The following is a 51,541-nucleotide window of genomic DNA, read 5'->3' on the forward strand; positions in this document are numbered from 1 at the left end:
TTGTTAAGCTTCTCAACTAATTTTATTAAAATTAACTAAAGTTGCATTTTGTTCGCTAATAATAAATAAATTTTAATTTTGATTAAAGCCATTCATTAATAACACTTAACATTAATTTCACATGATTAACTTTTAGCCGCTTCGGGCTATTACTGCAAGATTTTTCCAACACTCAGGTTTTACGAAAAGTCACTTAGCGTGACTTCTGTCTCCTTCCTGAGCGCCATTTATTTTACATCAGAACAATATACATAATTAATAGAATTATACAGCATAATTAACCTTAAACAGCGACCAGATCAATACGTTAAGTCCGCAAAATCGTCAACGACCAGCCAAATAGATTCATCAGAAATTCGCATCGTGCACAAAATCTTCTCCTGTACACCCTTCAAAACGGAGCGAGGGGGGAGTACATTATTCCGTGCTGACTTCCACGGCAGGGAGTGGCAATAATAGCGAAAAGGTTAAAGGTTCATGTCCCCTATCGAAAAATCCAGCAAGCTAGATAACGTCTGTTATGACATCCGTGGCCCGGTTCTGAAAGAGGCAAAACGCCTTGAAGAAGAAGGCAATAAGGTTCTGAAGCTCAACATTGGTAACCCCGCGCCATTTGGTTTTGACGCGCCGGATGAGATTCTGGTTGATGTGATCCGCAACCTGCCTACGGCACAAGGCTATTGCGATTCAAAGGGACTTTACTCGGCACGTAAAGCCATTATGCAGCACTACCAGGCGCGCGGTATGCGTGACGTTACCGTCGAAGATATTTACATTGGCAACGGCGTCTCCGAACTGATCGTTCAGGCCATGCAGGCGCTGCTGAACAGCGGCGACGAAATGCTGGTTCCCGCGCCGGACTACCCGCTATGGACGGCTGCCGTATCACTCTCCAGCGGTAAAGCGGTACATTATCTTTGCGACGAATCTTCTGACTGGTTCCCGGATCTGGATGACATTCGCGCGAAAATCACGCCTCGCACGCGTGGGATTGTGATCATCAACCCGAACAACCCAACGGGTGCGGTCTATTCAAAAGAGCTGCTGATGGAGATCGTGGAGATCGCCCGCCAGCACAACCTGATCATCTTCGCTGACGAAATCTACGACAAGATCCTCTATGACGCGGCACAACACCACTCTATCGCCGCGCTGGCCCCGGACCTGCTGACCGTCACCTTCAACGGCCTGTCTAAAACCTACCGCGTGGCCGGTTTCCGTCAGGGCTGGATGGTGCTGAACGGCCCGAAAAAACACGCTAAAGGCTATATTGAAGGGCTTGAGATGCTGGCGTCGATGCGTCTTTGCGCTAACGTGCCTGCGCAGCACGCGATCCAGACGGCGCTGGGCGGATACCAGAGCATCAGCGAGTTTATTGTCCCTGGCGGTCGCCTGTACGAACAGCGTAACCGCGCATGGGAACTGATCAACGATATTCCGGGCGTCTCCTGCGTGAAGCCGAACGGGGCGCTGTATATGTTCCCTAAAATCGACGCGAAGCGCTTCAATATTCATGACGATCAGAAAATGGTGCTCGATTTCCTGCTGCAGGAAAAAGTGCTGCTGGTTCAGGGGACGGCGTTTAACTGGCCGTGGCCGGACCACGTGCGTATCGTAACCTTGCCGCGCGAAGACGATCTCGAAATGGCCATCAGCCGCTTCGGGCGATTCCTCTCTGGGTACCATCAGTAATCTTAAAATCAGGCTACTTCGGTAGCCTGATTTGCATCTTCCCTCCCCTCCCCGCACAATGAAGTCCTGTCGCAGTGAAGACAAAAGGTAACCTATGAGTCAGAGCCATTTCTTTGCCCACCTCTCCCGCCTGAAACTGATCAACCGCTGGCCGCTAATGCGCAACGTACGTACAGAGAACGTGTCTGAGCACAGCCTGCAGGTTGCTATGGTCGCTCATGCGCTGGCTGCTATTAAGAACCGCAAATTTAACGGGCAGGTGAATGCCGAGCGCATCGCTCTGCTGGCGATGTACCACGACGCATCAGAGGTGCTGACCGGCGACCTGCCTACGCCAGTGAAATATTTCAACTCGCAGATTGCACAGGAATATAAGGCTATCGAGAAGATTGCCCAGCACAAACTTATCGAGATGGTGCCCGAAGAGTTGCGCGATATCTTTGAACCGCTCATCGACGAGCATCAGTATACGGAAGAGGAAAAGTCGCTGGTCAAGCAGGCCGACGCGCTGTGCGCCTATCTGAAGTGTCTGGAAGAGCTGTCTGCGGGCAATAATGAGTTTTTACTGGCTAAAACGCGTCTGGAAAAAACGCTGGAATCCCGCCGCAGCGAAGAGATGGACTATTTCATGCAGGTATTTGTACCGAGCTTCCATCTGTCGCTGGACGAGATTAGCCAGGATTCACCGCTTTAACTATTTGCCCAGCGGCGCTGTGCTTGCAGGGCCTACGCGTCATGTAGGCCAGGTAAGGCGCAGCCGCCACCCGGCGATGTTCTCAGAACGGGAATAAAACCGGAATTAACACCACGCACACCACCATCACCAGTACGGTGAACGGCACGCCCAGCTTCACGAAATCGCTGAACTTATAATTCCCCGGCCCCAGCACCAGCGTGTTAACCGGCGAAGAAACCGGCGTCATAAACGCCGCGGACGCCGCCATCGCGACCATCATCGCAAACGGATACGGCGACACGCCCATGGATTTCGCCATCGCCAGCGCAATAGGCGCCATCAGCACCGCCGTCGCGGTGTTGGAGATAAACAACCCGATCGTGGCGCACATGACAAACAGACAGACCATCATCATGTACGGACCATACCCACCGCCCACGTCCATCAAGCCTTTTACGATCAGATCCACCCCGCCGGTTTTTTGCAGTGCGAGGGCAAAAGGCATCATCCCGACGATAAGAATAATGCTCGGCCAGTGAATGGCTTTATACGCGCTTTCGGCGTCAATACAGCGGAATTTCCCCATCAGCAGGCAGGCGATAATGGCCGCGACCGGATTAGGGATTTCATCGGTCAGCATCAGCGCCACCATCAGCACCAGACAGAAAATCGCATGCGGTGCCTGGCTGTGCGCCGGTGACGCATCGCTCTCTTCGACCGGCATGTTGAGCACTACAAAATCACGTCCTTTTTGTCCGAGCTGGCTTATCAGCTTCCAGTTGCCGACGACGAGAAAGATATCGCCCAGCAGGATCGGCTCATCGACGACGGCCCCCTCCATCGCCACGCCATCGCGCTTCAGCCCCACGACGTTCAGGCCATAGCGGGTACGGAACCCCATTTCACGCACGGTTTTACCCAACAGTTCCGATTCCGGTATCAGCGACACTTCGGCCATGCCCACATCCAGCGCCTGATCGGAAAAATACTCGCCGCGCAGCACCATCGGCTCCAGCAGCTGTTCGCTGCAAAACTCACGCAGATCCACCTCCGCGGTAGACATATCGATCAGCAGGACGTCTCGCGCCCGAAATTCCGATACCCCGTTAACGTTGACGATCACCCGGCGAAAACGGCGCCAGCGCTCTACGCCAATTACGTTCGCGCCATAACGCTCGCGCAGCTTAAGGTCGTCGAGCCGCTGGCCAACCATCGGCGAGCCGGGGCGAATGGCCAGACGGCGCGCCCGCCCGGAGAGACGGTACTCCCTGATCAGATCGCGGAAGGTACGTCGCTTCCACCCCTCTTTGTTCTTATCCTGTTTGTCGCCTTTCAGGGCAAAACGGGTCAGCAGCATATAGATCACGCCCATCGCCAGAATCACCAGCCCAAGCGGGGTGACGCTGAAAAAGCTGAAGCCCTGAAATCCTTCCCGAAGCAGCTCGCTGTTGACGACCAGGTTCGGCGGCGTCGCCACCAGCGTCATCATACCGCTGATCAAACCGGCAAAGCTCAGGGGCATCATCAGGCGCGACGGCGAGCTCTGCATCCGCATGGAGACGCTCAGCACCACCGGGATAAAAATGGCGACCACGCCCGTTGAGCTCATAAATGCCCCCAGACCGGCGACCGTCAGCATCAGATAGATCAGCATTTTGGTTTCACTGCTGCCGGCCACCTTGACCAGCCACGCGCCCATGATGGTCGCCACGCCAGTGCGCACAAGGCCGTCGCCAATGATAAACAGGGCGGCAATCAGGATAACGTTGGGGTCGCTGAACCCGGAGAAGGCTTCCGGTAGCGTGAGCGTGCCGCTCAGCACAAACGCGACAATGACAAACAGGGCAACGGCATCCATGCGCACCTTGCCTGTGGCGAAGAGAATAATGGCGATTAAAAGCAGGCTCAGAACCCAGATCAGTTCACCGTTCACAACCTATCCTTGTCAGTGGAAGATGAGAAATTCTGCCATAAAAAAGCCCCAGCAGCGTGGGGCTATATCATGGGATTACATTTTTAGCGAGACGGTTACAACTCCATCGGGTGCTTTTGACACCGCCAGCGCCGTCAGGGAATTAATCACAAAGTCAGCCTCGTCCAGGCGTGGGGACCCCGCCGGAACGTTTACGGCAATGACGTGGCTACCGGCGTTCAGCCCGGCCAGCACGCCAGCGGCCGCATCTTCCACCACCACGCACTCTGCAGGCGCGAAGCCCAGCATTTCTGCACCAAGCAGAAACGCATCCGGCTCCGGCTTGCCGCGTTTGACGCGCTCTGCCGTAATGAACACCTCTGGCTTCGGTAAGCCGGCCGCCTTATGGCGGGCATGAGCGACCGGAACAGAGCCGGAGGTAACAATCGCCCACGGGATCTGCGCTTCATTCAGATGCTCAAGCAGTTCGCGCGCCCCGGGCAACGCGGTAATGCCCTCGGTATCGGTGGCCTCAATCTGCTCCAGGTATTTGAACTCCGCCTGGATCTCCTCCTCAGAACGCCCCGCTAAGAAGTGCCGCAATGAGGTAATGGCCTGTTTGCCATGGATAAAATTCAGCACGTCCTGATGATCGATGCCGTGCCGGTCGGCCCAGTGGCACCACGAGCGCTCCACAACCGGCAGCGAATCCACCAGCGTACCGTCCAAATCAAACAGAAAACCTTTACACTGCACACGCACCTCCGTCAGGCATTAATAATTTGTTGAATTTCGTTGCTGCTTAAATGGTACTGGCGCGGGCAAGCGTGCCATGCGCTCAGCATACGCTGGTATTTATCCCACATAGGGGTCTGGGCGTTGAAACCGTGCGTACCCGCATCAAAGTGGGTGTAACGCCCTTCGGTGTTCACCATAAAGCGCACGTAGCTCAGATAGCGCGCTTCCGTCGCTGCATCAAAGCCTAAGAAGGTGACGCGGCGTTCGTCAATGGACTGCTGGTCTTTGAGATTCGTCCAGGACACATGCAGGGCGTGGTACATCTCCATAATGTCGATCACGACGCGGCAGGTTTCTTCTTTCAGCTCGCCAAATTCGCGGTCCAGTTCACGCATTTGCAAACCGAACCCTCGTTCGACGATGGTCTGCAGGCGGCTGTAGCGCGCAGCGTTATCGGGATCAAGCATAGTCATCATCTTGTACTGGTTAGACAAAATCAGACGTTGAGCATGGGTCATTTCCATCTTTCGACTCCTGTAGCGCATTGCACTGTAAAAAAAAGACACGGTAACGGTTTGTTACTGTGCCTTCTTTTGTTAGTCGTTTCGATGATCAATCACAAGTCATCGAGGAATGTTTTATCCAGCTGCTTAAAAGCACGCTTTAACGTGTCCGCCAGCGCCTGGTAATCCGGCTTGCCTTCAACCGGGGCCAGCGCCTGCCCGGCCTCCTCCAGTTTTCCACGCACTTCATAAAACCAGTGTAAAATAGAAGGCGGAAGCGGCGTGATGGAGCGTTTACCTAACCACCACAGCCCCTGCATCGGCAGGCTTAACGCGAAGAGCGCCGTCGCGACGGCAGGGCCAAGCTGTCCACCGAGGGCGATTTGCCAGCACAGGGTAAAGATGGCAACCGGAGGCATAAAGCGAATCGCATAGCGCGTAGCGCGGATGGTGCGATTCTCAATAAACATTGGCGCAAGGCGCTTTTCCATTGGCCACGTCTTTGCGTAATGCTGTCCCCGACGAAACAGACTGAAAAAGTTCACGGACGGGATTTCGGGTGTCGACATGGCTGTACCTCAACTTCACATATAAAAATTAAAATTTTTGTGCAAAACCACAACAGGCTATGACAACGTTCAAAATATTTTGTCATCGCTACCCCGTATCGGGTATCCTGTGCCAGCCTGATAGGGCCATAGACGAGAAGCATTAACTCGTCAAATTATCGCATATTATGCCATTGGCTGAAAATTGTGCAAAATGGCATAAAATCATAGTTATTTCTTTCATCATGCCAGAATGTTCGTTTGCCATGATGTTAATCATAAATGTCTGAGTCATCATGCGTTACGCTGTTAGACTCACTGACGTTTTTTTAGCCACGTATCAATAATAGGTACTTCCATGTCGAGTAAGTTAGTACTGGTTCTGAACTGCGGTAGCTCCTCACTGAAATTCGCCATCATCGATGCGCTCAACGGTGACGAGTACCTCTCTGGTTTGGCCGAATGTTTCCATCTGCCTGAAGCACGTATCAAGTGGAAGATGGACGGCAGCAAACAAGAAGCGGCTTTAGGTGCAGGCGCCGCTCACAGTGAAGCGCTGAACTTTATCGTTAACACTATTCTGGCACAAAAACCAGAACTGTCTGCTCAGCTGACTGCGATTGGTCACCGTATCGTCCACGGCGGCGAAAAATACACCAGCTCCGTCGTGATCGACGACTCTGTTATCCAGGGCATCAAAGACTCTGCCTCTTTTGCTCCGCTGCACAACCCGGCGCACCTGATTGGTATCGCTGAAGCGCTGAAGTCCTTCCCGAATCTGAAAGACAAAAACGTGGCCGTGTTTGATACCGCGTTCCATCAGACCATGCCGGAAGAGTCTTACCTCTATGCCCTGCCGTACAGCCTGTACAAAGAGCACGGCGTACGTCGCTACGGCGCGCACGGCACCAGCCACTTCTATGTGACTCAGGAAGCCGCAAAAATCCTGAACAAACCTGTTGAAGAAGTGAACATCATCACCTGCCACCTGGGCAACGGTGGTTCTGTTTCTGCTATCCGCAACGGTAAATGTGTTGATACCTCCATGGGTCTGACCCCGCTGGAAGGTCTGGTGATGGGTACCCGTTCCGGTGACATCGACCCGGCGATCATCTTCCACCTGCACGACACCCTGGGCATGAGCGTTGACGACATCAACAAAATGCTGACCAAAGAGTCTGGCCTGCTGGGTCTGACCGAAGTCACCAGCGACTGCCGCTATGTTGAAGACAACTACGCTGAGAAAGCTGACGCTAAACGTGCAATGGACGTTTACTGCCACCGTCTGGCGAAGTACATCGGCTCTTACACTGCACTGATGGACGGTCGTCTGGACGCGGTGATCTTCACCGGCGGTATCGGTGAGAACGCGGCAATGGTTCGTGAACTGTCCCTGGGCAAACTGGGCGTTCTGGGCTTCGACGTTGATCACGAGCGTAACCTGGCTGCTCGCTTCGGCAAGTCTGGTTTCATCAACAAAGAAGGCACCCGTCCGGCAATCGTTATTCCAACTAACGAAGAGCTGGTCATCGCGCAAGACGCGCATCGCCTGACTGCCTGATTCCACACCGCCAGCAATGCTGGCGGTGCTGTTTTGTAACCCGCCCAATATCGGCGGTAACGAAAGAGGATAAACCGTGTCCCGTACTATTATGCTGATCCCTACCGGAACCAGCGTCGGCCTGACCAGCGTCAGCCTTGGCGTGATCCGTGCTATGGAACGCAAAGGCGTTCGTCTGAGCGTCTTTAAGCCAATCGCCCAGCCGCGTGCCGGTGGCGATGCGCCAGACCAGACGACCACCATCGTTCGCAAAAACTCCAATCTGCCAGCGGCTGAACCGCTGAAGATGAGCCACGTTGAATCTCTGCTCTCCAGCAACCAGAAAGACGTGCTGATGGAAGAGATCATCGCTAACTACCACGCTAACGCGCAAGACGCAGAAGTGGTGCTGGTAGAAGGTCTGGTTCCAACCCGCAAACACCAGTTTGCCCAGTCTCTGAACTTTGAAATCGCGAAAACCCTGAACGCAGAGATCGTTTTCGTAATGTCTCAGGGCACTGACACCCCGGAACAGCTGAACGAGCGTATCGAACTGACGCGCAGCAGCTTCGGCGGCGCGAAAAACACCAACATCACCGGCGTGATCGTCAACAAACTGAACGCGCCAGTGGATGAGCAGGGCCGTACTCGCCCTGACCTGTCTGAAATCTTCGACGACTCTTCCAAAGCGAAAGTCATCAAAGTTGACCCGGCTAAGCTGCAGGAATCCAGCCCGCTTCCGGTTCTGGGCGCGGTGCCATGGAGCTTCGATCTGATTGCCACCCGTGCAATCGATATGGCGCGTCACCTGAACGCTACCATCGTTAACGAAGGCGATATCAACACTCGCCGCGTGAAGTCCGTGACCTTCTGTGCGCGCAGCATTCCGCACATGCTGGAACACTTCCGCGCAGGCTCCCTGCTGGTGACCTCCGCTGACCGTCCTGACGTGCTGGTTGCAGCGTGCCTGGCGGCGATGAACGGCGTGGAAATTGGCGCCATCCTTCTGACCGGTGCCTACGAGATGGACCCACGCGTGAGCAAGCTTTGCGAACGCGCTTTCGCCACTGGCCTGCCGGTCTTCATGGTGAACACCAACACCTGGCAGACCTCCCTGAGCCTGCAGAGCTTCAACCTTGAAGTGCCGGTTGATGACCACGAGCGTATCGAGAAAGTTCAGGAATACGTTGCTGGCTACATCAACGCAGACTGGATCGAATCCCTGACTGCCACCTCTGAGCGCAGCCGTCGCCTGTCTCCACCGGCCTTCCGTTACCAGCTGACCGAGCTGGCGCGTAAAGCGGGCAAACGCGTTGTGCTGCCAGAAGGCGACGAACCACGTACCGTTAAAGCGGCTGCCATCTGTGCAGAGCGCGGCATCGCGACCTGCGTGCTGCTGGGCAACCCGGATGAGATCAACCGCGTAGCGGCGTCTCAGGGCGTTGAGCTGGGCACTGGCATCGAAATCGTTGACCCTGAAGTGGTTCGCGAAAGCTACGTTGCCCGTCTGGTTGAGCTGCGTAAGAGCAAAGGCATGACCGAAGCCGTTGCGCGCGAGCAGCTGGAAGACAACGTGGTGCTGGGCACGCTGATGCTGGAGCAGGACGAAGTTGACGGTCTGGTTTCCGGTGCGGTTCACACCACCGCGAATACTATCCGCCCACCGCTGCAGCTGATCAAAACGGCACCGGGCAGCTCTCTGGTCTCCTCCGTGTTCTTCATGCTGCTGCCTGAACAGGTTTACGTTTACGGCGACTGCGCAATCAACCCGGATCCTACCGCAGAACAGCTGGCTGAGATCGCTATCCAGTCCGCAGACTCCGCGACCGCTTTCGGTATCGAGCCGCGCGTAGCGATGCTCTCCTACTCCACCGGCACCTCTGGTGCAGGTAGCGACGTAGAGAAAGTGCGTGAAGCGACCCGCATTGCGCAGGAAAAACGTCCTGATCTGATGATCGACGGCCCACTGCAGTACGACGCCGCGGTAATGGCTGACGTTGCGAAATCCAAAGCGCCGAACTCGCCGGTTGCAGGTCGCGCGACCGTGTTCATCTTCCCGGATCTGAACACCGGTAACACCACCTACAAAGCGGTACAGCGTTCAGCAGACCTGATCTCCATCGGGCCTATGCTGCAGGGTATGCGCAAGCCTGTGAACGACCTGTCCCGCGGTGCGCTGGTTGACGATATCGTCTACACCATCGCGCTGACGGCGATCCAGTCTTCGCAGCAGCAGTAGTTAAAAAGCCCGGTGGCGCTAGCGCTTACCGGGCCTATGGTTTTGTAGGCCGGATAAGCGAAGCGCCATCCGGCAAAAAAGGCGACCACTTAACCGGTCGCCTTTTTTATTTACAGCAGCTCTCTCGCCGCCGACACAATGTCATGCGCAGTAAGACCATATTCCTTCTGCAGGAAATCCTGCGTCCCAACCTGACCGTAGCGCTCCTTAACGCCCACCCGACGCATCGGCACCGGGCAGGTTTCCACCAGCACTTCCGCCACCGCCGACCCCAGGCCGTTGTGAATGCTGTGGTTTTCGCAGGTGACGATGCGCCCGGTTTTCTCGGCGTAGTTTTTCACCAACATTCGGTCGATAGGCTTCAGGGTAAACATGTCGATGACTGCCGCGCTGACCCCCTCCTGCTCTAGCTGGCGCGCCGCCTCCAGCGCCTCCGCCACCATGATGCCGTTGGCAATCAGCGTGATATCGCTGCCTTCGCGCAGCACGTTGCCTTTGCCAATGGTAAAGGTCGAGCCCGGCGCATAGACGCTCGGCGCCTGCTTGCGGATGGTGCGCACCCAGTAAAAGCCTTCGAGGTCGATAAGCTGACGCAGCACGTCCTCGAACATCACCGCGTCTGTGACCTCCAGCACCACCGAATGCGCCAGACCGCGCACGATGCCCATATCTTCGAACGACATGTGCGTCCCGCCGTTGTGGCAGGCCGTCACGCCCGCGTCTGAAGCAATCACCTTCACGTTGTTACGCTGGTAGTCCAGGGACATAAACAGCTGGTCGAAGCAGCGGCGGCTGGCAAACGCGGTGAAGGTATGAACGAATGGCTTACGCCCGGTGAGCGACAGCCCCGCCGCGGTGCCAATAACGTTGGCCTCCATAATGCCGCAGTTAATCACGTGCTGCGGATAATCGCGCGCTACGCCGTCCATCGCCATCGAGCTCATCAGATCCGCTTCCAGGGCGATAATCTCGCTGCCGGCCTCAATCTGCTTTGCTACGAAGCCCGCGTAGACCTTACGCATCTCAACGGCGTCTTTCTGTCCTGCCGGTGCAACCTTAATCATGTGAAGCCTCCAGTTGGCAAATCGTCTCGTTGAGGGCCGCTTTGCTCTCCGCGGTCAACCGCAGGTGGTGCGAGTTGCTGAGCTGTTCCAGGTACGGCACCCCCTGCCCTTTGATGCTGTCGAGGATCACCACCCGCGGACGCGCATCGGCCTCCGGTACCCTTGAAGTCACCTCCAGCAGCGCCGGAACGTCATCCCCCTTCACCGTTAATACGTCAAAGCCAAAGGCGCGGAACTTCCCTTCCAGGTCGAACGCGCTGATGATCTCGTCCAGCTCGCCGTCGAGCTGCTGTTTGTTCCAGTCGACGAACACCGTCAGGTTGTTGAGGCGATGGTGGGCGATAAACTGGAAGGCTTCCCAGCACTGACCCTCGTTCAGCTCGCCGTCACCGACGATGCAGAAGACCCGATTCGGCCGCCCCGCGAGCTTGTGCGACAGCGCCATGCCGCCAGCGATGGAGATCCCCTGCCCGAGCGAGCCGGTGGTGGCGTCCACGCCGCGCGTTTTCAGGCGGTCCGGATGGCTTGGCAGACGCGTGCCGTTCTGGTTCAGGGTGCTCAGCTCCTCCATCGGGAAGTAGCCCTTAATCGCCAGGGTGCTGTAGAGCGCCGGGCCCGCATGGCCCTTCGACAGCACAAAATAGTCGCGCTCCGGCCAGTCCGGATCCGCCGGGTCGATCTTCATCACCGCGCCGTACAGCACGGCCAGTGTTTCGACCACCGACATGCTGCCGCCGTAGTGCCCAAAGCCCAGCTGCGTTAGCGATTTCAGCGTCTCAAGGCGGATCTGGCGCGCCAGTTCAGTTATCTCGTTCTCATTCATGATTTGGCTCCGGTGTTTTCCTGCGCGTTACCGCCAGCAGGTTTGTTTTTCGCGAAGACGTTGTACGCCACCAGCAGTGCGAACAGCGCCACAACCAGCCCGGTGATGGCGAGCGGCGACAGGAAGCGCGCCAGGTTACCCAGCACAATACCGACCGCGCCGAAATCGGCATCCGAGAAGGTGGTATTAGCAAAGCCAATCGCGCCCAGTACCGGCAGCAGCAGAACCGGCAGGAAGGTGATCAGCAGGCCGTTGGCGAAGGCGCCTATCATTGCCCCGCGGCGTCCGCCGGTGGCGTTACCGAACACGCCCGCCGTCGCGCCGGTGAAGAAGTGCGGCACCACGCCCGGCAGGATCAGCACCCAGTTGAACTGGCCGCAGATGATTAACCCCACAATCCCCCCCAGGAAGCTGAACAGGAAGCCAATCAGCACCGCGTTTGGCGCATAGGGATAGACCACCGGGCAGTCCAGCGCGGGACGCGCGTTCGGGACCAGTTTTTCCGAAAAGCCGGTAAAGGCCGGGACGATTTCTGCCAGAATCAGGCGCACGCCCTGCAGGATGATGAACACCCCCGCCGCGAAGGTGATCGCCATGATGATGGCGTATACCAGGTAGTTCTGACCGCCGCTGAAGGTCGACTCGACATACTCGCGTCCGGCGCTCACCGCCATGATCAGGTAGATAATCATCATGGTCAGGGAGATGGAGATCGAAGAGTCGCGCAGGAAGCTCAGGTTCTTCGGCAGGTTCATCTCTTCGGTGGAGCGGGAGCCTTTGCCGACTTTGCTGCCAATCCAGCCGGACAGCACGTAGCCCAGCGTACCGAAATGGCCAAATGCAATCTCATCGTTGCCGGTAATACGCTTCATATAGCGCTGCGCAATGGCCGGGAAGAACGCCATAATCAGGCCGAGGATCAGCGAGCCGGTAAACACCAGCCCCACGCCCTCAAAGCCCGCCACGGTGAGGATCACGCCAATCATGCACGCCATATAAAACGTGTGGTGCCCGGTCAGAAATATGTACTTCAGACGGGTAAAGCGCGCGACGACAATATTCGCCACCATGCCGAAGGCCATGATCAGCGCGGTCGAGGCACCGTATTTTTCCAGGGCTATCGACACTATCGCTTCATTGTTAGGAATAATGCCCTGGATATTAAAGGCGTGCTCAAACATGCCGCCTAAGGGATTTAGCGACCCCACCAGCACCGTGGCGCCGCCGCCCAGCACAATAAAGCCGAGAATCGTTTTAATTGTGCCTTTTACGACATCTGAAAAAGATTTTTTCTGCGCAACAAGACCAATTAACGCAATTAACCCCACCAGCACCGAAGGGACTTTTAAAATATCGACAACGAAATTCAGCGTTTCAAGGATAAACATATCCACCTCGCCTTATCAGGGTTATTGTCTGTCGAACCAGGCGCGCAGCTGCGCTTCGAGTTCGTTGATATCAATGATGTTGTTGATCACTACCAGCTGGCTTTCCGGCACGCTGGCGCTTGCCGCAATGTCTTTCGCCATCACGAACAGGTCCGCCGCGCCCGGCGTGGCGGAGGAGAGATCGGAGTGTTCAACCTCGGCGTCAATGTCCAGCTTTTTGAGCACCTTTTTAATGTTCATTTCGACCATAAAACTGCTGCCCAGGCCAGAACCGCAAATAGCCATGATTTTCATTGTTGTCCCCTTATTTTGAGTAGAGCACGCCCCATCACGCTGGCGCGTAATGTTGGGAAGAATCGGATTAAAGAATTAAATCAGAAGCGGTCAATAATGGTTTTAATATCCTCCAGGGTATTCGCCTGATGTAATTTCTCCATATCCTCGTCGCTGGAAAATAGTTCTGCGAGTGCGGATATCATTTCAATATGGCTATGTTTATCCGGTGCCGCGAGCATAATAATCAGATCGACAGGGTCAAACTCTCCGGCACCAAAAGAGACGCCCTGTTTTAGTTTTAGTAATGACAAGCCCAGTCCTTTGGCGCCCTCCTCCGGCCGCGCATGCGGCATGGCCAGCCCTGGTGCCAGCACATAATAGGGTCCTAACGTATGGTGCTGCTGAATGATTGCCGTCACGTATTCCGGTGCAATCACCTGCAGATCCAGCAGCGGTTTCGCGCACATCTCCAGCGCCTGCGGCCAGCTTTCAACGCTATCCTGCAGCGTAATGGTTGTATCATATATCCACTTTTTGAGCATTTTTCCCTCCCGCTAAACGCTAAAGATGGGCAAACTTTATTCAACCCATCAATCATTGACTGCGATCGCGATCACAAAGATAGCGCTACCAATAACTAACATGCAGAAGTGTGATAGCGCTATCAAATTGTCATCATCGTGTGAAATCACAGCAAAAAAAGGGATTTAAGGCGTATACTGCCTGTCACCTGAAATGAAGGAAAAAGAACGCGTCTGGTCAGCAGGAAGGTGTATGTCTTTAACCCGAAAACGGCGCAGTACCGGAAAAGTCACGCTCGCTGATGTCGCACAGCTTGCCGGAGTCGGCACGATGACCGTCTCCCGTGCACTCCGCACGCCTGAACAGGTTTCCGATAAACTGCGTGAAAAAATTGAAGCTGCGGTGCAGGAACTGGGCTATATGCCCAATCTCGCCGCCAGCGCACTGGCATCGGCGTCGTCATGGACGATTGCGATGGTTGTTCCCAACCTTTCCGAAGCCGGTTGTTCAGAGATGTTTGCCGGGCTACAGCAGGTGCTGCAGCCGGCCGGATACCAGATCATGCTGGCTGAGTCCCAGCATCGTCTTGAACAGGAAGAGAAACTGCTCGAAACGCTGCTGGCGTCGAATATCGCCGCCGCGATTTTGCTCAGCGTCGAGCACACCGACACCGTTCGCCACTGGCTGAAAAATTCGTCGATTCCGGTGATGGAGATGGGTGCTATGCGCGCCGATCCGATCGATATGAATATCGGGATCGATAACGTGGCGGCCATGTTTGAGCTGACGGAAATGGTGATCAGGCGCGGCTACCAAAATATTGGCCTGCTGTGCGCCAACCAGGAGCAGTGGATTTTCCAGCAGCATTTGCAGGGCTGGTACAAGGCGATGCTGCGCCATCATCTGTCGCCGAACCGGGTGATTAACGCGGCGATGCCGCCGAGCTTCTCGACCGGCGCGGCACAGCTGCCAGAGTTCCTGCTGGCGTGGCCGGAACTGGATGCGCTGGTGTGCGTATCAGACGAGCTGGCCTGTGGCGCGCTGTATGAATGTCAGCGTCGACGCATTAAAGTGCCGGACGATCTGGCAGTCGTGGGCTTTGGTGATAGCGACGTGAGCCGCGTTTGCCAGCCGCCGCTGACGACGATGGCGGTACCGCATCGTAAGATTGGGATTGAGGCAGGAAAAGCGCTACTGGAACGTCTGAATGACGGAGACTGGCGCGACCAAAAACCCATCGCGTCCAGCCTGTGCCTGCGGGAAAGCTGTTAAGGCTTACTCAGCCTCTTCCTCTTTTTCCGCTTTGTTTTCCGGCTTAGCGGATTCGTTTTTGGCGTTGCGGGTCATCCACAGCGCCAGCGCCTTTAATGAATCTGGCGTGAACTCGTCGCAGCGGGCAGTAATCTCTTCCGGCGTCATCCAGCAGACTTCGCTTACTTCCTCTTCCTGCAGGGCGAAAGGCCCGTGGGACACACAGCTAAACAGTCCGCCCCAGACGCGGCAATGCTCGTCTTCGAAATAGAACTGACCGTGCTCGGCAAACGGCACCCCGGCGATGCCTAACTCTTCTTCCGCTTCACGACGCGCGGAATCCAGCAGCACTTCATCGGCCTGCACGACGCCACCCGCGGTGGCATCCAGCATACCCGGAAGAAAATCTTTAGTGTCCGTGCGGCGCTGGACCAGAATTTTGCCCATGCCGTCATGCACAACGATGTACGTTGCACGGTGACGCAGGCGCTCTGCACGCATTTGTTCGCGGCTCGCCTGCGCGATCACTTCATTTTCTTCGCTGACAATGTCAACCCATTCAGTACTTGCCAAATGATTCTGCTCCACCATCGGGAAACCTTCTCGTCTAAGCGCTCTTTCGGCGCGTTTGCAGTTGTGGTGTAACTTACGGATTAATCGCTACCTGCGCAATAACTTGCTGATCATTAAGTGCGATAACGCTCAGGGTATTTCCATCCAGCATGCCATAGCTCGCAGGATATCTGCCTTTCGGGATGCTGACCGACCCCGGGTTAAAGTGATAGATCTCACCGCGTTTTTCAGCAACCGGAATATGAGTATGACCGTAAACCAGGACATCGCCAGCCGCGAGCGCAGGGAGATTGTCCGGGCTAAAAAGATGCCCATGCGTCAGGAACAGCCGGCAGTTTTCCAGCAGCACCTGTTGCCACGGCGCGGTAAGAGGAAAATGGAGCAGCATCTGGTCCACTTCGCTGTCGCAGTTGCCGCGCACGGCGATAATGCGCGAGGCAAAGGAGTTGAGCTTCTCCGCCACCTGCGCAGGGGCATAGCCTTCCGGCAGCGCATTGCGTGGCCCATGATTTAACACATCCCCCAGAATCACCAGCCATTGCGCCCCGCTTTGCGAAAACAGAGAAAGCACTCGCTCGGTCGCGGGCAGCGATCCATGGATATCCGACGCAAACATCAGTTTCATCCGTCACTCCCAGGTAAAAAAACTGCCCTTATCATACCTGAAGCGTCAGGGCTTATCAGCCCGCGCGCTTAGCGGAGAGTGCCACATAGCGCTGTACGGAGGCCCGCTGCCACTGGAACGCCGCATAATCCACCAGCAGTTGAGGCACCTCATCGCCGTTGAGAATCAAACGGTTCAGCATCAGCGCCAGATCGGTATCGGCAATGCACCATTCACCGAACAGGTTCGGATTACCGTGAGCGAGCAGCGAGGTGGCGGTTTCAATCAGCTTTTGCGCGCTGTCGACGCCTTCTGCGCTGAGCGCCGGCTTTTTCACACCGGCAAACACGACATCCGTGGAGCGTTCGACGCGAATCGGCACCAGGTCGCTACGCAGCCACGCCTGGATCTGCCGCGCGCGGGCGCGCTTTTGCAGATCGTGAGGATAGATGCGCTCCCACTCAGGCGGCGCAAAACGATCTTCCAGATATTCATCAATTGCCGACGATTCGCTCAGCGCAAAGCCATCGATCTCCAGCACCGGCACGCGTCGCGTCAGGTCGTAACCCTGCCACTGGGGTTTGAGATGTTCACCACCGTCGAGATCGACGGTCTTCAGCGTAAAGGAGAGTCCCTTTTCGGCCAGCGAAACGTATACGCTCATGACGTAGGGAGAAAAGAAATTTGCATCGGACCACAACGTAATTACGGGCTGGTTCATAACATCCTCATCGGCTGATCGGTTTTTACTCAACATATAATCTCTTTGCGTCTCTGTCACTTGATGAAAACTCACGATTTACAACCACCATCTATACTCATTTGTCATGGCACTACTATTCGACTGACAGGAGTTGAAAATGATTGACCTTTATTACGCCCCTACTCCAAACGGCCATAAGATCACCCTCTTTCTCGAAGAAGCCGAACTGGATTACAGGATCATTCGCGTGGATATCAGCAAAGGCGAACAGTTCAACCCTGTGTTTTTGGCTATCTCGCCGAACAATAAAATTCCGGCCATTATTGATAGCCAGCCAGCGGACGGAGGCAGGCCGCTGAGCCTGTTTGAATCCGGCGAAATTTTGCTTTATCTGGCGGAGAAAACCGGCAAGCTGCTGAGCGGTGAATTGCGCGAGCGTCACCACACTCTGCAGTGGCTTTTCTGGCAGTCAAGCGGCTTTGGGCCGATGCTGGGGCAGAACCACCACTTCACCGCCTTCGCGCCGCAGACCATTCCTTACGCCATCGAGCGATATCAGGTTGAAACCCAGCGTCTTTACGGCGTTCTGAACCAGCGGCTGGAGAAAACGCCGTGGCTCGGGGGCGACCATTACAGCATTGCCGATATTGCCTGCTGGCCGTGGGTAAATACGCATGATAAACACCGAATTGACTTAGCGTCTTACCCGGCGGTGAATAACTGGTTTGAGCGTATCCGGACCCGCCCGGCCACCGAACGCGCGATGCAAAAAATCCAGCAAATTTAACCTTGTAGGAAGCTGGGTGCCTGCGAGGCTCTCATGTATTATGGGCGGAAATACTGACACGGAGATGACCTGCAATGTCACAGCCAGACGCTATTATTCGGATAAAAAATTTACGCTTGCGCACGTTCATTGGTATCAAAGAGGAAGAGATTGCCAACCGTCAGGATATTGTTATTAATGTGGTTATCCACTACCCGGCAGACAAAGCGCGGGCCAGCGAAGACATCAACGACGCGCTGAACTATCGCACGATAACCAAAAACATCATTCAGTACGTGGAAAACAACCGCTTCTCGCTGCTGGAGAAATTAACTCAGGATGTGCTCGATATCGCACGCGACCATGACTGGGTCACTTATGCTGAAGTAGAGATCGATAAACTTCACGCCCTGCGCTATGCCGACTCCGTCTCCATGACGTTAAGCTGGCGACGCCAGGGGTAAACCTGGAGGTTGTATGAAGATTTTGCTGACTGGCGGTACAGGCCTGATTGGTCGCCATCTCATTGCCCGCCTGCAGGCGCTGCATCATGATGTCACCGTGGTGACGCGCAGCCCGGAAAAAGCGCGTCAGGTGCTGGGAGCAGGGGTCGATATCTGGAAAGGGCTGGCCGCTCGGCAGAATCTGGACGGTTTTGACGCCGTCATCAACCTTGCAGGCGAACCCATCGCTGATAAGCGCTGGACCGAAGAGCAGAAACAGCGGTTGTGCAGCAGCCGCTGGAATATTACCGAAAAGCTGGTTGAGCTGATTCGCAACAGCCACACGCCGCCGTCGGTGCTGATTTCAGGTTCTGCGACGGGCTATTACGGCGATCTTGGTGAAGTGGTGGTAACCGAAGAGGAGCCGCCCCACAACGAGTTTACCCATAAACTCTGCGCCCAGTGGGAGCGCATCGCCTGCGCGGCGCAGAGCGATAAGACCCGCGTCTGCCTGCTGCGTACCGGTGTGGTGCTTGCGCCGAAAGGCGGCATTCTGGGTAAAATGCTTCCGCCCTTTAGGCTGGGGCTCGGCGGGCCGATCGGCAACGGCCGTCAGTACCTGGCCTGGATCCATATCGACGATATGGTGAACGGCATTATCTGGCTGCTGGATAACGATCTGCGCGGGCCGTTTAATATGGTTGCGCCGTATCCGGTACGCAATGAACAGTTTGCCCATGCGCTGGGGCATGCCCTGCACCGCCCGGCGATTTTACGCGTACCTGCGACGGCGATTCGCCTGATGATGGGCGAAGCGTCCGTGCTGGTGTTGGGCGGCCAGCGCGCGCTGCCGAAAAGGCTGGAGGCGGCCGGGTTTGCGTTTCGCTGGTATGATTTAGAAGAGGCGCTGGGGGATGTGGTGCGGTGAATATGTTACAGTGATACGCCATGTTCCGATGAAATGGCGTAACAATGGCAACCATCACCACTCCCCGGCTTCACCTCACCCCTTTCGAACCCTCAGACTGGGCGTTCTTCCGCTCGCTGCGCGAAAACCGCGACATCATGCGCTATATGGCCGCGATTGCTCCCGAAAAAGAGACCCGACGCGTGTTTGCCGCACGCCTGATGGCGGAGCATGTCTTCGTGGTCCGCTTTCTGAATGAAGATACGCCGCTGGGGGATATCGGCCTGCAAATCAGTCAGGAGAATCGTGCAGAGGCGGACATCGGCTACACGGTTGTGCCTGCGGCGCAGGGAAAAGGTATCGCCAGTGAGGCGCTGCGCGCGGTGTGTGACTATGCGTTTAACCAGACCGGCGTGAGAGCGATTAACGCGTACGTGCTGGCGGATAACAGCGGATCCGTGCGGGTGCTGGAGAAAGCCGGTTTTGTGCGCACGCAGGTGCTGGAAAAGGCGTATGAGATTGACGGCGTGCGTTATGACGACTGGGTGTATCGGCTGGAATGTGGTGCAGCCTGAGGCCCTCACCCCGGCCCTCTCCCAAAGGGAGAGGGAGAAAGGCGAAAGATTACTTCAACGATCCCTTCAGGAACTGCTGCAACCGCGGGCTTTGCGGGTTCGCCAGCACTTCGTCCGGGTGGCCCTGCTCTTCAATTTTCCCCTGATGCAGGAAAATCACGTGGTTCGAGACGTTACGGGCGAAGCCCATCTCGTGCGTCACCACCACCATCGTTTTGCCCTCTTCGGCCAGCTTCTGCATGATGCGCAGCACTTCGCCGACGAGTTCCGGGTCCAGCGCGGAGGTCGGTTCGTCGAACAGCAGCACCTCCGGTTCCATCGCCAGCGCGCGGGCGATAGAGACACGCTGCTGCTGGCCGCCGGAGAGGTGCACCGGGTACTTCATCTGCTGGCGCTCGTCGATACCCACTTTCGCCAGGTATTTCACCGCACGCTCCCGGGCTTCCTGCTTGCTCAAGCCCAGGACCTGAACCGGTGCTTCCATCACATTCTCCAGCACCGTCATGTGGCTCCAGAGGTTGAAATGCTGGAACACCATCGTCAGGCGCGTGCGCAGCAGGCGCAGCTGATTCTTATCCGCCACCTTCAGCTGGCCGTCTTTGTCACGGACCAGGTTAATAGTCTGCCCGCTCACCACAATCGAACCTTCGCTCGGCTTTTCGAGGAAGTTAATGCAGCGCAGGAAGGTACTTTTACCCGAGCCGGATGAGCCGATGATACTGATCACGTCGCCCGCATTCGCCTGCAGCGACACCCCTTTCAGCACTTCATGTTCGCCGTAGCGTTTGTGCAAATCAATAACGTTTAATTTGTTCTCAGCCATCATCTTTCTCAGTGCGTCGAAGAAGGTTTTATATGCTGCAACCAGCGTTTTTCAGCCTTACGGAACAGGCTAATCAGAACATAAGAGATAATTAAATAGAGCACCGCCGCAATGCCAAACGCGGTAAACGGCTGATAGGTCGCGGAGTTGATATCGCGCGCGATTTTGAGCAGATCCGGCACCGTCGCGGTAAAGGCGAGCGCGGTGGAGTGCAGCATCAAAATCACTTCGTTGCTGTACGCCGGAAGCGCGATACGCAGCGCCGAAGGCAGAATAATACAGCGGTAAAGCTTCACGGAGGAGAAGCCGTACGCGCGCGCCGCCTCGATCTCACCGTGCGGCACGGAACGAATGGCCCCGGCGAAAATCTCGGTGGTATAGGCGCAGGTGTTGAGCGTTAGCGCCAGCACCGTACAGTTCAGGCCACTGCGGAAGAACGCGTTCAGCATTTCCGTGCCTTTTACGATCTCAAGCGTATACATCCCCGAATAGAACACCAGCAGCTGCACGTACAGCGGCGTGCCGCGAAACACATAGGTAAACAGCCAGATCGGGAACTGGATAAACTTGTTGTTCGACACGCGGCCGATGGCGAGAAACACAGCCAGAATGCCGCCCATCACCACGGAAGAAATCAGCAGCCAGAGCGTAATCGCCACGCCGGTAAAGCGGTAGCCATCCGTCCACAGCAGGGATTTCCAGTATTCCTGAATAATCTCAATCACAGGTCAGCCCTCTTCACACCCACGGAGTAGCGACGTTCGAGCAGAAGCAGCACACCATTGGAGACGGTCGTAAAGACCAGATAGATCACGCCGCAGACTACCGCAAAGTAGAACGGCTCCCAGGTGCTCTTGCCCGCCAGCTGAGTCGCTTTAACAACGTCTTCCAGACCGAGCAGCGAGACCAGCGCCGTCGCTTTGAGAATAACCTGCCAGTTGTTGCCGATGCCCGGCAGCGCATAGCGCATCATGGCCGGGAACATGATCCGGCGAAACGTTTGTGAAGAGGTAAAACCAAATGCGGTTGCCGCTTCAATGTGTCCTCTTGGGACCGCCATGTAAGCGCCACGGAAGGTTTCCGTGAAGTAGGCACCGTAGATAAAACCGAGGGTAATAATACCGGCCACCATCGGGTCGATATCAATTTGTCCCATCCCCATCGCATCCGTCACGCTGTTCAGCGCAATCTGCAGACCGTAAAAGATAAGCAGCATCAGCACCAGATCGGGTACGCCGCGAATGAGCGTGGTATAGCCTTCGAAAATGAGCGCCAGCGGTTTGTTAGCCGAAAGCTTCGCCCCTGCGCCCGCCAGACCTATCAGCACCGCCAGCACCACGGAGCTGATAGCCAGCTCAAGGGTGACAAGCGCGCCCTGTAAAATAACGCCAGAAAATCCGTACAGCATACCGCGAGCCCTGTCGTATCGTGAGTGGTAAACCGTGTCTTATCCCCTCCCGCAGCGGGAGGGGCCGCACGTTATTTGACGGAGCGATTAGCCGCCGTACACATTGAAATCGAAGTACTTTTTCGCCAGCTTGTCATAGGTACCGTCAGCGCGCATTTCCGCAAACGCTTTGTTCAGCGCTTCACGCAGCTCGTTGTCTTCTTTGCGCAGGCCCATTCCGGTGCCTACACCAAACAACTTCACATCCTTAATGGACGGGCCGCCGAACTTGTAATCTTTACCCACCGGCGTTTTCAGGAAGCCTTCGCTTGCCGCGACTTCATCCTGGAATGCCGCATCAATACGGCCTGCCGTCAGGTCTGCGTAAATATTTTCCTGGCCCTGATAGGAGACGATTTCAATCCCCTTCGGCGCCCAGTGTTCGTTACCGTAGGTTTCCTGCGTGGTGCCCTGCAGCACGCCCACGCGTTTCCCCTTCAGCGACTCGAGGGTCGGTTGAATGTCTGAAGACTTTGCCACCACCAGACGTGAATCGGCCGCATAGAGCTTGTCGGTGAAGGCAATCTCCTGCTGGCGTTTCTCGGTAATGGAAAGCGAGGACATAATCACGTCGATTTTTTTGGCTTTCAGGGAAGGGATCAGCGCATCCAGCGGGTTTTCTACATAAGTACACTGCGCTTTGATGCGTTTGCACAGCTCATTGGCCAAATCGATGTCAAAACCCACCAGTTCACCCTTTGAATTCTTCGATTCAAACGGCGCATAGGTTGGATCAGTACCAATACGGATTTTCTGCGGAATGGCTGCGAATGCCGCGGTGGCGCTGGAAAAGGCCAGCACGAGGGATAGTGACAACACGAGTTTTTTCATATTTGTCCTCAACAAACTGTCTGCATACGGTTTTTTTACGACGACGGGGTGGGGTTAATGTGCCATTAATCCCCGCTGTCAGGCAAAGAATAATGCCTTTCTGGCGGGATTTTTTGCATTATAAATGCTTAAGTATGCACACAGCGACCCAATATGGTGCACAGACTGCACCATATTGAATCATCCTCACCCGCGATGCACCACATCAGTGCATCACCGTGATGCGTTAGTCACCGTAGACGTTGAAGTCGAAGTATTTCTTCGCCAGTTTGTCGTAGGTACCGTCTTTGCGCAGCTCGGCAAACGCTTTGTCAAAGGCGGCTTTAAGCTCTTTATCGTCCTTGCGCAGGCCAATGCCGGTGCCGTCACCAAAGTATTTTTTGTCTTTCACGGACGGGCCCGCAAAGGCGTAGTCTTTACCTGCCGACTGCTTCAGGAACCCTTCGCTCGCGGCGACTTCATCCTGGAACGCGGCATCCAGACGGCCCGCCGCCAGGTCAGAGTAGATCAGATCCTGGTTCTGGTAAGCCACCACGTCGACGCCCTTCTCGCGCCAGTTGGCATTGGCGTAACCTTCCTGGGTCGAGCCCTGGAGTACGCCAACGTGCTTGCCTTTCAGCGAGTCGATGGTCGGTTGAATCGGGGAACCTTTCGCGGCAATCAGACGCGAATCCGCAGCGTAGAGCTTGTCAGAGAACGCGATCTCCTGCTGACGCTTTTCGGTGATGGAGAGAGAAGAGATAATGGCGTCGATTTTCTTTGCCTTCAGCGACGGGATTAACGCGTCGAAGTCGCTGCCCACCCATGTGCATTTCACTTCCATACGTTTGCACATTTCATTTCCCAGATCGATGTCAAACCCCACGAAATCGCCCTTCGCATCCTTGGAAGAGAATGGCGCGTAGGTTGCGTCTGTACCGATACGAACCGTCTGTGGAAGCGCTGCGTAGCTACCTGCTGCTGCACTTAACCCCACCAGCAAAGACAGAGCCAGAACCGTCTTCTTCATACATTTACCCTCAAGTACCGTGATTTTATTATGTATTGTGTTGTGTGTTGTGTTGCAGGCTTCTCTTGCAGGTCTTATGCCACATTGCCGTCTGGTCAAAACTTCGACGTTAAATATGTTAATAAAACGTTGCGATATTGCCTTAATGGTGAAAGATAGCAGGTCTGCCGAACGAACCGGAAAGAGAAAAAGGGAAAAAGCGAATTAAATGTCGAGGATATGATCGCCGTTGCATAATTGCCCTGAAACAGGGCAACGTCTCTTTTCATGCACAGCATTTGTGCACAGAATCAGGCTCCCTGCCAGCGGGTGAAGAGATCTTCGGGCAGGTCGATGTCAAACTGATCCAGCACGCGATTGATGGTCTGATTAATCACATCGTCCAGCGACTGTGGTCGGTGATAGAAAGCCGGTACCGGCGGCATGATCACCGCGCCCAGCTCGGCGGCCTGGGTCATTAAGCGCAGATGGCCCAGATGCAGCGGCGTTTCCCGCACGCAGAGCACCAGCGGGCGACGCTCCTTCAGCACCACGTCCGCCGCGCGCGTCACCAGGGTGTCGGTATAGCTGTTCACAATCCCGGAGAGCGTTTTAATTGAGCAGGGCAGGATAACCATGCCGGCGGTTTTAAACGAGCCTGAGGAGATGCTGGCGGCGATATCGCGGGCATCGTGAACCACGTCTGCCAGTGCCTGGACATCGCGCAGGGAAAGATCCGTTTCAAGGGAGAGGGTTTGTCGCGCCGCCTGGCTCATCACCAGATGCGTTTCCACTTCTGCCACGTTACGCAAAACCTGTAGCAGGCGTACGCCGTAAATCGCGCCGCTGGCACCGCTGATGCCAATAATGAGTCGTTTCATGATTTCGCCCTTGCTGATTTCTGGGCTGACTGTGCAGGATTTTGCGGGGAGTTGCAAGTGAGGGCACGCGCCCTCACCTGCGAAGAGATCAACCTTCGTTGTGCATCTCTAAGCTTTCGAGATCGTTTTGCAGCTGAACGGCTTTCGCATCGTCATTGCGCAGCGAATCAAGATAGTCAAGGTACTGCTGGTCAACGTCTTTCGTCACGTAGACGCCGTTAAACACGGAGCATTCGAACTGCTGAATTTCCGGGTTCTCGGCGCGCACCGCGTCGATGAGATCGTTCAGATCCTGGAAAATCAGGCCGTCGGCACCGATGATCTGGCGAATTTCGTCCACTTCGCGACCGTGAGCAATCAGCTCGTTGGCGGTTGGCATATCGATGCCGTACACGTTCGGGAAGCGAATTTCCGGCGCGGCAGATGCCAGGTAGACTTTCTTCGCACCCGCTTCGCGCGCCATCTCGATAATCTGCTCAGAGGTGGTGCCGCGAACGATGGAGTCATCCACCAGCAGAACGTTCTTGTCGCGGAATTCCGCGCGGTTGGCGTTCAGCTTACGGCGCACGGACTTACGGCGCAGATGCTGGCCCGGCATGATAAAGGTGCGGCCAACGTAGCGGTTCTTCACGAAGCCCTGACGGTATGGCTTTTCCAGAATGCGGGCAATTTCCAGGGCGATATCGCAGGAGGTTTCCGGGATAGGAATAACCACGTCGATGTCGAGATCGTCCCACTCGCGGGCAATCTTCTCGCCGAGTTTCGTGCCCATGTTAACGCGCGCGCTGTATACGGAAATTTTGTCGATGAACGAATCCGGACGGGCGAAATAGACGTATTCAAACAGGCACGGGTTGCTGACCGGGTTGTCAGCACACTGGCGGGTAAACAGCTGGCCCTTCTCGGTGATATACACCGCTTCGCCCGGCGCAACGTCGCGCAGGAATTCGAAGCCCAGGGTATCCAGCGCCACGCTCTCAGAGGCAACCATATATTCGGTACGGCCATCGCCAAGGTCGCGCTTGCCCAGCACCAGCGGACGAATGCCGTTTGGATCGCGGAAGGCAACCATACCGTGACCGATGATCATCGCCACGCAGGCGTACGCACCGCGGATCTGGCGGTTGGTCGCAGCAATGGCAGCGAAGATATTGTCTGCTTCCAGCGGGTAATGACGGAAGTTATCCAGCTCGCTGGCGAACACATTGAGCAGGATTTCTGAATCAGAGGTGGTGTTAATGTGGCGACGTTTCTCTTCGAACAGCTTCTTACGCAGCTCATGGGCGTTGGTCAGGTTGCCGTTATGGGCAAGCGTGATGCCATACGGTGAGTTGACGTAGAAAGGCTGTGCCTCAGAGGCGCTGGAACTGCCAGCAGTAGGATAACGAACGTGACCGATCCCCATATTACCTTGCAGACGCTGCATATGGCGGGCTTCAAACACATCGTTTACCAGGCCATTCGCCTTACGTAAACGGAAGCAGTTGTTTGCATCAATGGTGATGATACCCGCAGCATCCTGCCCACGGTGCTGAAGCACCGTTAACGCGTCATAAATCGACTGGTTTACCGGCATGAAACCGGCGATACCGACAATACCGCACATTCGTCTTTTCCTCGTTAAGCCACATCTCAGGGTTTATGCCCTGGGCAAAAAACTCGACGAGCTTTGCAGATAGTCAAAGAACCATCTGATGATGAAGCTGAATTCTGGAATGAGCTGCGATTTCTGCCAGTCTTCACTTTTGGAGAACCCGGTGAAGGTATCCAGGAAGAACAGGATCGCGGCCACAATCAGCACGCCTCGCAACGCCCCGAAACAGATGCCGAGTACCCTGTCCGTTCCTGACAGACCGGTTTTCTCGACCAGCTGACCTATCACATAATTCACGATAGCGCCGACAATCAGCGTCGCGATAAACAGCACCGCGATGGCGATTCCATTTCGGACCAGTTCATCTTCAAAGCCCGTGAACCAGACAGACAGGTAAGTGTAGTAATGACTGGCAACAAAGAAAGCACAACCCCAGGTTACCAGCGATAACGCTTCACGAACAAAGCCACGGATCAGGCTAACCAGACAGGAAAAACCAATCACCGCAATGATGGCGTAATCAATCCAGACCATATGTGTCCCACGATTAAACGCCCTGTCATCCAGTTCGGGGCGAATTCTAACAGAAAAAGAAAACGTTTGCGTAGGGATTTCCTTCCCGCGCGTAAATAAAAAAGGCGCTGAAAAAATGTTCAACGCCCCTCACCCTAACCCTCTCCCCAAAGGGGAGAGGGGACGGTACGATGCAGTATGATACAAACGCGCTCGATGCGACTTTCACCCTCTCCCCTTTGGGGAGAGGGCCGAGGTGAGGGGTAGATCTTATCAGTTCGCGCTGTAGCTCATTACCACACCGCTCAGCCCGGAGATCTGCTTCAGCTCGCCGAGCGACCCCTTCAGCTTGTCTTTCGACGCTTCCGGCCCCACGAGAATACGGGTAATTTTACCCTGCACCGGCGTGGAAGGTGAAGTGTAAACGCGATATCCCGCGCTGCGCAGTTTACCGACAACCTCGTTGACTTTATCGGCGTTTTTCAGCGCCCCCAGCTGCACAACGTAGGCTTTGCCGGTCGGGGCCGCGTCTTGCTTCGCCGGAGGTGGAGTTTCAGACGCTGCAGCCAGCTGCTCTGCCGTTTTATCCCGCTGTGGCTGTTGCTGTGGCTTCGGCTGCGGTTTCTCTACCGGCTTCGGTTTTTCAACAGGCTTAGGCTTCTCTACCGGTACCGGATCGATCTCGATGTTGTTATTCGCCGCCAGACGCGACGGATCGAGTGACGGTGCAGCGGCATCGCCCGCGCGGACTTCTTCCGCCGCCCCTTCAGGCGGCTGAGCAGGCAGCGCCTGCGTCGCCGCAGGCAGCATATCCGGTTCATCACGATCGCCCGGCTTCGGCACCAGCGGAATGGCTGCAAACTCGTCCTGATAATGTTTTTTCTGCCCGTCGAGCAGCCCGGGAAGAATAATTACCCCGAGCGCGACCAGCACAATGGTTCCTGTTAAACGGTTCTGAAACTTACTCGCCACCGGTTCTCCCCGCGTCCATCACTTCCATGACATGTGCCACTGTGTGGAAAGAGCCACACACCAGCACGGTATCTTCTGGTTTAGCCTCCGCCATCGCGGCATGCCAGGCCTGCGCCACGCTACTGTAGATTGCGCCTTTGCCGAGATGTTCCATCAGCTGCTCAGCGGTCGCGCCGCGCGGCCCCTCCAGAGGAGCACAATACCAGCTATCGACCACACTCTCCATGCAGGCCAGCGTCCCGCCGATATCTTTATCATGAAGCATACCGATAACCGCCAGCACGCGCCCGGTTTTTGGTAACGATTTGAGACGTCCTGCGAGATACGCCGCCGCATGCGGGTTGTGCGCCACGTCCAGGATCAGACGCGGTGACTCGCTGACGATCTGGAAACGCCCCGGCAGAATTGCGCTCTGAATACCGTCGCGGATAGCCTGCTCGCTGACCGCTAATCCGCTGGCGCGCAGTGCCGCCAGCGCGGTGGCCGCGTTCGGCTGTGGTACCTGCGGCAGCGGCAGGTTGTCCAGCGCACCCTGTGCATCGCTGAAGCGCCAGCCGTTGTCCTGTACCTCATACTGCCAGTCAACGCCGCGGCGCAGGAGCCGTGCGCCCTTCTCGTTTGCTACATCAGCGATGGTGTGCGGCATGTCCGGCTCGCCGACCACGGCGGGCTTATTTGCGCGGAATATACCGGCCTTTTCGCGGCCAATGCTTTCACGGTCCGGGCCCAGCCAGTCAGTGTGATCCAGCGCGATGCTGGTGACCACCGCCACGTCCGCATCCACCATATTGGTTGCATCCAGACGCCCGCCCAGGCCAACTTCCAGAATTACCACGTCCAGCTGCGCCTGTTTAAACAGCCACAGCGCCGACAGGGTACCGTATTCGAAATAAGTTAATGAGGTTTCCCCGCGCGCCGCTTCGATAGCCGCGAACGACGCCGTATGGGCAGATTCCGCCAGCTCGCTGTTTTGCACGCGAACGCGCTCGGTGTAACGCACCAGATGCGGGGAGCTGTAGACGCCAACTTTGTAACCCGCCGCCATCAGAACAGATTCCAGCGTGCGGCAGGTGGTGCCTTTACCGTTAGTGCCGGCTACGGTAAACACGAAAGGCGCCGGTTTCAGCACGTCGAGACGCGCGGCAACCTGACTTACGCGATCAAGCCCCATATCGATTGTTTTACTGTGCAGGTTTTCCAGATAAGAAAGCCACGCGGCCAGGGGCGACGTGGCTTGGGGAATGCTTTTATTTTCCATAATGCCCGGTTGTCATTAACAGGTTATAAAGCAAAAGGGCAGCGCCATCTGGCCCTGCCCTTTTCAGTTATCAGGCCTCGGGTTCCTGATCCGGTACCACCACGCCTTCGCGCGGCTCATCCGGGTTCGGCGCTGGCAGATTCATCAGCTTCGCCAGAATGCTGGCCAGTTTCAGGCGCATTTCAGGGCGGCGGACGATCATGTCGATAGCGCCTTTCTCAATGAGGAACTCACTGCGCTGGAAGCCAGGCGGCAGCTTTTCACGAACGGTCTGCTCGATGACGCGAGGACCGGCAAAGCCGATCAGCGCTTTTGGCTCAGCGATGTTCAGGTCGCCCAGCATCGCGAAGCTTGCAGAGACGCCACCCATGGTTGGGTCAGTCAGCACGGAGATGTACGGCAGACCGCGCTCCTGCATTTTCGCCAGCGCTGCAGAGGTTTTCGCCATCTGCATCAAGGACATCAGCGCTTCCTGCATACGTGCACCGCCAGAGGCAGAGAAGCAGATCAGCGGGCAGTTGTCTTCCAGCGCCTGCTCAACGGCACGCACAAAGCGCGCGCCCACCACGGAGCCCATAGAGCCGCCCATAAAGGAGAACTCAAACGCAGCGGCAACAACCGGCATCTCATGCAGGGTGCCTTTCATGACGATCAGCGCGTCTTTCTCGCCGGTCTCTTTCTGTGCAGAGGCCAGACGATCTTTGTATTTTTTGGAATCGCGGAACTTGAGCACATCTTTTGGCTCCAGTTCACTGCCCAGTTCTACCAGAGAACCTTCGTCCAGCAGGCTATGCAGGCGGTTGCGCGCCGACATACGCATATGGTGGTCGCACTTCGGACACACCTCAAGATTGCGCTCCAGTTCTGCACGATACAGAACCTGGCCGCAGCTATCACACTTCGTCCATACCCCTTCAGGAATGCTCGCTTTGCGCGTCGGGGTAATGTTGCTTTTAATTCGTTCAATCCAGCTCATTGATAACCTTTCTGCCTGAACCTGGTCGTATGCCAGTTTTGCTATAAGAGGCGAATAATGCCATTTTTGCCTCCAACAGACCATGAATGTTGCACATTAAAACATAACAGCCCGAAACTTTGGATAAAAAAGTGGTCGAACCGCCAGTGTGCATTTACTTCGCTTGTTTTGCCGCCGCACGTTTGTGACGAATGATTTCGATAACGCCCGGCAGAACGGAAAGCACAATAATCGTTACAATCAGTAACTTAAGGTTTTCCTGAACTACCGGCAAATCGCCAAACAGGTACCCTGCATAGGTAAACAGTAGCACCCACAGCAGCGCGCCTGCGACGTTATACATTGCAAAATGACGATAGGACATATGCCCCATTCCCGCCACAAACGGTGCAAATGTGCGCACAATAGGCACAAAACGCGCAAGGATAATGGTTTTTCCACCATGACGTTCGTAGAAGGCATGAGTCTTGTCTAAATAGCTGCGGCGGAAAATTTTCGAATCAGGATTGCTGAACAAGCGCTCACCGAACACTCTGCCAATCGTATAGTTGACTGCATCCCCGACAATCGCGGCGATCACCATCAACACCACCATCAGATGCACGTTCAAATCATTGGTGGGCAACGCCGATAACGCGCCGGCTACAAACAGCAGCGAGTCGCCAGGCAGGAACGGCGTAACGACCAGCCCGGTTTCACAGAACAGAATGAGGAACAGAATGGCGTAAACCCAGACGCCGTACTGCGCCACCAGCTCCGCCAGGTGAACATCAATATGCAGAATGAAATCAATCAGAAAACGTATTACGTCCATATTGTCTAAGCCTTAATTGCACCTTTGTTTAGTCCGCTAAAAACAGCGGGCCCATTGGCGGTTTTGGCAGGTCAAACCGATCCGGATAGTCTACCGAGACCAGATACAGTCCTTCCGCTTTCGCCGTGGCTGCCGCAAGCGTTCTGTCCTTCGCTGCCAGCAGGTCTGCAATCCAGCTCTCCGGCTGGTGTCCGGCACCCACTTCCATCAGGCTGCCTACAATATTCCGCACCATATGATGTACAAAGGCATTGGCTTTGATATCCACCACCACATACGCGCCAAAACGACTGACGTTAATGTGCATGACGTTACGCCACGGCGTGCGGGACTGACACTGCACCGCACGAAACGACGTAAAGTCATTTTCACCAATCAGACACTGCGCCGCGCGATGCATGCGTTCTGCATCGAGCGGTTCATAAAAATGCGTCACGCCCTGGCTTAACACCGCCGGGCGCAGACGCTGGTTGTAAATGACATAACGATAGCGACGCGCCGTCGCGCTGAAGCGCGCGTGAAAATCATCCGGCACAGCTTTCACCCAACGCACCGCGATGTCACCAGGCAAATTCGCATTTACACCCAGCGTCCAGGCGGCATCCTTACGCACGGCGGTGGTTTCAAAGTGAACCACCTGCCCCGTACCGTGAACACCCGCGTCCGTACGTCCCGCGCACAGGACGTTTATCGGCTCGTTTGCCACCTGTGAGAGCGCTTTCTCCAGCTTTTCCTGGACGCTGCGCACCTCATTCTGACGCTGCCAGCCATAGTATTTACTGCCGTCGTACTCAATACCGAGGGCAATTTTATGAACCGGCTTTTGTTCCACGTCTGACATCAGTACAGATACTCCTGCACCAGCTTCTCGGCGATCTTGACCGCCATCAGCGCGCCGCCGAAGCGAACGTTGTCCGCAACGGACCAGAACTGAACCTGCTCCGGCATACCGTAGTCGTTACGCACGCAGCCAACGGAGAGATGCGCGCTGCCGGTAGCGTCGCCCACCTGCGTCGGGAACTCGCTCTCTTCGGAAAGGACAATGTCTTCCCCGCGGCCAAACGCATCGCGCGCTTCTTCTGCCGCGAGCGGGCGCAGCGCTTCAAAACCGACCATCTGCGCGTGGCCGTAGAAGACCGGCGACTGCACGACGCTGGCGGAAATCATCAGCCCCTCGTCCTGCAGAATTTTGCGCGCTTCGTCGACGAGACGGCGCTCTTCGCGCACGGAACCTTCACGATCCGGCAGCAGCGGCAGCATGTTGAACGCCAGCTGGCGACCGAAGAAATCGTCTTCGTCAATCGGGATGCCGTTCAGCAGCTTCGCGCTTTGCCCTGCCAGCGCGTCGACGGCCTTTTTGCCATTTGCCGAGGCGGACAGCAGGCTGGTCACGGTGATACGCGACAGGCCGCCGTCGTCAATCAGCGGCTTAAGCGCGGTCAGCAGCTGGCTGGTCAGACTGTTCGGGACCGCGATGATATTGCGGTTACGGTAGTCAGCCAGCACAAACGGGTTGACGTCCGGGACCACCAGCGGCACGTCCGGCTCCAGGGAGAAGAGACCGCTCAGGTCGATCGCCAGACAGCCCGAATTGGTCGCATCTTCGATGTAAGACGCCGTCGCCTCAGCCCCCGCGGCAAAAAACGCCAGCTGCGCCTGAGTCCAGTCAAACTCTGCCGCGTCCTGAACCATGACGGATTTACCGCCAAAACGCAGATGCTCGCCCGCGCTGTCGGTGCGCGCCAGAGCATAAATTTCTCCCACCGGGAACTGACGCTCAGCAAGGGTTTCGAGCAGGGCTTCACCCACGGCACCCGTGGCACCTAAAATGGCAATGTTCCAGCCTTCAGACATGGTGGTTTACTCCAGAAATAAAAAAGCGTCCCTGTCGGCGTATCCGACAGGGAGCATTAAGAAGACATTAATGCGCCGGGTGATGAACGGCGTTAAAACCCAGTTTCTTGAGCAGCGCCGCAGCCGTTGCGTCGTCGCACATCACATACAAGGAAGACCACTCGCGGCGCTCAACGTAGTTCTTGCGCAGCTTGTCAAATTCACCCGGGATCCCCGCCACCTTACGCAGCAGCGCGTCATCGCGGCGCACATCATACACTAAATGCACCAGCCTTTTCAGCGTTGCCTGATCGAGGGGACCGTGCAGCGTAATGCGGCCAAATTCAGGCGCGGGGAGTAAGGTATCCAGCGCTACCTGCTGCGGATGACCAATAAAGGCGCTATAGGCTTCAAACACCTGCGTCGTGCCGCGCGCTTTGCCTTCAAGCGTATATCCCGCGATATGCGCAGTGGCTACGTCAACCTTATTCAGCAGTTCAACGTTGAGATCCGGCTCCGGCTCCCAGACGTCCAGCACCACGCTGAGGTCTTGCCCTTCATCCAGACATTTCAGCAGCGCGGCATTATCCACCACTGGGCCACGGCAGGCATTTATCAGAATTGTGCCAGCCTTCAGGCGACGAATCAGCGCCTCATCAGCCAGGTGCAGGGACTTATACGGCCCCTCTTTAAACAGCGGCGTGTGGAACGTCAGCACATCGCACTGCTCTACCAGCTCATCCAGCGCGCGGAAATCCTCGTCGTCGCCGTTGTCTTTACGCGGCGGATCGCACAGCAGCGTGCGGATCCCTAACGCTTCAAGGCGCTTTTGCAGGCGCCCGCCGACGTTACCCACGCCGACAATCCCCACGGTGCGGTCTTTCAACGCAAAACCGTCGCGCTCGGCGAGCATCAGCAGTGAGGAGAAAACGTATTCCACGACGGCAATGGCGTTACAGCCCGGCGCGGCGGAAAAACCAATTCCCGCCTGCTTCAACCATCGATCGTCCACATGATCGGTCCCTGCCGTTGCGGTTCCGACAAACTTGATCGCTTTACCGGCAAGCAACGCCTCATTTACTTTGGTCACCGAGCGCACCATCAGCGCGTCTGCGTCATCCAGTTCGTTGACCGGGATTGGGCGACCGGGGACAGCCTTAACGTCGCCGAGGCGGCTAAACAGCTCGCGGGCGTAAGGCATATTTTCATCAACGAGGATTTTCACGTCTGAGTACCTGTTTGAGAGGAAGAAAACCTGCCAAGTGTGCCATAATCTGGCCGCCAGGCATATACGTATACCTGGTTTACGCTGAGTTTTGACTTTAAGGATTTTTGACGATGCAGCCCATTTCAGGTACGCCGCCACGCCCTCCGGGTGAAGGCCCTGTCACGCCAAACGTTGCCGGTGAACAGCCGCTATCCACGCAACAGCGCACCGTGCTGGAGCGACTGATCACGCGCCTGATTGCGCTGACTTCACAACAAAATGCGGAAGTCTGGGCCGGGGTAAAGCATGACTTAGGCGTGAGGAACGACGCACCGCTGCAGTCGCGTCATTTCCCTGCCGCTGAGCAAAATCTCAACCAGCGTATTACGACTGCGCAGCAAAACCACACCACGCGTCAGATTGTCACACAGCTGACCGAACTGCTGGGCCAGGGAAATAATCGTCAGGCTGTCAGTGACTTTATCCGTCAGCAGTATGGCCAGACCGCCCTGAGCCAGCTTACGCCAGACCAGCTTAAAACCGTGCTGACGTTGTTGCAGAACAATCAGTTGTCTATTCCGCAGCCTCAGGTGCGCCCGTCAACCGAGCGCCCGCTGCAGCCTGCCGAGCACAATACGCTGAACCAGATGGTAACCAAACTGGCTGCCGCTACCGGCGAGTCGACGAAGCTTATCTGGCAATCCATGCTTGAACTGTCCGGCGTGAAGGCGGGTGAGCTGATACCGGCCAGGCAGTTTACCCATCTGGTGACCTGGCTTCAGGCGCGCCAGACGCTCAGCACCCAGAGTGCCCCTACCCTGCATACCGTTCAGGCGGCGCTTAAACAGCCGCTGGAGCCGCACGAGTTCGAGGTGATTCGGGATTACGCCCAGCAGAACTGGCAGGCCACGCCGCAAACGGTGCTGACCACCGCGCAGGTGCAGGATCTGCTCAATCAAATCTTCGTTCGCCGCGCAGAGCGGGAAGGCGGCGTGCCGGAGGTAAGAAACGTTCAGCCGATCTACAGCCCGCTGTTTGCCCCCGTTGTGGAGACGTTCAGAACGCTCTCTGCCCGTCCGGGATTAATGTTTATTGCGTTATTGATTGCGCTGGCGATTTTCTGGCTGGTTGCCTGAGGATTTGCCCGGTGGCGCTACGCTTACCGGGCCTACAACGGCTCGAACCGTAGGCCGGGTAAGGCGCAGCCGCCACCCGGCGACAACAGTTAATTTCTGCGAAACGCCATCAGCGTCACCACGATCCCCACCACCGCAGAAACCGCGCCGGCCAGGAAGACGGACGGGTAGCCAAACGAGGTGGCTAACAGCCCGGCCAGCGGCCCGGTTACCCCGTATGAGATATCCTGAAACGCCGCGTAGCCGCCCAGCGCCGTACCGCGTACCTGCGGCGCCACGCGCTTCACCACCTCAACGCCCAGCGCCGGGAAGATCAGCGAACAGCCGCAGCCGGTGAGCGCGGCACCAAGCAGCGCAACGGAGGCGACCGGCGCCTGCCAGAGCAGCACCAGCCCAATGGTTTCAATCACCAGCGACGCCACCGCCACCTTAACTCCGCCAAAGCGATCCGGCATCCAGCCGAACAGGACGCGCATCAGGACAAACGCGCCGCCAAAGGCAGTCAGCGTAAAGCCCGCCATTGCCCAGCCGCGGCTCATGAAATAGAGGGAAACGAAGGTACCAATCACCGCGAAGCCTACTCCCTGAAGCGCCAGCCCGAGCCCTGGCTGCCAGATTTGCCCCACCACACTCCACAGCGAAGGACGTTCGCCTTTATGGGCGGGCACCTTGCGTACCGAACCGTTAAAAACCCACGCCAGCAGCGGTAATACCATGGTGGTTGCTGCCAGTACCGCAAAACCAAACTGGCTGTGGATCAGCAAACCCAGCGGCGCGCCTGCAGCCAGTGCGCCATAAATCGCCATCCCGTTCCAGGACATCACTTTGCCGGAGCGCGCAGGCCCCACCAGCCCCATGCCCCAGGTCAGTGTGCCGGTCAGCAGTTGGCTTTCACCGAAGCCAAGGATTAAGCGCCCCGCCACCAGCAGCGCAAATTTATACGCGGCATCGACCGACAGGAGAGCGGCCAGCAGCCACGCGCCGCCCGCCAGCCCGCAAGCGAACATCCCCTGCAACGCCGAGCGTTTTGCACCGTGCTGATCGGCCAGCCGTCCTGCGTAGCCGCGGGTTAATACCGTGGCTAAAAACTGAATGCCCACGGCAATGCCGACCATGGTGTTGCCATAGCCGAGTTCCTGATGAACGAACAGCGGGATCACCGGCAGCGGCAGGCCAACGGTCATATAGGTCAGAAATACCGCAAAGGCGATACGGAAAAGAGAAAGGTTCCCGGAAGGAGTGCCCTTCTCGGGGGTAACAGCCTTCATGCATAACTCCGTGTTCAGGCATAAAAAAAGGAGCCTTCCGGCTCCCTTCTATTATACATTCAAACGCTTATGCTTTCAGCTTGCGCATAACCAGCGTGGCGTTGGTGCCGCCGAAACCGAAGCTGTTGGACATGACGGTGGTCAGCGTCGCTTCCGTTGGTTTGGTCACGATGTTCAGGCCAGCCGCCTGCTCGTCCATCTCTTCGATGTTGATGCTTGGAGCGATAAAGCCGTTTTCCAGCATCAGCAGAGAGTAGATCGCTTCCTGCACGCCTGCCGCACCCAGAGAGTGACCGGTCATAGCTTTGGTTGCAGAGATAGCCGGGCTGTTGTCGCCGAACACTTCACGGATTGCGCCCAGCTCTTTCACGTCGCCTACCGGAGTAGAGGTACCGTGGGAGTTCAGGTAGTCGATTGGGGTATCAACGCCGTGCATCGCCATCTTCATGCAGCGCACCGCGCCTTCGCCGGATGGCGCAACCATGTCGGCGCCGTCAGACGTTGCACCGTAGCCCACGATTTCAGCGTAGATGTGCGCGCCGCGCGCCAGGGCATGCTCCAGCTCTTCAACCACAACCATACCGCCGCCGCCCGCGATGACGAAACCGTCACGGTGCGCGTCATAGGTACGGGAGGCTTTGTCTGGGGTTTCATTGTACTTGGTGGACAGTGCGCCCATCGCGTCGAACTCACAGGCCATTTCCCAGCCCAGCTCTTCGCCGCCGCCGGCAAATACAATGTCCTGTTTACCCAGTTGGATCTGCTCAACAGCATTACCGATACAGTGCGCGGAAGTCGCACACGCGGAACTGATGGAGTAGTTCACACCGTGGATTTTGAACGGGGTCGCCAGGCACGCGGAAACCGCAGAACCCATGGCTTTAGTCACCACATACGGACCTACCGCTTTCAGACCACGCGGGCTGCGCATAGCATCAGCACCGAATACCTGCGCTTTTGATGAGCCGCCGGAACCAGCAATCAGGCCCACGCGCGGGTTGTTCTGATAAACCTCTTCACTCAGGCCAGAATCTTTGATCGCTTCCTGCATGGAGAGATAAGCATAAATAGAGGCATCGTTCATGAAACGAACCACTTTACGGTCAATCAAACCGGTGGTGTCCAGTTTGACGTTACCCCATACGTGGCTACGCATACCTGAATCTTTAAACTCTTCAGAGAAAGTGATCCCGGAGCGTCCTTCACGCAGAGATGCCAGGACTTCCTGCTGGTTATTACCGATGCTGGAAACAATGCCCAGGCCAGTAATCACTGCACGTTTCATTCAATACCTCTGTAAGTCGCACTATAAAAAGTTTCGAGTCGCACAATAGCGTACACTTGTACGCCGAACAAGTCCGATCAGACATTTTCTGCGGAAATTTGCACCGATGGACTCACATCGTTAAGATCGTGCCACTGCCTGTCAGACGAGTAACTTACGTGAAACAAAACGCTATACAACCCGCCAACCTCGAATTTAACGCTGAGGGTACACCTGTTTCCCGAGATTTTGATGACGTCTATTTTTCTAATGATAACGGACTCGAAGAAACGCGCTATGTTTTCCTCGACGGAAACCAGCTCAGCACCCGCTTCCCGGTGCACCCGCGGAGCCTGTTTGTGGTCGCGGAAAGCGGATTCGGCACCGGGCTGAATTTTTTAACCCTCTGGCAGGCGTTTGACCAGTTTCACGCTGCACACCCTGAGGCTACGCTACAAAGATTACATTTCGTCAGTTTTGAAAAATTCCCGCTCACTTTGCATGATTTGCAGCTCGCACATCAGCACTGGCCGGAGCTGGCAACCTGGGCAGAACAGCTTCAGGCGCAATGGCCACCGGCCGTGGGTGGGTGCCATCGTCTGATTCTGGACGGTGGACGCGTAACCCTGGATTTATGGCTGGGCGACATTAACGAGCTTACCGATAAGCTCGACGATTCGATGAATCAGAAAGTGGACGCCTGGTTCCTGGACGGTTTTGCCCCTGCCAAAAACCCGGACATGTGGAGCCAGCATCTGTTTACCGCGATGGCGCGTCTGGCCCGCCCGGGCGCTACGCTCGCCACCTTTACCTCGGCAGGTTTTGTCCGCCGCGGATTGCAGGAGGCGGGCTTTACCATGCGTAAAACCAAGGGGTTTGGCCGCAAGCGCGACATGCTGGTCGGTACGATGGAACAGACGTTGAATGTTCCCGCTCAGGCACCCTGGTTTTCCCGTCCCGCCAGCGCATCACGCGAGGCGGCGATAGTCGGCGGGGGGATCGCCAGCGCCCTGCTGTCCCTCGCACTTCTCCACCGTGGCTGGCAGGTCACGCTCTATTGCGCCGATGCAGCACCGGCAACGGGTGCTTCAGGCAACCGTCAGGGCGCGCTTTATCCTCTGCTGAGCGCGCACGACCCGGCGCTGTTCCAGTTTTTCCCGGCGGCGTTTACGTTTGCTCGTCGCCTGTACGATCTTCTGCCTGTTGATTTTGACCACGACTGGTGCGGCGTAACGCAGCTCGGCTGGGATGAGAAGAGCCAGCAAAAAATCGCGCAAATGCTGTCGCTGGGCCTGCCGGAGGCGATCGCCCGCGCGGTCACTGCGCAGCAGGTTGCTGAAACTGCGGGCGTCGACGCGGGCTGCGGCGGAATACAGTATCCGCTCGGCGGCTGGCTGTGCCCGGCTGAACTGACCGCGGCGGTCATAGCCCTGGCCCAGTCACGCGGGTTGACGGTGCACTATGCCCACAAGGTTGAATCACTTAGCCGGACAGAACGCTGGAATCTGCGTTTTGCTGATGGCAAAGCGGCGCAGCACGCCAGCGTTGTGCTGGCAAACGGACATAACATCAGCCAGTTTATCCAGACAGAAACATTGCCGGTTTATCAGGTCGGCGGCCAGGTAAGCCATATCCCAACCGCGCCCGAACTGAGCAAGTTGCGCCAGGTGCTGTGCTATGACGGCTATCTGACGCCGCAAAATCCCTCTAACGGCCATCACTGCATCGGGGCGAGCTATCATCGAGGCGAAACGGAGATGCGCTACAGCGACGCGGACCAGCAGCAGAACCGCCAGCGTCTGATTGACTGTTTCCCGAACGCGGCGTGGGCGAAAGAGGTGGACGTCAGTGAGGGTGAAGCGCGCTGCGGCGTGCGCTGCGCCACGCGTGACCACCTGCCGATGGCAGGGAGCGTGCCGGACTATGAGGCAACGCTTGCGGCCTATCAGGATCTGGCTGAAAACCGGGATTCGGCGGTAAGCGCGCCGGTTTATCCGGAGCTGTTTATGCTCGGCGGACTGGGATCGAGGGGATTGTGCTCTGCGCCGCTGCTGGCAGAAGTGTTAGCCGCGCAGATGAGCGATGAGCCGGTTCCGCTGGACAGAATCACGCTTGCGGGACTCAACCCAAATCGACTGTGGGTACGGAAACTGCTGAAGGGGAAGAAGGTTAAGTAGGGTGCGGTCGAATCCCCTCACCCTGACCCTCTCCCCAAGGGGAGAGGGAAGAGCAGGCGGCGGCTTAGCGTTTAGCCTGCTGGAACAAATTGTCCCACATGCCCAGCACCAGAGACTGGTCGCGCGGAGAGAGCTCCCCGGCGAGAATGGCTTTTTCCAGGCTGCGAGTGACTTCAGCGTGAACGGCGTCGGCAGAGTGATCGTCACCCGCTTCCAGCTCAGCTACCGCCAGCGTCAGGTGACCACGCAGATAACCGCTGGCGAACAGCTCATCGTCACTGGCGTGTTCCACCATGTCATCAATTAACGCCAGAATGCGTGATTCAAATTCTGCGATCATCTTCTTTCCTCTGTTAAAGATCTTCCGGCCAAGGGAAGCATTCCGCCGTGATAACCGGCGTGTGGTAATAATTCTGTAAGGCCTCGATCAGGCGTGCCGGACGCTCCGGGATGCCTTTCTCAAGATACTCCATCACCTGCGCGTGAACGCGGCGCTGGAAGACGATACGGTCTGGCTCGAAGTCGCCTTCAAGATTGTCACAGCTCACGTTGAACGGGAAGCCTGCCGCCACGCAGAACAGCCATTCCAGCGCCTGCGGCTTCACTTCCACGTCTTCAAACTGACCCTGTGTCGCAGCATCGCGCCCGTCCGGGCAGTACCAGTAACCGAAGTCCACCAGCTCGCGACGCGCTTTCCCCGCGATGCACCAGTGCGAAATCTCGTGCAAGCCGCTGGCGTAAAAGCCGTGGGCAAAGACGATGCGGTTATACGGAACCTCTGCATCAGCAGGAAGATAGATCGGTTCGTCGTCGCCTTTAATCAGACGGGTATTAAAATCATCAGCAAAACAGCCGTTAAAGATCTCAATCAGCTGTTCGTATTTATGCGTACTGTTCATTAGTGCATCCCCAACCAGGTGAGGATCTCCTGTCCATGGCTGTCATAAAGAAGTTTGGCGCTCATCACTGCCGAAACGATAACAATCATCGGGCGGATCAGCTTTTGCCCTTTGCTTAATACCAGGCGCGAGCCCGCGCGCGCGCCCAAAAACTGCCCTGCCATCATCACAAAGCCGGTTGCCCAGATAACCTTGCCGCCGATGATAAACAGCAGCAGACCGCCGACGTTTGAGGTCGCGTTAAGCACCTTGGCGTGAGCGGTAGATTTGGCGAGGTTAAACCCGGCCAGCGTCACGAAAGCCAGCGCGTAAAATGAACCGGCACCCGGGCCAAAGAAACCGTCGTAAAAACCGACGCAGCCACCGGCAATCAGCGCAAACGGCAGGCCGTGCAGACGACGCTGCCTGTCTTCTTCACCGAGCTTCGGCATCAGTAAGAAATACAGGCCAATGCAGATAACCAGAACCGGCAGGATCTGGCGCAAAATATCGGACTGCACGTGCTGCACCAGCAGCGCGCCCGACGTGGAGCCGATAAAGGTCATCAGGATATTGAGCTTCTGATCGGCCAGGCTCACCACCTTACGGCGGATAAAATAGAGCGACGCGGAGAGCGAGCCGCCGCAGGCCTGAAGCTTGTTGGTGGCAAGCGCCTGTGCCGGGCTCATGCCTGCCGCCAGCAGCGCGGGCACGGTTAACAGCCCGCCGCCGCCCGCGAGCGCATCGATAAAACCGGCCAGCATGGCCACGAAGAACAGCACCACCAGCAGCAGCGGTGACACCATAAACAGATCGACGAAATTATCCATTAAAGTACATGCTCATCCAGTAGCGCCTGGCAGGAAGGCGGCAACGGAGGCGGTGTCTTCTTCTCAGGCTTAGAGGTTCCAGGTTTTGGTGGCTCAAACCAGCTTTGCAGTTCCGCACCACAGCCATCGCCTGGCGGAGGTAAGGGCTGATCTTCACATTCCAGGCTGTTCGCCGGGCAGCGCAGACGAACGTGCATATGCGCACGATGCTGGAACCACGGGCGCACTTTGCGCAGCCAGTCGCGGTCGGTTCCGGCATCCAGACAGAGCTGCTGCTTGATGGCAGGGTTGACGAAAATCCGCGTAACGTCGTTATCTTCTGCCGCCAGCTTGATCATGCTGGAAATCTCCGGTGACCATCGGGAAGCAACAACCCGTTTGCCGTCGCCCGACACTAAATCCAGCGCCTGCGGTTTCAGCAGTTGCGCAGACGTCCAGCGCGTTTTCGGCAGCTGCAGGAAGATATCGACATCCAGGCCGGTCTGGTGGCTGGCGTGTCCACCGTTAAAACGGCCCCCGGCAGGCATCCCCATGTCGCCAATCAGCATCGTGCCCAACCCCAGGTTATGCACCTGGTTCCCCAGTCGCTGAATGAACAGCACCAGGTCAGGGTGGCCGAAGTAACGACGCTGATCGGTACGCATCACCTGATACGTATCCGATTGCAGCGGCAGCTCCTGCGCGCCCACGATACAGCCGTTAGAGAAGGCGCCGATGGACTGCGCGCTTCCCGCCACCGGATGGGTGATTTTTTGCCACGGCGTGGCGGCCAGACTGGCTCCACTGGCGAGCAGCGCCAGCAGAGCAATTGCGGTTTTTTTCATGTTTACCAGCGTGGAATGGTGGTCGTCACGTCCGCATTTTGCGCGCGCTGGCGCAGGAAGTGATCCATCAGCACGATCGCCAGCATCGCTTCCGCGATCGGCACCGCGCGGATCCCCACGCACGGATCGTGACGTCCTTTGGTGATCATCTCAACTTCTTCGCCTGAGCGGTTAATCGTGTGGCCCGGCACGGTGATGCTGGAGGTCGGCTTCAGCGCGATGTTGGCAATAATCTGCTGCCCGCTGCTGATCCCGCCGAGAATGCCGCCCGCATGGTTGCTCTGGAAGCCCGCCTTCGTGATTTCGTCGCGGTTCTGGCTGCCGCGAAGCGCCACCACGTCGAAGCCGTCGCCAATCTCAACGCCCTTCACCGCGTTGATGCTCATCAGCGCGTGGGCGATGTCAGCGTCGAGACGGTCAAATACCGGCTCGCCCCAGCCCGCCGGAACGCCGTCAGCCACCACGGTGACTTTCGCACCGATGGAGTCGCCCTCTTTTTTAAGGCCGCGCATCAGTTCGTCCAGCGCTTCAAGCTTGTCTGCATCGGCGCAGAAGAACGGATTCTGCTCGACCTGATCCCAGTCTTTGATCGCCAGTGGAATGTCGCCCATCTGGGTCAGACAGCCGCGGATAACGATGCCAAATTTCTGCTGCAGGTATTTCTTGGCAATCGCCCCTGCCGCCACGCGCATCGCGGTTTCACGCGCGGAAGAACGCCCGCCACCGCGATAGTCGCGGAAGCCGTACTTTTGTTCGTAGGTGTAGTCGGCATGGCCCGGACGGAAGACGTCTTTGATCGCGCCGTAGTCCTGAGAACGCTGATCGGTGTTTTCAATCAGCAGACCGATGCTGGTCCCGGTGGTGCGGCCTTCAAAGACGCCAGAGAGAATTTTGACCTGGTCCGGCTCGCGACGCTGCGTGGTGTAGCGAGAGGTACCCGGACGACGGCGGTCAAGGTCGTGCTGTAAATCGGCTTCGGTCAGTTCGATGCCTGGCGGTACGCCATCAACGATACAGCCCAGCGCCAGCCCGTGCGACTCGCCAAAGGTGGTCACGCGGAATAACTGTCCAATACTGTTTCCTGCCATCACGGCTCCGATGTTGTTGTTTGTGTTTGAGCGTTGTGAAACGGGCCGAAGCCCGCGGGATTAATCTTTATAAATGCTGAAGTGTTCGCGCGCGTCGAGCAGCTGCGCTTTGGTCAGCATAAAGACGCCGTCACCGCCGTTGTCGAACTCAAGCCAGGTGAACGGCACATCCGGGTACTGCTCTATCAGATGTACCATGCTGTTGCCCACTTCACAAATCAGAACGCCGTCATCGGTCAGATAATCCGGCGCGCAGGCCAGAATGCGGCGGGTCAGCTTCAGGCCGTCAGAGCCTGACGCCAGACCCAGCTCCGGCTCGTGACGATATTCGTTCGGCAGATCGGACATGTCTTCCGCATCGACGTACGGCGGGTTAGTGACGATCAGATCGTACTGCAGGGTCGGCAGGTCGCGGAACAGGTCAGAGCGAATTGGCGTGACGTGATGGATCAGGCCGTGCTCTTCAATGTTGTGTTCGGTCACGGCCAGCGCGTCGGTGGAGATATCGACGGCGTCCACTTCGGCTTCCGGGAAGGCGTAGGCGCAGGCAATCGCGATACAGCCGCTGCCGGTGCACATATCGAGAATGTGCTGAGGCTGATGGCCGATCAGGCCGTCAAAGTGGTTGTTGATCAGCTCACCAATCGGCGAACGCGGTACCAGCACGCGTTCATCGACGTAAAACTCGTGGCCGCAGAACCAGGCTTTGTTGGTCAGGTAGGCGACCGGAATGCGCTCGTTTACGCGGCGGATCACGCGCTCAACGATGCGGTGTTTTTCGCTGGAGGTCAGGCGCGCGGTGCGCATGTCTTCCGGAATGTCCAGCGGCAGGTAAAGAGACGGCAGCACCAGCTGAACGGCCTCGTCCCACGGGTTGTCGGTACCGTGACCGTACCAGATATTGGCGGCGCTGAAGCGGCTAACCGACCAGCGCAACATGTCCTGTATGGTATGCAGCTCGTTTACTGCTTCATCGACAAATATTTTATCCACTCTTTCCTCCAGGGCATGCTCGCATAATTTTCGGCGGCTAGTTTGCCATGAAGACGGCGATAAATCAGCAATGACGCGTACCGCTTGAGGTTAAAAAATGCGTTTAGTCGGGTACACTATCGGAAATACGAGATGAGAATGACGAATGAAAAAGAAAACATCGCTCAGCGAGGAGGATCAGGCTCTCTTCCGCCAGCTGATGACCGGGACGCGTAAAATCGCGCAGGACACGATTGTCCACCGCCCGCAGCGTAAAAAAATCAGCGAAGTACCGGTCAAACGGCTGCTGCAGGAGCAGGCGGATAACAGCCACTATTTTTCAGATGAATTTCAGCCGCTGCTCAATACGCAAGGGGCTGTGAAGTACGTGCGCGAAGACGTCAGCCATTTTGAGCTGAAAAAGTTACGCCGGGGAGATTATTCGCCGGAGCTGTTTCTCGATCTGCACGGTTTAACGCAGATGCAGGCGAAACAGGAGTTGGGCGCGTTGATTGCCGCCTGTCGCCGCGAACACGTTTTTTGCGCTTGCGTGATGCACGGCCACGGTAAACATATTCTGAAGCAACAGACGCCGCTGTGGCTGGCTCAGCACCCACACGTGATGGCGTTTCATCAGGCACCGAAAGAGTACGGCGGAGATGCCGCATTGCTGGTCTTGATTGAAGTTGAGGAGTGGCAGCCGCCAGAGTTACCCTGACAGAAGGGCGGGAAACACGTAGTACCCCGCCCTGTCACACGTCACGTCAGATCGCTTTTGCCATCTTCAGGTTGCACGGACTCATTTGCCAGTTGAAGACCCCTTTGCCGGTTTCGTCGAGGGTAACGTTGGCAATGGCGGAAGTGGTGAACATTGGCGGCGTTTCGCCCGGGCACAGCTCAGATACCAGATAGCCGACCAGCGGCAGGTGGGAAATGACCAGTGCGGAAGCGACACCTTCGTTGCACAGCGCCTGAAGATAAGCGCTGACAAGGCCGACATCACCGCATGGCGTCAGTTCGGGTAAAACATCCACACTGGATGGCAGGTTCATACACTCCCCCACCACGTCCAGCGTCTGTTCTGCCCGCAGGAACGGACTCACCAGAACGCGTTCAATGTCCACTTTTTGACCTTTAAGCCATGTAGCCATCTGACGGGATTCGTCGCAGCCACAGACGGTTAAAGGACGTACTGAGTCACTGGCGGCATCGAGTGCCGCGTCGCCGTGACGCATGATAAAAACTTGCATATTGCACCGCTTTTGTTAACCAGAATCACCGGCGTTAACTACCCGCGATTAATGCTCTGAGGTAGAAAACCCGATGGCCGGGCATTGTGCCTGATCCATTCGGTGAATGAAACGCTGTTTTTTACCTCAATGGCGTAAGTATAGTCAATCTCTGTTTACAAAATCGCCAGAACAGGTTCGTTCACCTCAGGATTTACCCTTCTTTGACTTCAGTTTACGAAATCAGTTTCCCTTGCAGGCCAGAATGTCTGGCCGCGCTCCGCCATCTGCAATAATTCGTCACACGGTGTAAACCGCGGACCGTATTGCGAGGCCAGACGTTGCAGAATGGCAACCACTTCACCCGCGCCGAGAGTATCCATGTAGCGGAACGGACCGCCAAGGAACGGCGGGAAACCAATACCAAATACCGCGCCGATGTCGCCATCGCGCGCGCTCTTGACCACCTGTTCACCAAAGCAGCGCGCCGCTTCATTGAGCATCATCATGACGCAACGTTCAGCGCACTGAACGGCAGACAGTTTTCCCTGACCGGTGACCGAAATAAGCCCATAAACCGAAGGGTCGACCTGTTTCTTGCTTTTACGCCCTTTCGCGCCGTAAAGATAGAAACCGCGTTCATTTTTTCTGCCTTTGCGATCGTCCTTCAAAATTGCAGAAACAATGTTTGCAGGCGGGGTAAAACGATCGCCGTATGCGGCTTCCAGCACAGGTATAATTTTAGTGCCGGTGTCTATTCCCACCTCATCCAAAAGTTGGATTGGGCCAACGGGGAAACCAAACTTTACCAGCGCCTCGTCGACGTGCTCGATTTTCTCCCCTTCCGTCAGCAGCCGCATCGCTTCGTTAATATACGGTGCCAGAATACGGTTGACGTAGAAGCCGGCCTTGTCCGCGACCACAATCGGGGTTTTGCCCTGCTTTTTCGCCAGCTTCACCACGGTGGCGATGGTTCGCGGGCTGGTCGTGGCGTGCGGGATCACCTCCACCAGAGGCATTTTTTCTACAGGACTGAAAAAGTGCAGCCCAATCACCTGCTCCGGCCGAGCAGCTTTCGCCGCGATATCGCCAATCGGTAAAGACGAGGTGTTTGAGGCGAAAATGGTGTGCGGCGCGCAGTGTTGCTCAACGTCAGCCACCATCTGCTGCTTAAGCGCCAGGTCTTCAAATACGGCTTCAATTACCAGGTCCCGGTGCGCAAAACCGCTGTAATCAGTCGTGCCGGAGATCGTCGCCAGGGTTTTATCACGCTCGCTTGCCTTGATATGGCGGCGTTTGACCTTCTGATCAAGGTTCTGCCAGCTGTACTGCAGCGCATGGTTGATGCCCTTCGCATTGATGTCTTTGATGCGCACGGGCAATTTGCCTTTGCTGGCGGTAACAAACGCGATGCCGCCGCCCATCAGCCCACCGCCCAGCACGCCAATAGCACGCAGTGGAGCAGGCTCTGCCTCGCTGCCGGGATCTTTTTTCACCTCGGTACTGGCGAAGAAGATGCTGCGCAATGCCTGTGACTGTGGCGTCATCGCCAGCTCGCCAAAGGCTTTGGCTTCAGCGGCATAGCCGCTGCTGCTTCCCTGCGACAGCCCGGTTTCGATCACTTCCAGGATCCGCTTTGCCGCCGGATAGTTGCCTTTGGTTTTTTGTTCAGTCTTTTTGCCCACCATGTTGAACAGGAGCGCACGCCCCAGTGGCCCTGCCAGCACGCGCTCGCGTACGGAGAGAGGACGCTTTGCCTGCCGCCCTTTCAGCGCAAGCTCAACGGCGGCCTCCAGTAAAATGGAGTGCGGCACCACGTCATCGACCAGACCGGATTTCAGCGCCTGACGCGCGCGCAGCTGCTTGCCGGTTAAAATCATCTCCAGGGCGGTGCTGACCCCCACCAGGCGAGGCAAACGCTGCGTGCCGCCGGAGCCCGGTAAGAGGCCTAACTGCACTTCTGGCAACCCTAAAACAGTTTTCGGATCGTCAGTGCAAATGCGGCTGTGGCAGGCTAATGCCAGCTCCAGCCCACCGCCCAGACAGGCACCGTGGATCGCGGCAATAACCGGGATCGGCAGCGCGTGGATCTCGGCCATCACCTGCTGGCCCTGACGCGCCAGGTCTTCTGCTTCCTGGGCGCTTTTCGCTCGGGCGATCATGTTGATATCGGCGCCGGCAATAAAGTTATCCGGCTTGGCAGAGATAAAGACCAGGCCACGGACGGCTTTGTTGTCGCGGATCTGCTTTAACATCCCGCGCACCTGAACACCAAATTCGGCCTTCAGGGTATTCATCTTTTCATCAGGCACATCAATAGTGATAACAGCCACGTTATCGAAGCGAACCGTCAGGTTAAATGCAGATGTCATATCCATTATTCAGCCTCCAGAACCATTGCTGCGCCAAGTCCGCCCGCCGCGCAGGCGGTAACGAGGCCAAACCCGCCGCCGCGGCGTCGTAGCTCGTGTAATGTTTGGGTGATCATACGTGCGCCCGTGGCTGCGAACGGATGGCCGTAGGCAATCGAGCCCCCCAATACGTTGAATTTGCTCTGATCCACTTCGCCAGTGGCATGGGCGCGGCCCAGCACGTCGCGCGCGAAACGCTCGCTTGCCAGCAGCTGGACGTTTGCCAGAGTTTGCGCGGCAAAGGCTTCGTGCATATCAATCAGGGTTAAATCTCCCAGCGTCAGCCCCGCGCGATCCAGCGCCAGCGGCGTGGACCAGGCCGGACCCAGCAGCATGTCCTGCCAGACATCAATGGCGGTGAAGGCATAGCTGCGCAAATAGCCCAGGGGGGTAATGCCAAGCTCCTTCGCGCGGGATTCCGTCATCAGGATAACGGCGGCAGCCCCATCGGTGAGCGGCGTACTGTTGGCCGCCGTCACGGTGCCGTGCTTGCGGTCAAACGCCGGGCGCAGTTTGGCGTAATCCGCCAGCGTCGAGGTGCCGCGAATATTGTTATCTTCCGCGAGCGGTTCACGGTAGGGCGGAATATAGGCGGTCATCACCTCATCGGTGAGCTTGCCTTCCGACCAGGCTTTCGCTGCCAGCTGATGCGAGCGATGGGCCAGAGCATCCTGCTGCTCGCGGGTGATACCGTAGGTTTTGGCCATCTGCTCGGCAGTATCGCCCATTCGCAGGCCTGTGGAGTACTCTGCTACGGCAGGTGGCACGGGCATAAGGTCGCGCAGGCGTAAACGCGAGAAGAGTTTGAGCTTCGCACCGGTGGTACGGGCTTTATTGGCATCCACCAGAATGCGGGCCAGTTTTTTACTGACGCCAATCGGCAGTACGGAGGAAGAATCGGCGCCACCTGCGATCCCGGCGCGAATAGTGCCCGCCATCAGGCTTTCCGCCACGTTTGCTACCGCCTGGAAGCTGGTCGCGCACGCGCGGCTGACGCTGTAGGCGTCGGTGTGAACGTTCATGCCGGTACCGAGAACAATTTCCCGCGCAATGTTGGGGGCTTCAGGCATCTGTACGACCTGGCCGAAGACCAGCTGTTCGATGACCTCAGGCGGGATTTCGCTGCGAGCCAGCATCTCCCCCACTACCATTTTCCCCAGATCGACAGCAGGAATACCGTGAAACGCCGTCGCCTGACGCGCAAACGGCGTACGCAGTCCGCTGACAATGGCAATGCGGTCACCCTGTCGGGTGATTAGCGGTAATGCCTGACTCATAACCTTCCCCTGTGAAAAATTTTACATGAATATAAAGTGGTCTGACCTGATAACAGTCTTAACCATTTTTTTACATTCAGCCAATCAGGGAAGCATAAAAATGCGAGCTAAAACACAGAGAAGAAAAAGAAAATGCCCCAGGGAAAAAGCAAAACGGTAACCCACAGGTTACCGTTTTTAGTGTTTGCTCCCTCTCCCGTGGGAGAGGGCACCAGATCGCAGGAATTAACGCAGGCCTAACTGGAAAATCAGCGTTTCAGCTTCGCAGGCAAACACAAAGTCGATATCCAGCTTCACGCCGCCTTCCACTTCAGTGAAGGTAGATTTGATTTCACACGGATCGGACTCCACATCACGCGCGCGCTTGCTTAGCGCGGCCAGCGTTTCTTCGGCTTCGGCGCGGTTGGTGAACACACGGCTGTAAGACGCGGTGCAATCGGAGTTGTCCATGATGGTGCCAACATCCATACAGCAGCAAACCGGGGTTTCATCAGCACTGCATTTACTCATAGCTCAATTTCCTCTGTATTCGCGCAGCGCGCGAGATAAACACGATGCTGATATTTTACGCCCCAGCGCTGGCTCTCTCCAGCCGTTAATGGCGCAAAATCGGATAAGTGACCGATATCACACTAAAAAATGATCTAAAACAAAAACCACCCTTTTGGGTGAGCCGCGATGGTCACAATTTTGCCAACCAGATCTCGTTTCAAGAAACATGTTTGAAAATATTAATAAACAAACTTGCAACATTCCGGCTGGTCGGACCTATACTCTGGCCACTGGTCTGATTTGTCTGTCATACCTCAGACCCTACACTTCGCGCTCCTGTTACGGTATGTAACAATTATTGAATAAAAATAACTCAATGAGGTTATGGTCATGAGCCAGAAAACCCTGTTCAACAAGACTGCGCTGGCAGTCGCAGTGGCAATCGTCTCTACTTCCGCCTGGTCAGCGGGCTTTCAGCTAAACGAATTTTCTTCCTCTGGCCTTGGCCGTGCGTATTCAGGGGAAGGTGCAATCGCTGATGATGCTGGTAACGCAAGCCGTAACCCTGCATTAATCATGATGTTCGATCGCCCGACCTTCTCTGCTGGTGCGGTGTATATCGATCCTGATGTCAACATTTCCGGCACGTCACCTTCTGGTGCGAGCCTGAAAGCAGATAACATTGCGCCAACGGCGTGGGTCCCTAACCTGCACTTCGTTGCACCAATCAATGAACAATTTGGCTGGGGCGCATCCGTCACGTCTAACTATGGCCTTGCTACCGAGTTCAACAACAACTACCCGGCAGGCGAATACGGCGGTAAAACAGACCTGACAACGCTGAACCTGAACCTGAGCGGTGCTTATCGTCTGAACGACAGCTGGAGCTTCGGTCTGGGCTTTGATGCCGTCTACGCCGATGCAAAAATTGAGCGTTACTCCGGAGAACAGACGGCTCGCCTGCCGAAAAACAGCAACAAAATTGCCAGCCTGAAAGGCGATGAGTGGGGCTATGGCTGGAACGCCGGTATTCTGTACGAGCTGGACAAAAACAACCGTTGGGGCCTGACCTATCGTTCCGAAGTGAAAATTGACTTCGACGGCGATTACAAGAGCGGCATCCTGGCGCCAGTCAACAGCCTGGTTCCTGGCGCGGGTACCACCATCCCGTGGGGGACTTCCGGTCAAACTGTCCCTGGTTCACTGTCACTGCATCTGCCAGAAATGTGGGAAGTCTCCGGTTACAACCGGGTTGCGCCGCAGTGGGCTATTCACTATAGCCTGGCCTATACCAGCTGGAGCCAGTTCCAGGAGCTGAAAGCGACCGGCACCAACGGTCAAACGCTGTTCTATAAGGACGAGAGTTTCCACGACGCCTATCGTATTGCGTTGGGTACAACCTATTATATGGATGACAACTGGACGTTCCGTACCGGTATCGCATTCGATGATAGCCCGGTACCGGCTGATAAGCGCTCCATCTCCATTCCGGATCAGGACCGCTTCTGGGTGAGTGCTGGCGCAACCTACGCGTTCAACGAAAATGCTTCTGTCGATGCGGGCGTGTCTTATATGCATGGTCAGAAAGTGACCTTCAAGGAAGGTCCGTACGAATTTACCTCTGAAGGTAAAGCCTGGCTGTTCGGTACTAACTTCAACTACGCGTTCTAATCGCGCAGGGATCAAAAAAGGTGAGCGTTGCTCTAATGCCAGTCAGTTAAGCAACTGACTGGCTTTTTTTCGGGGCTGTGGGGTATCTCCAGGGCCTTTCCTTTACCACCCTCGGGAAGGCCCTTTCCCTTCTTGTCGGCAACT

General features: G+C 56.4%; 53 protein-coding genes. 13 read left to right on the plus strand and 40 right to left on the minus strand.

Annotated elements, in window-relative coordinates:
- Positions 1–477: 477 nt before the first annotated feature.
- On the plus strand, positions 478–1,692 hold the full coding sequence (gene alaA, locus URZ40_RS19095) for an alanine transaminase AlaA (protein ID WP_111962578.1): 1,215 nt from the start codon (positions 478–480) through the stop codon (positions 1,690–1,692).
- A 94-nt stretch (positions 1,693–1,786) separates the two neighbouring features.
- Positions 1,787–2,386, plus strand: a complete 600-nt coding sequence (yfbR, locus tag URZ40_RS19100) for a 5'-deoxynucleotidase (protein WP_116338568.1) — start codon at positions 1,787–1,789, stop codon at positions 2,384–2,386.
- A gap of 82 nt (positions 2,387–2,468) precedes the next feature.
- Here the strand turns inward: yfbR and URZ40_RS19105 are convergent, their stop codons facing one another.
- The 4 genes from URZ40_RS19105 to yfbV form a co-directional block, all read right to left on the minus strand.
- Complete coding sequence (locus tag URZ40_RS19105; RefSeq protein WP_116338566.1) at positions 2,469–4,301, minus strand: SLC13 family permease; 1,833 nt, start codon at positions 4,299–4,301, stop codon at positions 2,469–2,471.
- Between the two features lie 75 nt (positions 4,302–4,376).
- Positions 4,377–5,036, minus strand: coding sequence for a sugar phosphatase (locus tag URZ40_RS19110; RefSeq protein ID WP_166711872.1), 660 nt, complete (start codon positions 5,034–5,036; stop codon positions 4,377–4,379).
- 11 nt (positions 5,037–5,047) lie between these two features.
- Positions 5,048–5,542 carry a YfbU family protein gene (locus tag URZ40_RS19115; RefSeq protein WP_163330273.1) on the minus strand — a complete coding sequence of 165 codons (495 nt, stop codon included), beginning with the start codon at positions 5,540–5,542 and terminating at the stop codon, positions 5,048–5,050.
- A gap of 92 nt (positions 5,543–5,634) precedes the next feature.
- The gene (gene yfbV, locus URZ40_RS19120; protein WP_061097539.1) at positions 5,635–6,090 is read right to left on the minus strand and encodes a terminus macrodomain insulation protein YfbV; all 456 of its coding nucleotides are present in this window, start codon (positions 6,088–6,090) and stop codon (positions 5,635–5,637) included.
- A 337-nt stretch (positions 6,091–6,427) separates the two neighbouring features.
- On the opposite strand from yfbV, the gene ackA reads away from it, so the two are divergent.
- The gene (gene ackA / locus URZ40_RS19125) at positions 6,428–7,630 is read left to right on the plus strand and encodes an acetate kinase (protein ID WP_116338560.1); all 1,203 of its coding nucleotides are present in this window, start codon (positions 6,428–6,430) and stop codon (positions 7,628–7,630) included.
- Between the two features lie 76 nt (positions 7,631–7,706).
- Positions 7,707–9,848, plus strand: coding sequence for a phosphate acetyltransferase (gene pta / locus URZ40_RS19130; RefSeq protein ID WP_116338558.1), 2,142 nt, complete (start codon positions 7,707–7,709; stop codon positions 9,846–9,848).
- A gap of 110 nt (positions 9,849–9,958) precedes the next feature.
- Here pta and URZ40_RS19135 read toward each other — a convergent pair whose 3' ends face one another.
- The 5 genes from URZ40_RS19135 to URZ40_RS19155 all read right to left on the minus strand — a co-directional run bounded on the left by URZ40_RS19135 (position 9,959) and on the right by URZ40_RS19155 (position 13,941).
- Positions 9,959–10,912 carry a transketolase family protein gene (locus URZ40_RS19135; protein ID WP_045259691.1) on the minus strand — a complete coding sequence of 318 codons (954 nt, stop codon included), beginning with the start codon at positions 10,910–10,912 and terminating at the stop codon, positions 9,959–9,961.
- Positions 10,905–11,735 (minus strand): transketolase, encoded by an 831-nt coding sequence (locus tag URZ40_RS19140; RefSeq protein ID WP_320720991.1) that lies wholly within the window; start codon positions 11,733–11,735, stop codon positions 10,905–10,907. Before URZ40_RS19140 ends, URZ40_RS19135 begins: the two co-directional genes overlap by 8 nt.
- Entirely contained in the window at positions 11,732–13,123 is a 1,392-nt protein-coding gene (locus URZ40_RS19145) for a PTS ascorbate transporter subunit IIC (protein ID WP_116338552.1), read from the minus strand. The genes URZ40_RS19140 and URZ40_RS19145 overlap by 4 nt, the downstream gene beginning before the upstream one ends.
- A 21-nt stretch (positions 13,124–13,144) precedes the next feature.
- The gene (locus tag URZ40_RS19150; protein WP_116338550.1) at positions 13,145–13,417 is read right to left on the minus strand and encodes a PTS sugar transporter subunit IIB; all 273 of its coding nucleotides are present in this window, start codon (positions 13,415–13,417) and stop codon (positions 13,145–13,147) included.
- Between the two features lie 80 nt (positions 13,418–13,497).
- On the minus strand, positions 13,498–13,941 hold the full coding sequence (locus URZ40_RS19155; protein ID WP_316379329.1) for a PTS sugar transporter subunit IIA: 444 nt from the start codon (positions 13,939–13,941) through the stop codon (positions 13,498–13,500).
- A gap of 232 nt (positions 13,942–14,173) precedes the next feature.
- On the opposite strand from URZ40_RS19155, the gene URZ40_RS19160 reads away from it, so the two are divergent.
- The gene (locus URZ40_RS19160; protein ID WP_316379328.1) at positions 14,174–15,193 is read left to right on the plus strand and encodes a LacI family DNA-binding transcriptional regulator; all 1,020 of its coding nucleotides are present in this window, start codon (positions 14,174–14,176) and stop codon (positions 15,191–15,193) included.
- A gap of 3 nt (positions 15,194–15,196) precedes the next feature.
- Here URZ40_RS19160 and yfcD read toward each other — a convergent pair whose 3' ends face one another.
- The 3 genes from yfcD to yfcF are packed head-to-tail and all read right to left on the minus strand — an operon-like array spanning position 15,197 to position 17,070.
- Complete coding sequence (gene yfcD, locus URZ40_RS19165; RefSeq protein WP_006811396.1) at positions 15,197–15,763, minus strand: NUDIX hydrolase YfcD; 567 nt, start codon at positions 15,761–15,763, stop codon at positions 15,197–15,199.
- Positions 15,764–15,818: 55 nt separating this feature from the next.
- On the minus strand, positions 15,819–16,370 hold the full coding sequence (gene yfcE, locus URZ40_RS19170; protein ID WP_320720992.1) for a phosphodiesterase: 552 nt from the start codon (positions 16,368–16,370) through the stop codon (positions 15,819–15,821).
- A 55-nt stretch (positions 16,371–16,425) separates the two neighbouring features.
- Positions 16,426–17,070 carry a glutathione transferase gene (yfcF, locus tag URZ40_RS19175; RefSeq protein WP_116338544.1) on the minus strand — a complete coding sequence of 215 codons (645 nt, stop codon included), beginning with the start codon at positions 17,068–17,070 and terminating at the stop codon, positions 16,426–16,428.
- Between the two features lie 139 nt (positions 17,071–17,209).
- On the opposite strand from yfcF, the gene yfcG reads away from it, so the two are divergent.
- The 4 genes from yfcG (at position 17,210) to URZ40_RS19195 (ending at position 19,743) form a co-directional block, all read left to right on the plus strand.
- Positions 17,210–17,839: a GSH-dependent disulfide bond oxidoreductase gene (gene yfcG / locus URZ40_RS19180; protein WP_116338542.1), complete on the plus strand. Its 630-nt coding sequence runs from the start codon at positions 17,210–17,212 to the stop codon at positions 17,837–17,839.
- Positions 17,840–17,913: 74 nt separating this feature from the next.
- Positions 17,914–18,282, plus strand: a complete 369-nt coding sequence (gene folX, locus URZ40_RS19185) for a dihydroneopterin triphosphate 2'-epimerase (protein ID WP_116338540.1) — start codon at positions 17,914–17,916, stop codon at positions 18,280–18,282.
- A 13-nt stretch (positions 18,283–18,295) separates the two neighbouring features.
- Positions 18,296–19,189 (plus strand): TIGR01777 family oxidoreductase, encoded by an 894-nt coding sequence (locus URZ40_RS19190; protein ID WP_320720993.1) that lies wholly within the window; start codon positions 18,296–18,298, stop codon positions 19,187–19,189.
- A gap of 44 nt (positions 19,190–19,233) precedes the next feature.
- Complete coding sequence (locus URZ40_RS19195) at positions 19,234–19,743, plus strand: GNAT family N-acetyltransferase (RefSeq protein ID WP_316379325.1); 510 nt, start codon at positions 19,234–19,236, stop codon at positions 19,741–19,743.
- 49 nt (positions 19,744–19,792) lie between these two features.
- On the opposite strand, the gene hisP is transcribed toward URZ40_RS19195, so the two are convergent.
- From hisP to pdxB, 15 genes are all read right to left on the minus strand, one after another.
- Positions 19,793–20,566 (minus strand): histidine ABC transporter ATP-binding protein HisP, encoded by a 774-nt coding sequence (hisP, locus tag URZ40_RS19200; RefSeq protein WP_116338533.1) that lies wholly within the window; start codon positions 20,564–20,566, stop codon positions 19,793–19,795.
- Between the two features lie 8 nt (positions 20,567–20,574).
- A complete protein-coding gene (locus tag URZ40_RS19205) occupies positions 20,575–21,291 on the minus strand; it encodes an ABC transporter permease (protein ID WP_028013953.1) in 717 nt (238 codons plus the stop codon).
- Positions 21,288–21,974 (minus strand): histidine ABC transporter permease HisQ, encoded by a 687-nt coding sequence (locus URZ40_RS19210; protein ID WP_048961437.1) that lies wholly within the window; start codon positions 21,972–21,974, stop codon positions 21,288–21,290. The genes URZ40_RS19205 and URZ40_RS19210 overlap by 4 nt, the downstream gene beginning before the upstream one ends.
- A gap of 87 nt (positions 21,975–22,061) precedes the next feature.
- Positions 22,062–22,844, minus strand: a complete 783-nt coding sequence (hisJ, locus tag URZ40_RS19215; RefSeq protein ID WP_008502592.1) for a histidine ABC transporter substrate-binding protein HisJ — start codon at positions 22,842–22,844, stop codon at positions 22,062–22,064.
- A 226-nt stretch (positions 22,845–23,070) separates the two neighbouring features.
- Entirely contained in the window at positions 23,071–23,853 is a 783-nt protein-coding gene (gene argT / locus URZ40_RS19220; RefSeq protein WP_116338531.1) for a lysine/arginine/ornithine ABC transporter substrate-binding protein ArgT, read from the minus strand.
- 290 nt (positions 23,854–24,143) lie between these two features.
- Positions 24,144–24,713, minus strand: coding sequence for a UbiX family flavin prenyltransferase (locus URZ40_RS19225; protein WP_116338529.1), 570 nt, complete (start codon positions 24,711–24,713; stop codon positions 24,144–24,146).
- A gap of 88 nt (positions 24,714–24,801) precedes the next feature.
- Positions 24,802–26,319, minus strand: coding sequence for an amidophosphoribosyltransferase (gene purF / locus URZ40_RS19230; RefSeq protein ID WP_116338528.1), 1,518 nt, complete (start codon positions 26,317–26,319; stop codon positions 24,802–24,804).
- Between the two features lie 33 nt (positions 26,320–26,352).
- Complete coding sequence (gene cvpA / locus URZ40_RS19235) at positions 26,353–26,841, minus strand: colicin V production protein (protein ID WP_000262116.1); 489 nt, start codon at positions 26,839–26,841, stop codon at positions 26,353–26,355.
- Between the two features lie 252 nt (positions 26,842–27,093).
- Positions 27,094–27,792 carry a cell division protein DedD gene (gene dedD, locus URZ40_RS19240; RefSeq protein WP_302219013.1) on the minus strand — a complete coding sequence of 233 codons (699 nt, stop codon included), beginning with the start codon at positions 27,790–27,792 and terminating at the stop codon, positions 27,094–27,096.
- Positions 27,782–29,050 (minus strand): bifunctional tetrahydrofolate synthase/dihydrofolate synthase, encoded by a 1,269-nt coding sequence (gene folC / locus URZ40_RS19245; protein WP_116338524.1) that lies wholly within the window; start codon positions 29,048–29,050, stop codon positions 27,782–27,784. The genes dedD and folC overlap by 11 nt, the downstream gene beginning before the upstream one ends.
- A gap of 70 nt (positions 29,051–29,120) precedes the next feature.
- Positions 29,121–30,026 carry an acetyl-CoA carboxylase, carboxyltransferase subunit beta gene (accD, locus tag URZ40_RS19250; protein ID WP_003861408.1) on the minus strand — a complete coding sequence of 302 codons (906 nt, stop codon included), beginning with the start codon at positions 30,024–30,026 and terminating at the stop codon, positions 29,121–29,123.
- A 154-nt stretch (positions 30,027–30,180) separates the two neighbouring features.
- Entirely contained in the window at positions 30,181–30,840 is a 660-nt protein-coding gene (locus tag URZ40_RS19255) for a DedA family protein (RefSeq protein WP_320720994.1), read from the minus strand.
- A 28-nt stretch (positions 30,841–30,868) separates the two neighbouring features.
- The gene (gene truA, locus URZ40_RS19260) at positions 30,869–31,681 is read right to left on the minus strand and encodes a tRNA pseudouridine(38-40) synthase TruA (protein WP_008502600.1); all 813 of its coding nucleotides are present in this window, start codon (positions 31,679–31,681) and stop codon (positions 30,869–30,871) included.
- On the minus strand, positions 31,681–32,694 hold the full coding sequence (locus tag URZ40_RS19265; protein WP_233002547.1) for an aspartate-semialdehyde dehydrogenase: 1,014 nt from the start codon (positions 32,692–32,694) through the stop codon (positions 31,681–31,683). The genes truA and URZ40_RS19265 overlap by 1 nt, the downstream gene beginning before the upstream one ends.
- A gap of 67 nt (positions 32,695–32,761) precedes the next feature.
- Positions 32,762–33,898: a 4-phosphoerythronate dehydrogenase PdxB gene (pdxB, locus tag URZ40_RS19270; protein ID WP_192983218.1), complete on the minus strand. Its 1,137-nt coding sequence runs from the start codon at positions 33,896–33,898 to the stop codon at positions 32,762–32,764.
- Between the two features lie 113 nt (positions 33,899–34,011).
- Here pdxB and flk point away from each other — a divergent pair, with 113 nt between their 5' ends.
- Positions 34,012–35,016 carry a flagella biosynthesis regulator Flk gene (flk, locus tag URZ40_RS19275; RefSeq protein WP_116338516.1) on the plus strand — a complete coding sequence of 335 codons (1,005 nt, stop codon included), beginning with the start codon at positions 34,012–34,014 and terminating at the stop codon, positions 35,014–35,016.
- Between the two features lie 89 nt (positions 35,017–35,105).
- Here the strand turns inward: flk and URZ40_RS19280 are convergent, their stop codons facing one another.
- Both URZ40_RS19280 and fabB read right to left on the minus strand, forming a co-directional pair.
- Positions 35,106–36,284: an MFS transporter gene (locus tag URZ40_RS19280; RefSeq protein WP_320720995.1), complete on the minus strand. Its 1,179-nt coding sequence runs from the start codon at positions 36,282–36,284 to the stop codon at positions 35,106–35,108.
- Between the two features lie 67 nt (positions 36,285–36,351).
- On the minus strand, positions 36,352–37,569 hold the full coding sequence (fabB, locus tag URZ40_RS19285) for a beta-ketoacyl-ACP synthase I (protein ID WP_014832795.1): 1,218 nt from the start codon (positions 37,567–37,569) through the stop codon (positions 36,352–36,354).
- Between the two features lie 158 nt (positions 37,570–37,727).
- Here fabB and mnmC point away from each other — a divergent pair, with 158 nt between their 5' ends.
- Positions 37,728–39,725, plus strand: coding sequence for a bifunctional tRNA (5-methylaminomethyl-2-thiouridine)(34)-methyltransferase MnmD/FAD-dependent 5-carboxymethylaminomethyl-2-thiouridine(34) oxidoreductase MnmC (gene mnmC, locus URZ40_RS19290; protein ID WP_320720996.1), 1,998 nt, complete (start codon positions 37,728–37,730; stop codon positions 39,723–39,725).
- A gap of 64 nt (positions 39,726–39,789) precedes the next feature.
- Here mnmC and URZ40_RS19295 read toward each other — a convergent pair whose 3' ends face one another.
- From URZ40_RS19295 to prmB, 6 genes are read right to left on the minus strand one after another with little or no spacing between them, the layout of a single operon-like run.
- Positions 39,790–40,065, minus strand: coding sequence for a YfcL family protein (locus URZ40_RS19295; protein WP_028013966.1), 276 nt, complete (start codon positions 40,063–40,065; stop codon positions 39,790–39,792).
- 13 nt (positions 40,066–40,078) lie between these two features.
- Positions 40,079–40,624: an elongation factor P hydroxylase gene (locus URZ40_RS19300; protein ID WP_192983222.1), complete on the minus strand. Its 546-nt coding sequence runs from the start codon at positions 40,622–40,624 to the stop codon at positions 40,079–40,081.
- Positions 40,624–41,433 carry a sulfite exporter TauE/SafE family protein gene (locus tag URZ40_RS19305; protein WP_008502609.1) on the minus strand — a complete coding sequence of 270 codons (810 nt, stop codon included), beginning with the start codon at positions 41,431–41,433 and terminating at the stop codon, positions 40,624–40,626. The genes URZ40_RS19300 and URZ40_RS19305 overlap by 1 nt, the downstream gene beginning before the upstream one ends.
- A complete protein-coding gene (mepA, locus tag URZ40_RS19310; protein ID WP_320720997.1) occupies positions 41,433–42,257 on the minus strand; it encodes a penicillin-insensitive murein endopeptidase in 825 nt (274 codons plus the stop codon). Before mepA ends, URZ40_RS19305 begins: the two co-directional genes overlap by 1 nt.
- Positions 42,258–42,259: 2 nt before the next feature.
- Positions 42,260–43,345, minus strand: coding sequence for a chorismate synthase (aroC, locus tag URZ40_RS19315; RefSeq protein WP_116338504.1), 1,086 nt, complete (start codon positions 43,343–43,345; stop codon positions 42,260–42,262).
- Between the two features lie 60 nt (positions 43,346–43,405).
- A complete protein-coding gene (gene prmB / locus URZ40_RS19320; protein WP_039023972.1) occupies positions 43,406–44,338 on the minus strand; it encodes a 50S ribosomal protein L3 N(5)-glutamine methyltransferase in 933 nt (310 codons plus the stop codon).
- Between the two features lie 145 nt (positions 44,339–44,483).
- Between prmB and smrB the strand changes: the two genes are divergently transcribed.
- Positions 44,484–45,035, plus strand: a complete 552-nt coding sequence (smrB, locus tag URZ40_RS19325; protein ID WP_008502613.1) for an endonuclease SmrB — start codon at positions 44,484–44,486, stop codon at positions 45,033–45,035.
- Positions 45,036–45,081: 46 nt separating this feature from the next.
- On the opposite strand, the gene sixA is transcribed toward smrB, so the two are convergent.
- The 4 genes from sixA to URZ40_RS19345 all read right to left on the minus strand — a co-directional run bounded on the left by sixA (position 45,082) and on the right by URZ40_RS19345 (position 49,744).
- A complete protein-coding gene (gene sixA / locus URZ40_RS19330) occupies positions 45,082–45,567 on the minus strand; it encodes a phosphohistidine phosphatase SixA (RefSeq protein WP_003861375.1) in 486 nt (161 codons plus the stop codon).
- A gap of 209 nt (positions 45,568–45,776) precedes the next feature.
- On the minus strand, positions 45,777–47,924 hold the full coding sequence (gene fadJ, locus URZ40_RS19335; protein WP_320720998.1) for a fatty acid oxidation complex subunit alpha FadJ: 2,148 nt from the start codon (positions 47,922–47,924) through the stop codon (positions 45,777–45,779).
- Positions 47,924–49,234, minus strand: a complete 1,311-nt coding sequence (gene fadI / locus URZ40_RS19340) for an acetyl-CoA C-acyltransferase FadI (RefSeq protein WP_116338500.1) — start codon at positions 49,232–49,234, stop codon at positions 47,924–47,926. The genes fadJ and fadI overlap by 1 nt, the downstream gene beginning before the upstream one ends.
- Positions 49,235–49,459: 225 nt before the next feature.
- A complete protein-coding gene (locus tag URZ40_RS19345) occupies positions 49,460–49,744 on the minus strand; it encodes a YfcZ/YiiS family protein (protein WP_023294142.1) in 285 nt (94 codons plus the stop codon).
- Positions 49,745–50,116: 372 nt separating this feature from the next.
- Between URZ40_RS19345 and fadL the strand changes: the two genes are divergently transcribed.
- Positions 50,117–51,397: a long-chain fatty acid transporter FadL gene (fadL, locus tag URZ40_RS19350; RefSeq protein ID WP_116338498.1), complete on the plus strand. Its 1,281-nt coding sequence runs from the start codon at positions 50,117–50,119 to the stop codon at positions 51,395–51,397.
- A 46-nt stretch (positions 51,398–51,443) separates the two neighbouring features.
- Here fadL and URZ40_RS19355 read toward each other — a convergent pair.
- Positions 51,444–51,541 (minus strand): hypothetical protein (locus URZ40_RS19355; protein WP_228265688.1); only part of this gene is annotated, 98 nt, incomplete at its 5' end.

This window comes from Enterobacter sp. 296B2 (genome assembly GCF_034106185.1).
Classification (GTDB): Bacteria; Pseudomonadota; Gammaproteobacteria; order Enterobacterales; family Enterobacteriaceae; genus Enterobacter; species Enterobacter cloacae_N.

Coding starts and splice junctions, on each gene's coding strand:
- alaA (WP_111962578.1), top strand. CDS start 478: ATGTCCCCTATCGAAAAATCCAGCAAGCTAGATAACGTCTGTTATGAC.
- yfbR (WP_116338568.1), top strand. CDS start 1,787: ATGAGTCAGAGCCATTTCTTTGCCCACCTCTCCCGCCTGAAACTGATC.
- URZ40_RS19115 (WP_163330273.1), bottom strand. CDS start 5,542: ATGGAAATGACCCATGCTCAACGTCTGATTTTGTCTAACCAGTACAAG.
- yfbV (WP_061097539.1), bottom strand. CDS start 6,090: ATGTCGACACCCGAAATCCCGTCCGTGAACTTTTTCAGTCTGTTTCGT.
- ackA (WP_116338560.1), top strand. CDS start 6,428: ATGTCGAGTAAGTTAGTACTGGTTCTGAACTGCGGTAGCTCCTCACTG.
- URZ40_RS19135 (WP_045259691.1), bottom strand. CDS start 10,912: ATGATTAAGGTTGCACCGGCAGGACAGAAAGACGCCGTTGAGATGCGT.
- URZ40_RS19140 (WP_320720991.1), bottom strand. CDS start 11,735: ATGAATGAGAACGAGATAACTGAACTGGCGCGCCAGATCCGCCTTGAG.
- URZ40_RS19145 (WP_116338552.1), bottom strand. CDS start 13,123: ATGTTTATCCTTGAAACGCTGAATTTCGTTGTCGATATTTTAAAAGTC.
- URZ40_RS19150 (WP_116338550.1), bottom strand. CDS start 13,417: ATGAAAATCATGGCTATTTGCGGTTCTGGCCTGGGCAGCAGTTTTATG.
- URZ40_RS19155 (WP_316379329.1), bottom strand. CDS start 13,941: ATGCTCAAAAAGTGGATATATGATACAACCATTACGCTGCAGGATAGC.
- URZ40_RS19160 (WP_316379328.1), top strand. CDS start 14,174: ATGTCTTTAACCCGAAAACGGCGCAGTACCGGAAAAGTCACGCTCGCT.
- yfcD (WP_006811396.1), bottom strand. CDS start 15,763: ATGGTGGAGCAGAATCATTTGGCAAGTACTGAATGGGTTGACATTGTC.
- yfcE (WP_320720992.1), bottom strand. CDS start 16,370: ATGAAACTGATGTTTGCGTCGGATATCCATGGATCGCTGCCCGCGACC.
- yfcF (WP_116338544.1), bottom strand. CDS start 17,070: ATGAACCAGCCCGTAATTACGTTGTGGTCCGATGCAAATTTCTTTTCT.
- yfcG (WP_116338542.1), top strand. CDS start 17,210: ATGATTGACCTTTATTACGCCCCTACTCCAAACGGCCATAAGATCACC.
- folX (WP_116338540.1), top strand. CDS start 17,914: ATGTCACAGCCAGACGCTATTATTCGGATAAAAAATTTACGCTTGCGC.
- URZ40_RS19190 (WP_320720993.1), top strand. CDS start 18,296: ATGAAGATTTTGCTGACTGGCGGTACAGGCCTGATTGGTCGCCATCTC.
- URZ40_RS19195 (WP_316379325.1), top strand. CDS start 19,234: ATGGCAACCATCACCACTCCCCGGCTTCACCTCACCCCTTTCGAACCC.
- hisP (WP_116338533.1), bottom strand. CDS start 20,566: ATGGCTGAGAACAAATTAAACGTTATTGATTTGCACAAACGCTACGGC.
- URZ40_RS19210 (WP_048961437.1), bottom strand. CDS start 21,974: ATGCTGTACGGATTTTCTGGCGTTATTTTACAGGGCGCGCTTGTCACC.
- hisJ (WP_008502592.1), bottom strand. CDS start 22,844: ATGAAAAAACTCGTGTTGTCACTATCCCTCGTGCTGGCCTTTTCCAGC.
- argT (WP_116338531.1), bottom strand. CDS start 23,853: ATGAAGAAGACGGTTCTGGCTCTGTCTTTGCTGGTGGGGTTAAGTGCA.
- URZ40_RS19225 (WP_116338529.1), bottom strand. CDS start 24,713: ATGAAACGACTCATTATTGGCATCAGCGGTGCCAGCGGCGCGATTTAC.
- purF (WP_116338528.1), bottom strand. CDS start 26,319: ATGTGCGGTATTGTCGGTATCGCCGGTTTCATGCCGGTAAACCAGTCG.
- cvpA (WP_000262116.1), bottom strand. CDS start 26,841: ATGGTCTGGATTGATTACGCCATCATTGCGGTGATTGGTTTTTCCTGT.
- folC (WP_116338524.1), bottom strand. CDS start 29,050: ATGGAAAATAAAAGCATTCCCCAAGCCACGTCGCCCCTGGCCGCGTGG.
- accD (WP_003861408.1), bottom strand. CDS start 30,026: ATGAGCTGGATTGAACGAATTAAAAGCAACATTACCCCGACGCGCAAA.
- URZ40_RS19255 (WP_320720994.1), bottom strand. CDS start 30,840: ATGGACGTAATACGTTTTCTGATTGATTTCATTCTGCATATTGATGTT.
- truA (WP_008502600.1), bottom strand. CDS start 31,681: ATGTCAGACGTGGAACAAAAGCCGGTTCATAAAATTGCCCTCGGTATT.
- URZ40_RS19265 (WP_233002547.1), bottom strand. CDS start 32,694: ATGTCTGAAGGCTGGAACATTGCCATTTTAGGTGCCACGGGTGCCGTG.
- flk (WP_116338516.1), top strand. CDS start 34,012: ATGCAGCCCATTTCAGGTACGCCGCCACGCCCTCCGGGTGAAGGCCCT.
- URZ40_RS19280 (WP_320720995.1), bottom strand. CDS start 36,284: ATGAAGGCTGTTACCCCCGAGAAGGGCACTCCTTCCGGGAACCTTTCT.
- fabB (WP_014832795.1), bottom strand. CDS start 37,569: ATGAAACGTGCAGTGATTACTGGCCTGGGCATTGTTTCCAGCATCGGT.
- URZ40_RS19295 (WP_028013966.1), bottom strand. CDS start 40,065: ATGATCGCAGAATTTGAATCACGCATTCTGGCGTTAATTGATGACATG.
- URZ40_RS19300 (WP_192983222.1), bottom strand. CDS start 40,624: ATGAACAGTACGCATAAATACGAACAGCTGATTGAGATCTTTAACGGC.
- URZ40_RS19305 (WP_008502609.1), bottom strand. CDS start 41,433: ATGGATAATTTCGTCGATCTGTTTATGGTGTCACCGCTGCTGCTGGTG.
- mepA (WP_320720997.1), bottom strand. CDS start 42,257: ATGAAAAAAACCGCAATTGCTCTGCTGGCGCTGCTCGCCAGTGGAGCC.
- aroC (WP_116338504.1), bottom strand. CDS start 43,345: ATGGCAGGAAACAGTATTGGACAGTTATTCCGCGTGACCACCTTTGGC.
- smrB (WP_008502613.1), top strand. CDS start 44,484: ATGAAAAAGAAAACATCGCTCAGCGAGGAGGATCAGGCTCTCTTCCGC.
- sixA (WP_003861375.1), bottom strand. CDS start 45,567: ATGCAAGTTTTTATCATGCGTCACGGCGACGCGGCACTCGATGCCGCC.
- fadJ (WP_320720998.1), bottom strand. CDS start 47,924: ATGGATATGACATCTGCATTTAACCTGACGGTTCGCTTCGATAACGTG.
- fadI (WP_116338500.1), bottom strand. CDS start 49,234: ATGAGTCAGGCATTACCGCTAATCACCCGACAGGGTGACCGCATTGCC.
- URZ40_RS19345 (WP_023294142.1), bottom strand. CDS start 49,744: ATGAGTAAATGCAGTGCTGATGAAACCCCGGTTTGCTGCTGTATGGAT.
- fadL (WP_116338498.1), top strand. CDS start 50,117: ATGAGCCAGAAAACCCTGTTCAACAAGACTGCGCTGGCAGTCGCAGTG.